Here is a 57,209-nt window from a genome sequence, read left to right as displayed (position 1 = left end):
GCACGGAGCCCGTTTCGTTTGCGTCATCCCTTGCGGACGCCGCCGGCCGGGCGCCCGCCGCAGTGATTTCGGCTAAGATCGAACGTCCGGTAAGACGCCAGCGGAAGGAGACACCGCGGCGCCCCGCAACTATCCGAGGCAAGAAGCACGCATTCGCGTGCGCGCGACCCCTATGCAAACCCGAACCCACTCCCTGATCTCGCCGTCCCTCGGCACCACCCGCACCATCACCAGCTTCCACTATGGTCCCGGCGGCGGCCAGAAGATCTACATCCAGTCCTCGCTGCACGCGGACGAGCTGCCCGGCATGCTGGTCGCATGGCGTCTGCGCCGCCAGCTGGCCGAATTCGAAGCCGCCGGCAAGCTGCGCGGCGAAGTGGTGATCGTGCCGGTGCCGAATCCGATTGGCCTGTCCCAGCATCTGCATGGCACGCTGATGGGCCGTTTCGAAACCAACAGCGGCCACAACTTCAACCGCAATTTCCACGATCTCGCCGCGTTGATCGCGCCGCGCATCGAGGCGCGTCTCGGCCCGGACGCGGAGGCCAACAAGCTGGCCGTGCGCGCCGCCATGCAGGAAGCGCTCGACGAGCAGACGCCGCACACCGAACTCGAATCGCAACGTCTGGCGTTGCAGAAGCTGTCCTTCGACGCCGATGTCGTGCTCGACCTGCACTGCGACCTCGACGCCGCGCTGCATCTCTACACCAATCCGGACATCTGGGAAGAAGTGGAGCCGCTCGCGCGCTATCTCGACGCCCGCGCGTCGCTGCTTGCGCTGAATTCGGTGGGCAATCCGTTCGATGAGATCCACAGCTTCTGCTGGTCCGATCTGCGCCAGCGCTACGGCGAGCGCTTCCCGATTCCGAACGGCGGCGTGTCGGTGACGGTGGAGCTGCGCAGCCAGCACGACGTGTCCTACGAACTCGCTGACAAGGACGCGCAGGCCATCGTCAATTACCTGATCCGGCGCGGCGTGATCGACGCCCCAGTGCCCGAGCTGCCGCCGCTCGCTTATCCGGCCACGCCGCTTGCGGGCGCGGAGCCGATCGTCGCGCCGATGTCGGGCATCCTGGTGTTCCGCGCGCCGGTGGGCGAGTACATCGAGGCGGGCGCGCCGGTCGCCGATATCATCGATCCGCTGACCGACACCGTGACCACGCTCAAGTGCACGACCTCGGGCGTCATGTACGCACGCCACATCGTGCGCTTCGCGACGGCCGGTCTCGAAGTGGCGCGCATCGCGGGCGCGAAGGCGTATCGGACCGGGTCGCTGCTGTCCGCCTGAGCCGCTTTCTCTAGTAAGGCGCAAGGCCGCATTGCGCGGCCACCACGCGCCAGTTCCCGTTGATCTCGCCCCAGGTTCGCGTGTAGCGCAGGCTGCCCGCGAACGGGGCGCCGCCGAACGTGCCGGTGATCGCCACGCGCGTCACCGTCACCGCGAACGTGCCATACACGCGCACCCGCACGTCCTCCGTCTCCAGCTTCTCGATCCGCTGCATCCCATAGCGATGCCCGTTCAGGTCGTCGGCCTTCGTCCACACCTTGCCGGTGGCGTCGACGAAGCTCAGGTCGTCGGCGAGCAGCGCGTCGAGCGCATCCACGTCCGACTTCATCATCGCCTGCTTCAGGCGCGCTTCCAGTGCAAGGATTCCCGTTTCGTCCATGGTGTCGCTCGCTTAGAGAGTGAAGCGTGAGCATCGCATCGCGCCCACTGAACACACAAGCGCAACGATTCCGCCAGTGGTGTTGCCCCTGAGATACACCGAAAGCCGGCTGAAAGCACTGTCACATTTTCTTCTTCAGCGCTCGCTACAGTTGCGCCCGTCGCAATGAACACGTCGTAGAACGCGGATTTGACCGACATCGTCACCACCACCGCGAACCAACTCACGGAGCTTGTTTTGAAGAAGAATCTCTTGGCGACCGCCGCGCTCGCCGCATTTGCCGCCCTCGCCGCCACCTCCGCGCAAGCCCAAAGCAGCGTCACGCTGTACGGCATCATCGACGCCGGTATCAGCTACGCGACCAACGCAGCACGCACCGGCGGCAGCGACTCGCTCGTCAAGTACGACGACGGCGTGGCGCAAGGCAGCCGTTGGGGCCTGAAGGGCTCCGAAGACCTCGGTGGCGGCCTGAAGGCGATCTTCACGCTGGAAAACGGCTTCAACAGCGGCACCGGCGCACTGGGCCAGGGCGGGGCTGAATTCGGCCGTCAGGCATTCGTCGGTATTTCGAAGAACGACGTCGGCGCGCTGACCTTCGGTCGTCAATATTCATTCTCGACCGACTATCTCGGCGGCGCGTACTCGATCGGCGGCCAGACCGTCGCGGGCAACTACGCTTACCACATCAACGACGTCGACCAGCTGACCTCGAGCCGCATCAACAACTCGGTCAAGTTCAGCAGCGCCAGCTTCTACGGCGTGACGTTCGGCGCCATGTACGGCTTCTCGAACGCGGCTGGCGCCTTCGCCGGCTCGCCGACGGTCGGCACGACGGCCGGTTCGTCGCGCGCCTACAGCTTCGGCCTGAACTACAAGGCGGGCCCGCTTGGCATCGGCGCGGCTTACACTGACATCCACTACCCGGGCTCGTCCACGCCGACATTCTCGACCAACATCGCGAACATCACGCAAGCCAACATCAAGGACCTGCGCACGTTCGGCGTCGGCGCGAACTACGCGCTGGGCGCAGCGACGATCTTCGGCCTGTGGACCAACACGCGCTTCGAACCGGTTACCGGCGCGAGCTCGAAGTTCAACGCGTTCGACATCGGCGGCAAGTACGCCTTCACGTCGGCGCTGACGGCTGGCCTCGGCTACTCGTACATGAACCTGACGGACAACGCCAAGGGCCACTGGCACCAGTTCGACGCGTCGGTCGACTACGCGCTGTCGAAGCGTACCGATGTCTACGTGCTCGGCATCTACCAGAAGGCTTCGGGCCGCAACGGCACGAACGACGTGCAGGCGCAGATCGGTTCGGCGACCAGCTACTTCGGTACGTCGGGTCTGGGCGAAGACGACCAGCTCGCGTTCCGCGTCGGCATCCGCCACAAGTTCTAAGCATCGCTGCGATGCCAGGCGTCCTGTCGAAGGACGTCTGCTGAACGAAACGGGCCGCCCTTGGGCGGCCCGTTTTTTTCACACGCTCACACGCTCACGCGGCTCAGCATTTCGCCACGGCGACCTTGTGAGGATCGGCGTGAGCGTGCAGTGCCGGAGCGGTGGCCGTGCCGCCGTGCTCGTCGAGGTACGCGCAGGCGGAGACGATGTCGCGCGCCAGCGACATTGCGACAGTGTGGTTGATGTGTGGACGCACCACCACGCGCAGGCTCCTCACTTCCTCGGCGTTGGGCGGCATCGAATACGCCGACAGCACCCAGCCTTTCTCGCGCACCTTGTTCGACACGTCGAACTCATTGAATTTCTTCACCTTGGGATCGAGCGTGACGGCGACGACAGGAATGCGCTGCGTCTCGTTCATGATGGTGAAGTAGCCGCTCTTGACCAGTTCGTCGCGCAGCCTGACCGCATTGGCGAGCGTGTGCGTCATGATGCGCTTGTAGCCATCGAAGCCAAGACGCAGAAACTGGTAGTACTGCACCGCGATCGGCGCCGCGTTGCGGCTGAAGTTGAGGGTCGCGGTAGGCATTTCACCGCCAAGATAGTTGACGTAGAAGATCAGGTCTTCATTGAAGACCTTGCGCTCGCGGAACACCACCCAGCCGAGTCCTGGCGGCGTGAGCCCGAACTTGTGCCCGGACGCGTTGATCGACTGCACGCGCGGCAGACGGAAATCCCACGCGTAGTCCGGATAGAGAAAGGGATTGACGAAGCCGCCCGAGGCGCCGTCGATATGCATCGGAATCGAGATGCCGGTCTTCTGTTCGTACGCGTCGAGCCAGTCGTGGATTGCCTGGATGTCGTCGTCCTCGCCGGTGAACGTCTGTCCGGCGATCGCGACCACCGCGATGGTGTTCTCGTCGACGTACTTGTCCAGCTGATCCGCCGTCAGCCGATAGTTGCCCGGCTCGAGCGGCACGATGCGCGGCTCGACGTCGAAGTAGCGCAGGAATTTCTTCCAGACGATCTGCACATTGCCGCCGGTCACCATGTTCGGTCGCGATGCGTCCTTGCCGGCCTTCTCGCGCGCCTGCCGCCAGTTCCACTTGTGCGCCAGTCCCGCCAGCATGCACGCCTCGGAGGAGCCGATAGTCGCCGCACCGTAGGGCTCCACGTCTTTCGGACCGTTCCAGAGCTCGTGCAGCCAGCGGACCATGCGCCTCTCCATCGCGAAGAGTTGCGGATACATGTCATGGTCGATGTAGTTCTTGTACATGTTGCGCCGCGCGGTCTCCACCGCCTCGGGTTCCGCAAAGGTCGTGACGAACGACGACATGTTCAGCATGGGATTGGTGTCGGTCCACTCGTCGCTCCAGACCAGCGCGTCCGCGGCGCGCGCCGAAATGCCGTGTCGCGGGAAGGCGTTCTCCGGCACTTCGAGATTGAATTCGTCGTACATCGTGACTTTTTCAGGCGGCGTGCCGTCCGGGTTCGTTGCAGGATTCATTGCCTTGCATCCTCTGCAAATAAGGATTGAGAATTTCGATTACTTCGCTGTTTTGCCGCCTTCCTTCCTGAAGCGCTCGACGTATCGATCCATCAGCTTGCGAATCGCGCGGCCGATCAGCATGTAGTCGCTCTCGTTGAGATTGGCGAGCGACACGCGGCCCGAAGGATGCGGCGTCCCGAAGCCGCGTCCCGGCAGCAGAACGACGCGCGCTTCCTTTGCAAGCTCGAAGAGCATTTCGGAGGGCTGCACGCTCTTGAGCACCCAGTCGACGAATTCCTTGCCATACGCGCGCCCACCCATGTATTCGAGATCGAGGATCGTGTAGTAGTCGACCTGGTTCTCGTCCTCCGCTTCCTGGGCCACACCGATCTCGCGATACAGCGCCGCCTTGCGGCCACGGATCAGACGCTTCAGCGCGTTCTTGTAGGCATCGGGCGTGTCCATCAGCGAGAACAGGGAGAACAGCACCATCTGCACCTGTTGTGGCGTGGAGAGGCCGGCCGTGTGATTCAGCGCGACGGTCCGGCTGTCCGCCACCAGACGGTCGATGAATTTGAGCTTGTCGGGCTCGGTCGTGATCGATTCGTAACGTTCGTGCAGGATCGCCCGCGCATCTTTCGGCAAGGCAGCGATCTGCTCGTCCAGCACGTTGTCACGGTGCGTCGCGATCGTGCCGAGGCGCCAGCCGGTGGCGCCAAAGTACTTCGAATACGAATAGACCAGGATGGTGTTTTTCGGGCACAGCGCGAAGAGCGACACGAAGTCGTCGGCGAAGGTGCCGTAGACATCGTCGGTGAGCAGAATCAGATCAGGCCGCTCCTTCACGATTTCGGCGATGTACTGCAAGCTCGCCTCATCCATCTTCACCGACGGCGGGTTGCTCGGATTGACGAGAAAGAACGCCTTCACCTTCTTGTCACGTAACTTGTCGAGCTCGCTTTTCGAGTACTGCCAGCGGTTCTTCACGTCGGCATCGCAGTTGATGACGTTCAGCTTGTAGTCGTTCAGGCGCGGAATTTCGATGTACGGCGTGAAGATCGGCCGGCCGAGCGCGATGGTGTCGCCCGGCTTGATGAGGAAATTCTCACGCATCGTGTTGAAGATGTAGGTCATCGCCGCGGTACCGCCTTCCACCGCGAAGACGTCGAATTCGCCGACGAACGGATGCTTGCCGATCATCTCGCGCCGCAGATACTGCGCGACGATGCGCTCCGACAGCGCCAGCATGCGATCCGGCACGGGATAGTTGCAGGCGAGAATGCCTTCGCACATCTCATACAGGAAATCAGCCGCATTCAGGCCGAGCTGGTCGCGAACGTAGGACACGGCGCCCGCCAGGAAGCTGATGCCGGGCGTGCCATGAAACTCGCGCGCAAAAATTTCGAAGCGCTCCTCGATGCCTTCCCGCTTTGGAAATCCGCCGACGCCTTCCGGCATATAGGCAAACGAACGCTCCGACTCCCGCATCGCGAAGAGGCCCAGTTGCCAGAAGCCATGGCGCGGAATCGTCGCAAGAAAATTCGGGTTACCGCGGCCCGCGTTGAGCATCGCGAGATTCGCGGGCCGCTCGACCGCGCTGCCGCCCGCGGCCTTGATGAGCTCGTCCTTGAGTTCGAACGGGCTGAGCGCTGCCATCGCAGCACGATCGTCGCGAGCCGGCTTTGAAGACTTGGCCATCCAACACCCCCAGAAAAAGAAATCAACTCGATGACACTTGAAAAGACATGCGGCACGCTCACGAAAGCAGCATGACGATCACCATCCCCCAGATGGTCAGCAGCGTATTGCCCACCGCGTAGGTGACCGTGTAGCCGAGGCCCGGCACCTGGCTTTTCGCGGCATCGCAGATCATGCCGAGCGCGGCCGTCGTGGTCCGCGCGCCCGCGCAGATGCCGAGCAGGATCGCCGGATGAAACCTGAAGACGTATTTCGCGATGTACATGCCGAGAATGAGCGGCACCGACGACGCGAAGATGCCCCACAGAAAGAGGCTCACGCCGAGCTTCTCGAGCCCCGCGACAAAGCCCGGACCAGCGGTGATGCCCACCACTGCGATGAACACGTTCAGGCCGACCGAATTCATGAACCACAGTGTCGGAGACGGAATCCGTCCGAAGGTCGGGTGAATCGCGCGGAGCCAGCCGAAGAGAATCCCCGCGATCAGCGCGCCGCCCGCGGTCGACAGCGTGAGCGGAACGCCGCCCGCGTGAATGACGACCGCACCGATCAGCGCGCCAAGCGTGATCGCCAGGCCGGTAAACGCCATGTCGGCGACATCGCTCGGGCGGTCGATCACGCCGGCCGCCTTGGCGACCGCCGTGGTGTCCTGCGTGCGCCCCACCACCGTCACGGTGTCGCCACGGTGCAGTTTCGTGTTCGCCAGGACCGGAATGAGCGTCTCGGTCGCACCGCGTTTGATCCTGCGGATGAACACGCCGCGCGCGCCTGGCAGATGCGCCAGCTCGCCGAGCGTCTTGCCTTCCACCGCCTTGTTCGTCACGAAGATATCGACGCCTTCGACCGGCACGGCGAGCAATTCTGCGTCGTCGACTTCTGTCGCCACGCCGCCGCCGAGAATCTCGACCAGCTGATCGCGCCGCCCGACCACGGCGACCACGTCGCCGGCCTGCAGTACGTCGTCGATCTTCGCTTCCTGGATCTGCCCGCCGCGCCGGATCCGCTCGATGAAGAGCCGGGCGCCCGCGGGCTCCAGCGCTTCCGCCTGTGCGACCGTCAGACCCGCGACACGGCCATGGGCCTGCACGCGATAGGCGCGCAACGTGAACTGATGCCAGCCCGAGCCGTCGCCGCCCAGTTCCGTGCCGCCGCCGAGTTGCTTCTCGTACTCCTTGCACGCCGCAACCAGATCGATCCCGAGAAGCCGTGGACCGAGCATCGCCAGGATCAGCGCCGAGCCGATCGTGCCGTAGATGTAGGTCACGGCGTAGGCAGTCGGCATGGCGTCGAGCATCGCCTTGGCCTGCTCGGGCGGCAGGCCAAGGCGATTGATTGCGTCTGTCGCGAGGCCCATGGAAGCCGAGATGGTCTGCGAGCCTGCGAACAGCCCCGCCGCCGAGCCGATGTCATAACCGGCGATCTTCGCGGCGACCCACGGCGCGGCCAGGCACAACGCGCATTGAATGACGGCGAACAACGCCTGCGGCAACCCGTCCTTCGCGATGCCGCGCACGAACTGCGGCCCGACGCCATAGCCGACGGCGAACAGGAACATCAGGAAGAAGACGGACTTGACGTTGGGCGAGATGGTGATGCCGAGCTGGCCTACGGCGATGGCGGCAAGCAGGGTCGCGGTCACTGCGCCGAGACTGAACCCCTTGAAGCTTTTTCCGCCGACCCAGTAGCCAACGCCCAACGAGAGAAATACGGCGATTTCAGGATAACTACGCAGTGTTGCAGTAAGCCATGACATAAGCGTTCCTTGTCAAGTCGAAGCTGCTTTGCCGTTTTTTTGACCAAGAACGGCAGAAAATCAGCACGATCATTTGAATCGCCTGAATCATATTGAGGATGTTCCAACCGTCCACTCGAAATGAAGCGCAGCTTGACCGACGACAACACCCGCACCATTCGACGCAATTTTTTCTGCGTCTTGCCGGGCGTATGTGAATCGTTCATGGCCTGGGACTGCGCCTGGCACGGATTCATCTCGACGGCTCACCAATACACCAATTTTCGAAATTGTCCCTAACAAGTCCGCAATTTTTTGTGAGCGGCAATTGCCCGGCGGTCGTCAGGGTCGAAGTTCGTCGATGAGCGCTTTGAGGGCGCTTGGAGGGCGCTTTGGTTGAGGCAACTTACGGAGGGAGAGACGCGGACGCTGATGCGCGCGCAGAGAGGGGCCGAATGGCGGGGAGAGGGAAACTGGCTTGCGCCCGATGCGCGAGCATTGAAGAACGACGGCGCGCGCCGTCGTTCTCCTCTTTTTCAATGCGTGGGTTTATTCCGCCGTTTCGAGCAGCGGATAGTCCGTGTAGCCCTTCGCACCGGGCGCGTAGAACGTCGAGGTGTCCCAGTCGTTCAGCGCGGCGTCCTGCTCAAAGCGGCGCACCAGATCCGCGTTCGCGATGAACGTCTTGCCCCAGGCGACGGCATCGGCATCGCCGCGCGCGATGATCGCTTCGGCGCTCGCCTTCGAGAACCCTTCGTTCACGATATACACGCCACCAAAGGCCTTTTTCAGTTGCGGCCCGAGGCTGTCGCCCGCTTCATGCTCACGCGCCGCGATGAACGCAATCTTGCGACGGCCGAGTTCGTGCGCCACATAACCGAAGGTGGCTGCACGGTCGCTGTCGCCCATCGTGTGCGAATCCGCGCGCGGTGCCAGATGCACGCCCACGCGGTCCGCACCCCACACATCGATACATTCGTCGACCACTTCGAGCAGCAGGCGCGCACGGTTTTCAATCGCGCCGCCGTAGGCATCGGTACGCTTGTTGGTGCTGTCCTGCAGGAACTGGTCGAGCAGATAGCCGTTCGCGCCATGCACTTCGACGCCGTCGAAACCGGCGCGCTTCGCATTCTCCGCGCCCTTGCGGAATGCAGCGACCACGCCGGCAATTTCATCCAGCTCGAGCGCGCGCGGCGTCACGAACGGACGCTGCGGACGCACGAGACTCACATGTCCGCCCGCCGCGATGGCGCTCGGCGCCACGGGCAGCTCGCCGTCGAGGAACACGGGGTCCGAGATGCGGCCCACATGCCACAGTTGCAGCATGATCTTGCCGCCGGCATCGTGAACGGCCTTCGTCACGAGCTTCCAGCCTTCCACCTGCTCATCCGACCAGATGCCCGGCGTGTCGGCATAGCCGACGCCCTGCGGCGTCACCGAGGTGGCCTCGCTGAGAATCAGGCCGGCCGATGCGCGGTCCGCATAGTACTGCGCCATCAGCGCGTTCGGCACACGCTCGACACCGGCACGCTGACGCGTGAGCGGGGCCATGATGATGCGGTTCTTGAGCGTAAGTGCGCCTACCTTGAGCGGATCGAAGAGAGTCGTCATGTAATGGCATCCTAAATAAGTTTGAAGCTGGACTGCGCCGGGAAACACCTTGCTCAGAGCTTCGCGAGGGAATCGCGGAACGCCTGGATCACCGCTTCGTCGCGCTTGAAGAACACCCATTGTCCAACGCGCTTCGTGGTGACGAGTCCGGCCCTTTGCAGAACAGAGAGATGTGCCGAAACGGTGGACTGCGACATGTCGCAGCGCCCATCGATCTGGCCCGCGCATACGCCGTGCAGATGCGGCAGTTCCTGATCAGGGAAATGCAGTTCCGGCTCCTTCAACCACTCGAGAATCTCGCGGCGAAGGGGGTTGGCGAGGGCCTTGTGAATTGCGTCGATGTCCATTTCGGTGCTCTTGCGTCTGACGAAACGGATGCAAAGGCTTCCGAAATCGTCTTGCGTCGAAGTTTATATCGGGAATTTACGATATGCAAGTGCCGACGCATCACCGGTCCGCAATCTCTGGCGTGGAGGCGGCGCCAGCAGGGGTCGAATGGCAGGCCGAGAACGGCACGACCCAGCCGCCGGAACGCATCGTGCCTTCGACGAAGGCGTCCTGGGCGAAGCGCCCCTTGAGGATGGTGCCGTCGGGGCGCGTTTCGACGCCCTGACCGTCGGCCTTGCCGTTCACGACCTGTCCGACGTAGCGGCCGCCGTCCGCGCGTGTGAGGGTGTCGGCGGCGGCATGCCGGGCCATGCATGCCATGGCCAGGCACAACGAAACCGTGCGCACGTTCATGCGACCTCCCGTGCCGTGAGCTTCCTGCGAACACGCTGCCACAGCGAGCCAGGCGCCTCGGTGCGCTGTGCCGCACATGCAATGGCATGCACCGTTTCACGCACCGTATTTATTCCGGGAATTTCCGGGCAATTTGTTCTGTAATACCACGTAGCCGATGGCATAATCGCCGCCGTCACGATTTCCGTCCTTACATCTGATCACGATGCGCCGTCGCCTCCATCAACGAACGGGTTCACTGCTGGCGCTGTTCGCCATGCTGCTGATCACGTTCGCCCCGGCGATCTCGCAGTTGCTCGCGGCGCATGCGCGTACCGCCGACTTCACTGCGGAACTGTGCTCGGCGCACGCGACACCCGCGGACGAACATCGCAACTCCGATGCCCCCGCGCACCTCGGCGGCCAGGCCTGCGGCTACTGTCACGTCTTCGCGCACGCGCCTGGCTTGCCGGCCGTACGGCTGGCGTTCGCGCTGGATATTCCTGCGCGGCAACCCGTCGCGCCCACGCCTGCGCGCGACACGCGGCGCGTCACGCACTTCTCCCCGGCGCAACCACGCGCCCCGCCCGTTCTGATCTGACCTCGTTCCATGACGCGATGCCTTGCCGGCATCGAACGGTTTCGCACGCCTGTGCGCGTGCGCGATCTTTCACGACCGATATCAGAGAAGAACCATGCACCTGTGCCCGATCCCTTGCGGCAGCGAGCCGACCTCGCCTGCTTCCACGCTCGTGGAGGCGAAACAATGAAATACGCCCTCGCCAGAAGAAGCGCCTTCGCTACCGGCGTGAGCCTGCTGTTTGCCTCGCGCGCGTTTGCCCAGACGACGCCTGAGCCCGCCGCCACGCTCCCCGCCGTGATCGTGCAGGGACAGTCCGATCAGTCGCTCACGTCGCAGAGCGTCGCCCAGGACAAACGCAAGCTCTTCGAGACGGTCGGCTCGGTCGGTTTCGTCGACGGCGACGACTTCCAGAACACCTACGCCTTCACCCTGCGCGATGTGCTCAAGAACGTCCCCGGCGTGTTCGTGCAGAACCGCTATGGCCAGGAACTGCGGCTGTCGATCCGCAGCTCGGGCATCGCGCGCAGCTATCACACGCGCGGACTCGAAATCCTCCAGGACGGCATTCCGACCAACCTCGCCGACGGCAGCGGCGACTACTATCAGATCGACCCCATCGCGCTGCAATCCGTCGATGTCTACAAGGGCGGCAACGGCCTCGCGTACGGCTCGTCGATGCAGGGCGGCGCGATCGACTTCATTACGCCGACCGCCCGCACCGCCGAAGCGCCGAACATCCTTCGCCTCGAAGGCGGCAGCTACGGCACGGTGCGCAGCAGTGCGCAGTTCTCGCGCGTGCTGGGGCCGCTGGATTTCATCGGCACGTTTTCGGTGAATCATGCGGATGGCTATCGCGATCACGAACGCGGGCAGTACGAGCAGTTCAACGCGAACATCGGCTACCGCTTTTCGCCGGAAGTGGAAACGCGCTTCTATCTCGGCGTCTATGTCGTGGATCAGGAACTGCCGGGCACGCTCTCGCTCAGCGACGCCCTGAACAATCCCACCAAAGCGGCGCCGAGCGCGCTGTCCGGCGATCAGGCACGCGACACGCGCACCGAACGCATCGCCAACAAGACGAGCGTGAAGCTCGATGTCGGCCAGCTCGACGTCGTCACCTGGGCGATACACAAGAGTCTCTATCACCCGATCTTCCAGGTGCTCGATCAGGACGGCTGGACCTACGGCATCGCGCCGCGCTACACGGCGACGCTCAATCTGGGCGGCATGCGCAACGACGTGATCGCGGGCGCGCGCTTCTTCGGCGGCAATACTCAGGCGCGGCAGTACGTCAATGTCTCGGGCAACGAAGGCACGCAGACGCTCGATTCCACGCAAAGCGCCTATAACTACGAAGCCTACGTGGAAGACCGCCTGTTCTTCCTGCCGACTGTCGCGCTGATGGCGGGCTTCAAGGCGTTGCGCGATGTGCGCCAGTATGTCGACCATGGCGGACTCGCCGCCGACCCGACCTACAAGTCGACCAGCGAAACCTTCAGCGGCGTGAATCCGAAACTCGGACTGCTGTGGCAGCCCAGCCGCGAAATCCAGGCGTACGTGGACGTCACGCGCAGCCAGGACGTGCCCGACTTCAGCGACCTGACGCAGACCTTCTCGAACACGACGCAATTCACGCCGCTGAGCGCGCAACATGCGTGGACGCTAGAACTCGGCACGCGCGGCACGCGCGATCGTGTGAGCTGGGACCTGACGGCATATCGCTCGATCGTGCGCGATCAGTTGCTGCAATACACGACGAGCCCCGACATCCCCGCCTCCACCTTCAATGCGAACAAGACCGTGCTGCAAGGTGTAGAAGCGGGCATTTCAGTGGACGTGCTGCGCAATCTGACGAGCCGCGGCGCGGGCGACAAGGTGACGCTCTCCGGCGTGTGGAACCTGAGCGACTTCCGCTTCAAGGACGATCCGGTGTACGGCAACAACCGCATTGCGGGCGTGCCGGTGAACGTGATGCGCGCGGTGCTCGGCTACTCGCGGCCCAACGGGTTTCATATTTCGGCATCGGTGGACTGGGTGCCGGCAGGCGCCTGGGCCGACGACGCCAACACGCTGCGCGTGCCCGGCTACACCTTGCTCGGCCTCCAGGCGGGCATGGACTTCAAAAACGGGCTGTCGGTCTTCCTGGACGCGCGCAACCTGACCAACAAGCGCTATGTCAGCGACATCAGCACGGTCGCCGACGCCCGCACGGCATCGACCGCGATCTTCTATCCGGGCGAGGGACGCAGCGTCTTCGCGGGTGTCCGCTACGCCTTCTAGGCTGCCTCACGTGGCGGATCCGGCGGCCCGTGTCGATACGGCACACGCCGCCAGACCGCGCGGTCTGGTAACCTGCCCGGTTTCACCGGTCGTCGGAACCTCTACGCAACGCTTATGGATACTCCCTTCAACGAACGCGGCGTCACGTTGTCGCGCGCGGGCCTGTCGGCCTCGGGCCAGATGATCCCGCTGCGCGAACTGCGCGCGGCGCGCGTCGTCATGATTCCGCGCCAGAAGCCGCTGCCGATCCTTTTCGCGCTGATCGGGCTCGTGGTGCTGGGCGCGGGCATCTTCACCGGCTCGGGCGCGGCGCTCGTGCTCGGCATCATGATCGTCGTGGTCGGCTACCTGACCTGGATCACGCAGGACGTCATCTATCAACTGATGGTGGCCACGCCCGACGGCGAACGCGAAGTGCTCATCACGAAGGATCAGGACTTCGCGGACAAGGTGGCCGCGCTGGTCGCCGAGGCGGTCGCGAAGCATGCGGCGAACTCTGCGGCAGTCAAGCCGCAGAGCTGATCGTCACGGAGTCAGGTGATCTGCAACGGCTCGACATGCCAGATATCGCGGGCATACTCCGCGATCGTGCGGTCCGACGAGAAAATGCCCATGCCGGCCACGTTCTCGATGGCGCTCCGGGTCCACGCGTCCCTGTCGCGGAACTTGAGATCGACTTCGGTCTGGGTCTTGTCGAAGCTGTCGAAGTCGGCGAGCACCATGTAGTGATCGCCCCAGTCCACCAGCGTGTGGAAGATGTCGTAGAAGCGGTGCGGCTCTTCCGGCGAGAAATGCCCGAGGCGGATCTGGTCGAGCGCCACCTTCAGCTCCGGGTTCTCTTCATAGATCTGCCGCGGCCGATACCCCGCCGCGCGCAAGGACTCGATCTCGTCGGTCGTGTTGCCGAAGATGAAGATGTTCTCGCGCCCCACCGCATCGCAGATCTCGATGTTCGCGCCATCCAGCGTGCCGATGGTCAGCGCGCCGTTCAGCGCGAGCTTCATGTTGCCGGTGCCCGATGCTTCGGTGCCGGCCATCGAGATCTGTTCGGAGAGATCCGCTGCCGGAATGATCAGCTCCGCGACGCTCACGCCATAGTTCGGGATGAAGCCCACTTTCAGGCGATCGCCGATCAGCGGGTCCGCGTTGATCTTCTTCGCGACGTCGTTGATGAGCTTGATGATGTTCTTCGCCATCTTGTACGCCGACGCCGCCTTCCCCGCGAACATCACCACGCGCGGCGTCCAGTCCTTCTCCGGATTCTCGCGAATGCGGTTGTAGCGCACGATCACGTACAGGATATTGAGCAGCTGCCGCTTGTACTCGTGGATTCGCTTCACCTGGAGGTCGAACAGCGCCTCGGGATTGATGATCGCGTTGGCGTCGCGTTTCGCGCGTTCGACGAGCCGCAGCTTGCTCGCGAACTTCGCGTCATGAAACGCCTTGCGGAATTCGGGATCGTCGCGCCATTCGCGCAGCCGGCCGAGTTCGAATAGATCGGTGCGCCAGCGCGGCCCGAGGCGCTTGTCGATCAGGCTGGACAGCGACGGACTCGCCTGCGCCAGCCAGCGGCGCGGCGTGACGCCGTTCGTCACGTTGGTGAAGCGCTCCGGATACATGCGCGCGAAGTCGGAGAAGATGTTCTGCACCATCAACTGCGAGTGCAGCTTCGAGACGCCGTTCACCTTGTGACTCGCGACGATCGCCAGATGCGCCATGCGCACGCGGCGCTGACCGTATTCATCGACGAGCGAGATGCGGCGGATCAACTCCACGTCACGGCCGAACTTCTCGGTGACCTGCTTCAGGAACTGCGCGTTGATCTCGAAGATGATTTCCAGATGCCTGGGCAGCAGCCGCGCGAGCATCTCGACATCCCACGTCTCGAGCGCTTCCGGCATCAACGTGTGATTCGTGTATGAGAACATCTGCTGGATCAGCTTCCACGCCTTGTCCCATGGCAGATGATGACGGTCCACCAGCAGGCGCATCAGTTCGGGAATCGCCAGCACCGGGTGGGTGTCGTTCAGATGCACCGCCACCTTCTCGGCGAGCCGCCCGAAGTGCGTATGCGTGCGCTGATAGCGGCGGATCAGATCCTGCATCGTCGCGGAGACGAAGAAGTATTCCTGGCGCAGACGCAGTTCGCGGCCGGCTTGCGTCGAATCATCCGGATACAGCAGCCGCGACACGTGTTCGGACGTGTTCTTCGCTTCCACCGCGCGGCGATAGTCGCCCTGGTTGAAGGCGGAGAGATCGAACTCGTCGGTCGCGCGCGCGGACCACAGGCGTAACGTGTTGGTCGCCGTGGTGGCGAAGCCGGGGATGACCGTGTCGTAGGCCATCGCGTTGACGTGCTCGGTATCGATCCAGTCGGTGCGGTCCTCGTGCTGCACAGTACGCCCGCCGAAGTGCACGGTGTACACGACCTCGGGACGCGGAAACTCCCACGGATTGCCCGCGCGCAGCCAGTAGTCGGGCATTTCAACCTGATTGCCGTCGACGATGGTCTGGCGGAACATCCCGTATTCGTAACGGATGCCATAGCCGAAACCGGGCACGCCGACCGTTGCCATCGAGTCGAGGAAGCAGGCAGCGAGACGGCCCAGACCGCCGTTGCCGAGCGCGGCATCGGGTTCGAGATCTTCCAGCGCGGAGAGATCGACGCCGAGGCCGGCGAGCGCATCGCGCACCTCGTCGTGAATGCCGAGCGCGAGCAGCGCATTGGTGAAGGTCCGGCCGATGAGGAACTCCATCGACAGGTAATAGACGCGTTTCACGTCCTGTTCATATTGCAGACGAGTGGTGCGCATCCAGCGCGCCACGAGGCGGTCCCGCACCGCCAGTTCGACGGCATGCAGCCAGTCGCGCGGCTGCGCGGTGACCGCATCCTTGCCCACGCCGTACATCAGGCGGTTCGAGATGGAGCGCCTGAGCGCATCGACAGTACTATTGAGCTGGTCGAATTCCAGGTCGACGGATGTCATCGAAACCTCCGGTTATTGCGTCATATGCAGCGACCGCGAAAGCGCATCCGGAGTTCACCGACTGGACGCATTTACCGGCCATCGCTCCGTTCCGCGCGGGTGCGGTCGCGCCTGAACGTGCAGGTTACGCCAGTTTTATTGTTTTTGGTATGACGGCTCGTGCACCGCAATGAGGCCCGGGAATTGCTGACCGGCGCCCTCGCCCTGCTCGGCGCGAGGGAAATATTTACTTCGCCATCCGTATGATTGGCATGCTTCTCAACGGCGCGGGGTCCGCGCGGCGATCAGCAGCAGCGCGGCAAGCGAGATGCCCAGCAGGATCAGCGATAGCGCCGACGCCGGCAGATAGTAGCCGCGGTTGACCTGCCCCACGACAACGATAGGCACCGTCGCGAAGCCCGGCGGATATACCGTGAGCGTCGCGCCCAGTTCGCCGAGCGACAGCGCGAAGCCCAGCGCCAGGCTGGCGCGGATCGCCAGCACGAGTTGCGGCAGCACGACCCGCAACAGCACCATGCGCGGCGGCGCGCCGAGACTCGCGGCCGCCTCGCGCAGCGTCATCAGCTCGGGGCGCAGCGCCGCCGCCGCGCAGCGGTAGCAGAACGGCAGCACCAGCGCGAACTGCACCAGCACGACGATGGCCGCCGAACCGGAGAGATCGAGCGGACGCTTGTGATACGCGATCAGCACCGCGAGACCGAGCACGACGCTCGGCACGCCGCTGCCCATCATCGCGACGGCATCGACGAGCGCGCCGAGGCCGCGCCGGTCGCGTCCTTCCAGAGCAAGCGCGAGCCAGAGCCCCAGCGCGGTGCCGAGCACCGCCACGCCGACACCGACTTCGAGGCTCGTGATGACGGCGTCGAAGTCGCTGGATGAGAGGCGCGCGAACCAGCGCGTGCTGTAGCCGTCGGGCAGGATCGTGCCGGACCAGTGCGACGCGACGCTCGACAGCGCGACCACGCCCACCGGCAGCACGAACAGCCAGAAGCACAGCAGCGCGACGCATGCCGTCGCGATGAAACTCAGGACGGCGCCGGGCCTGAAGCGCGAAGCAAGGGCAAGCTGCATGTCAACGTCCTTTCGACCGGCGTTCCGCGCGCCGGTAGAGCGCATGCAGCGACAGCGACATCAGCAGCATCACGACCGCGCCGGCGGCCGCGCTGGGCAGGTCGAGATCGACGGTCGCGGCGCTGTAGATGGCGATCGGCAAGGTAACCAGATGCGCGCTGCCGAGCACGAGCAGAATGCCGAACTCGTTCAGCGTCAGCAGGAAACACAGCACCGTGCCCGCCGCGATGCCCGGCCACGCGAGCGGCAGCACGACCTTCAGCGCGACCATCCAGCCATTCGCACCGAGGCTCCGTGCCGCTTCGACGAGACGCAGATCGAGCGTCGCATAGGACGCGAGCGTCGGACGCACGACGAACGGCGCATAGAACACCACTTCCGCCAGGATCACGCCGCCGATGCCGAACAGGAAGTCGAGCGGCGTGGCATCGAGCGAAAAGAGCCGTTGCAGGCCGATGCTCACCGAACCCTGCGAGCCATACAGAAAGATCAGCGTGAAGGCCACGAGAAACGAAGGAAACGCGACAAACAATTCCAGGAAGCGCGTCAGCAGCCGCGCGCCCGCGAACGGCCTGAAGAACAGCATCGAGGCGAGCCCGACACCGAGCACTGAAGCAATGCTCGCACTCGCGAACAAGATCCCAAGCGTCGTGCCGATCATGCCGCGCGTTTCGGGATTGCCGAAGAACGCCGTATAGGCATGCAGCGTGAAGCCTTGCGGTCCGCTTACGCTCAGCATCGCGAGACGCGCGAGCGGATAGACCACGAGCGGCCCGAGCACGACCACGAGAATGAACATCAGATGCCACTGTGCGCGCCGCGCGCGGCGTTTCGCGGCGGCGGCATGCACGGCGAACTGCGCGGACAGTTCGGCGTCGCCGGGGGGCTCGTCGCGCGCGACGCTGTCAGGGACGAACAAGGACGACATCGTCAGCCTCGAAACTCAAAGAGACGCGCGCGCCCTGCTCCGGCGCACGGGCGTGGCCGCGCTGCATCGCGACGAGCACCGGCTCGCCGGGCAACGCATCGAGCGCGACCGAGATGGACAACGCGGCGCCATACCATTCGACGGACGCAATCGTGCCATGCAGGCGGCCTTCGCCCAGCGGCACGATCCTGAAGCTTTCCGGACGGATGCACGCCAGCCGCTCACGCTCCTCATGGCGCGCATTCCCAAGCGGATACACCACGCGCGGCGGCAGCAGGTTCGCCGCGCCGAGATAGCACGCGACGTAGGCATCGTTCGGCGCGTCATACAGTTCGCGCGGCGCGCCCAGTTGCGCGATGCGGCCATCGCGCATCAACAGCGTGCGGTCAGAGAGCACGAGCGCGTCGTCCTGATCGTGGGTCACGCAGACGATCGTCAGGTTCGGCAGGCGTTCATGCAGCGCCTTCAGTTCGCTGCGCACGGACGCGCGCAGGTTGGCATCGAGTGCGGACAGCGGCTCGTCGAGCAACAGCACGTCCGGCTCGATGACCAGCGCACGCGCCAGCGCCACGCGCTGCTGCATGCCGCCCGACAATTGCGCGGGCATCACATGGCCGGCATCGGACAGTTGCACGAGCTTGAGCGCATCGGCGACGCGGCGCGCGATCTCGCCGCCCGCCAGCCGGCGCGCGCGCAGGCCGAAGGCGACGTTGTCGAACACCGAGAGATGCGGAAACAGCGCATAGCTCTGGAACAGCAAGCCAAGATTGCGCCGATGCGGCGGCGCGTGCGTCAGGTCGCGGCCGGCGATCGACAGCCGGCCGGCGAGCGCATCGGCGGCGACGAAGCCCGCGATGAAGCGCAACAGCGTGGTCTTGCCGCAGCCGCTCTTGCCGAGCACCGTCAGGAACTCGCCGCGCTCGACATGCAGCGAGAGATCGTCCAGCACGGCGCGCGCACCGAAGCGCACCGTGAGCCGGTCGATCTGCACGCCGGGCGTCGCATCGACGCCCGCTGTGTGGCTGGGAATCGCGTTCACGTTACGACTTCGGCTTGACCACTTCGGTCTGCTTGCCCGTGTTGCCGATCACTTCGTTCTTCCAGCGCTCGGTCCAGCCGGCCTTCTTTGCCATGACCTGGTTCCAGTCGACCGGAATCAGCTTCACGCCCGCGATGGCCTGCTTCACGGCCTCGCCGTTCTTGCCGGCGAGCGGCACGTCGGTGCGGCCCGGAATGCCGTAGATGTCCGGCACCTTCGCCTGCACTTCCGGCGACATCAGATAGTCGATCAGCTTCTTGCCTTCGGCCTGGTTCGGACCGCTCCTGATGAGGCCGATCGCATACGGCAGCTGGAACGTGCTCGGCGCTTCGCCGGCCTTGTGCGAGAGGAACAGCGGCTTGATCGAGAGACCGCCGTTGGCGGCGTCGTCGAGGTCCATCTGCAGGTCGCCGTTCGCGAAGGCGATCTCGTTGCGCGAGAGCAGCACGTCGAGATAGCCGGTGCCCTTCGTGTGGAACTTGGCGCTCTGCTCGAGGTTCTTCAGATAGCTGAACGCGGCGTCTTCGCCCATCAGCGCCGAGGTCAGGATGATGACGGCCATGCCGTCGCCGGCGGTGGCGGGATTCGAATACGCGATCTTGCCCGAGTAGTTCGGATGCAGCAGGTCAGCGAAGGTGCGCGGCGCGTTCTTCGTGACGTCGGGATTGATCGCGAACGAAAAGTAGTTGTTCACGAACGTGGCCCACGCACCATCCTGCGCTTTCGCGATCGCCGGAACGTTCTTGTAGTTCACGCTCGCGTACGGCTGCAGCAGGCCGCCCTGCTGCGCCTGCTGGATGAACGGCGGCAGCGTGACGAGCACGTCGGCCTTCGGTGCATCCTTCTCCACCGTCGCGCGGTTCACGACTTCGCCGCTGCCCGCCGTGACGATGTTGACCTTCACGCCTTCCTTCTTCTCGAACGCGGGCAGCACGTCCTTGTAGAGGTTCTCGAGACCGTCGGCGGTATAGAGAACGACGGCTTCGGCGGCGTGCACGGGCATCGCGGCAAACAGGCTGACTGCAGCGGCGATCGCCGGCAGCACGGCGCGCGCAAGGCGCAAATCGCGGGTCATGGTGATGAGCTCTCTGATGTCGGGAGGATTCGAGGCGGTTTCAACCTCGAACCGGAGAATTGCAGATATCCGTGACATCGACGTGAACCCACCACGATTTGCCAATAATCGGCACTTTTCGCCAACCTTGCAGCGCCCGAACATCAGGGCGAATCCGTGATCCGCCCAAGCCGAACGAACTTCGCGCTCCAGACGCCTTCGATGCCTTGCGATGCATTTCGCGCCCACATACGATGCCGTCCGCTTTACTTAAGAACTGCCGCTTCCCTACTCATCTGGAGCATGAACATGCGCATTTCCTTGTCCCTTTCCCGCGCCGCAGCAGGCGTGATGCTGTCGCTCGGCGCAATGGCCTCCCACGCGGCTCCCGCCGAGCCGATCAAGAACATCGTCCTCGTGCACGGCTTTTTCGCCGATGGTTCCGGCTGGCAGCCGGTCGCCAACATCCTTGCGCACGACGGCTACAAGGTCTCCGTCGTGCAGGAGCCGGAAACCTCGTTCGAGGATGACGTGATCGCCACGCGGCGCGTCCTCGACCAGCAGGACGGCCCGGCCATCCTGGTCGGCCACAGCTACGGCGGCGCCGTGGTGACCGAAGCCGGCAATCACGACAAGGTCGCCGGCCTCGTATACGTGGCCGCATTCGAACCGGACGCGGGTGAATCGCCTGCTTCGCTGTCGAAGAAGACGCCGCCTGCGAGCAATGCCATCAAGCTCACGCCGGACGGCTATCTGTATCTGGATCCGGCCCGCTTCCATGCGGATTTCGCAGCCGATCTTCCCGTCGCCGAAACCAACTTCATGGCCATCTCGCAGGTGATGCCGAACGCGAAGGACTTTGGCACGCCGATCAAGCAGGCCGCCTGGAGGACCAAGCCGAGCTGGGGCGTCATCGCTACCGCGGACCGCATGATCAGTCCCGAACTGGAACGCTCGATGACCCGGCGCGCGGGCAGCAAGACGATCGAACTGAAGTCGAGTCACGTGCCCTTCATGTCGCATCCGGCCGAAGTCGCGAAGCTGATCGAGACCGCCGCGACGCAGAGCGTCAAGGAATAACGGCGGCTTTCGTCCCGTCATGCGGCCGGCAACGGCCGCTGCCGGGTCAGGTGCGCGGCGGACGGGGCTCCACGACCGGCACCACTTGCGGTCCTCTCGACGCGATGGCGCGCTGCATGGCCCGCTCCGGCGGCACTTCGCACACCAGGTAGCGCACCGTCTCGAAGCCGCGGATGCGCACCGGCGCGACGCGCCCGAACTTCGAGCAGTCCACCACCACGATCGCGCACGCGGCCGATGCGATCATCCTGCCGCGCACTTCGGCGGCCAGCCGCGAATAGTCGGTGAGATGCGCGTCCTGCGTGATCCCGCCTGCGCCGATGAACGCGAAATCCGCGTGATACTGCGTGAGCTGCGTGAGGGTATCGAGGCCGAACGCGGCGTCCTCGGCATCGGCGAGTTCGCCGCCGAGCACGGTCACCCGGTTGCCGTTGCGCCGCGCCAGCAACAGCGCGATGCGCCAGTCGTTGGTGTACACGGTCAGCCGATGCCGGTCCGCAAGCGCCCGCGCCACGGCCTGCGTGGTGCTGCCCGAATCGACGATCACCGAAGCGCCGTCCGGCACGAACGCCGCCGCCCGCACGCCGATCGCCTGCTTGGCCGCCGCGTTTTCCCCTTCGCGTATGTCGAGATGCGCTTCGCGCCGCTCCGTCGAGAGCGCGCCGCCGTGGGTCGTCGTCAGCAGGCCGCGCCCGGCGAGCGTGTTGAGATCGCGCCGCACGGTTTCGCGCGAGACGGACAGCGCGCGCAGGACGTCCGCGACCGCAAGCACGCCGTGCTTGTCAAGTTCATCGAGGATGTAGTGATGGCGTTGTTCGGGGAGCATCGCGTGTAGTCGGGATAAGGCAGCGTGAGGAGTCTAGCGGCTTTGTGTGGCAAATCCTTGGCAAGGCGGCACGCGGGACGCTGGCCCGATCGCGCAACGGATTGTTTCCGCTGCGTTGGCAATCCGGGCAGCGTCCTTCGCTAAACTCGCAGGCTTCGCACAGGTTTTGATCGAGGCAAGCGGATGTACAAGAAAGGCGTGGTCATCGAAATTCAGTTTCCGCCCGAGCGTCTCAACGATGCCGCCGGAGATCCCTACTGGATCGACCTCACGCTCGACGAGGCCAGGCGTCTGCACGCGCAACTGTCGCGTCGTCTCGACGGCGAGGCGCGCGCCAACCAGCCGCTCGATACCTTCTCGCTCGACTGAAGCGTTCCGGGTTGCACGGCCAGACAAGACACGCGCGCGCCGGAGCGACGATACTGCGGGATTCCGTTTCGTCGTCCACCTCCATGCTCTCGCTACTCGCCGCGCCGGTCTTCGTGTTCCTCTGGTCGACGGGCTTCATCGTGGCGCGCGCCATCACGCCTTACGTCGACCCGAACATGTATCTGCTCGTGCGCTTCACCGGCACGACGCTGCTGTTCACCGTGATCGCCGTGGCCGCGCGTGCGCCCTGGCCTAAAGGGCGCGATATCGGCCGGCATCTGTTCGCGGGAGCGTTGCTGCAAGGCGTCTATCTCGGCTCGGGTTATTGGGCGGTCGCGCAAGGGCTGGGCGTGGGCATCATGGCCCTGCTCGGCGCGCTGCAACCGCTGTTGACCGCGGCCGTCGCCGCGCGCCTGTTCGGCGAACGGCTCTCTCCGCGTGCCTGGGGCGGCCTGCTGCTGGGTCTGCTCGGCGTCGCGCTCGTGCTGGCGCCGAAGATCGCGGCGAGCGGTGCGCCGGTTGCGCATGGGGCCGCTCATGCGCCCGAATGGTTCGTCGTGACGACAGCGGTCCTTGCCATCTTCGCGATCACGGCGGGAACGCTGTACCAGAAAAGCTCGCTCGCGCAATCCGATATCCGCACCGCCAGCGCACTGCAAAACGCCGGCGCGGCCGTGGTCGCGCTCGTGCTGGTGCTCGCGCTCGGCGAGCACCGCTTCGTTGCCTCGACGACCACCTGGGTTTCACTGCTGTGGGGCATCGTCATGCTGTCGGGTGTCGCGACCACGCTGCTCGTCTGGATGGTCCGGCGCGGCGATGCGTCGCGCGCAACCGCGCTGTTGTTTCTCGCACCGCCGCTTGCCGCGCTCGAAAGCTACCTGCTGTTCGGCGAAACGCTGGGCGCGCTGCAACTTGCGGGCTTCGGCGTGGCGCTGGCCGGCGTGCTGCTGGCGCGCTCGAAATAGCCTGCAGAAGCAAAGCGCGCCGCGCTCAGTCGACCGTGTCCGCGCCTGCGGGAATGTGTTCGCGCACGGCCTTTCCCGGACCCGGCGACCACGCCGGCCGCGATTTCCGCCCCGTATCCATGACGACCAGATAATGGCCCGCCCATGGCGTTGTCTTGCGCGAGGCCTTGAGGATCCACATCGACTGCCCCTCGGCGGCGCGCGCCTCGTATTGGGCGTCGAGCACGCCGTGATGATCGAAGAAAGTGTTGAGCGTCGAAGGAATGCGCACACAGCCCTTTGAATGCCGCATGCCGAGCAGCGGTTCGAGTTTCTCGGGATCGGTGGCGTGCATCTGGAAGCGCATCGGCGACTTGCCGCCCTTGCCCCAGCCGCGCTCGCCTTCCGCCCAGCCGAAATCGTAGATGCGCATGTCGCGCGCGCCGTAGCCGCGGATCTGGTACTCGTTCAAGGTGCCTTCGGCGCGGAAGTCCATGTTGCCGGGCACGTGCTGGAACACGCCGAGCGGTGTCAGGAAGTGATCGTAGGTGCCGGGGCGGCCGGTCGATACCGGCGATGCGCCGATCATCGACCATGCCTCATCGGGCCGCGCGCGGAAGTAGACGAAGAGCGCCTGCACGTTCGGGCTCCGGTCGACCAGCACGACATACTCATTGGCGAGATCGCCGTGACCTTCCTCGGCCAGCCGATGTTGCAGCAGGCGGCCATAAGCCTGCTGGTCCACGGCCGGCACCGTCAGACGGCGGCTCACTTCCTTTGCATAAGCCTCACGCATGGCGAGCGCGCCCGCTGGCGGCATGCCGGTGCGCTGCGCGAGGTTCGGCTCGGGCGGCTCCGGCGGCAGCGGCACTTCCGGCACCTGGGCTTCGGAAGCCGCGCTGGCGGCACTGGCGGCACTGGCCGCTGAGGCTGCGCTCGCCGCCGCGGCTTCGGAGGCCGCGCTTGTCGCAGACGCGCTGGACGCCGCTGCAGGCGCAGGCGCCGGAACAGGCACGGGCATCGCGGGAAGCGCACGCGCCGGGGCGCTGGCGGCACCCGGTGCGCTCGCATCAGGCAGTATGGGCGGCATGGGCGCGGCGGGCGCCGTCGCGTGCTCTTGCGTGAGCGTTCCCTGCGCCACGGCCGATACCGCGTTCAATATCAGCGCGCCTGCCAGAAACCGTGCGCCGATGATGCTCTTCTTCCTTGTCTTGCTCTTTCCTGCCTGATGCATCGAGATGAATGTTCCGCTTTGACTGGATTGCGCGAACGGTCCGTGGACGCGTCGCTTCGGTCGATGGAAGCACGCCACCGCCCTGCGGACACGCGCCCGTAGCGACGAAAAAGCCGGTGTGGTTGAGGCACCGGCTTAGCCGCCATTCCAACGTTCGTCAATCAAGCCGCAGCAAGGTTCATTCCGGGCGATCGCAGAACTTGCAAAGCAAGCGCTCAATGCAGACGGATGGAGGCATCGCCGGAAGCGGATGCGCGGGCACGCAGCGGCGCATCGAGCAAGCGCAGATGGCACAGCTTCTGGGCAATTGCTTCGCCGATGTAAGGCACATCGGTATCGAGCCGAACGGTGGCATAGGCATCGGCGGTGCCTGCGCCATGGATCTGGATGTCGCTCGCGTAGTCGCCGAGCTCATGTTCCAGGAAGCGCCGCACATCGCGCGCGGCGCAGCGCGCGGGAAGATTCCATACAAGCAGGTTCATCGCCGTCACCTTCTGGCACGCACACGAACGGGTACAGGCTTCGCGCGACGCTGCTGCACATGACGCGCGGCAAGCGTGCCGACAACGAAGAGAGACACATAGACGACGATCATGATGGCTCCACGGCAAGTGACAGGTTTGCTCAGTCTATTCCCGTAGACCCGCACCGAGCCGCGACATTCCGTCTTTTTCGATTGATCTTCACAATCGGCTGGATGCGCACCGGCAATGACCCCGTTGTACGCTTACTGGCCGTTACAGGACATGCTGGAAAGATTCGGGTAGCGGTTAGGCCAGTCGCCGGCCATCGCCGACTGCGCGTCTTTCAGCGTGATGTCGCCGGTGCAGACGCAGCGCTTCAGATAGACGGCAAGCCGTTCCTTGCGACGCTGCCCCGCGCGTCCTTCCCAGCGGCGCAGATCGAGATTCGCGGGTGAATTGGGCGAACCGCCCAGCAGGACCGGCATGCGGTGGTCGAGCGCATATTCCGATGCGAACGAAGCATCGATGCTGCGCTGCTTGAGCAGGCGCTCCTTCTGCCGCATCTGGCTTTCGAACGACGGCAGCACGCGGTCCACGTAGCCCGGCACGCAGATCGTGTCGACGATGGTCGCCTGGGTCACACGCGCATCGAGCCATTCCGCGCGCTGGGCCTGCGACATGCCCGGCGCGAACGCGAACATCGCGCAGGTACAGGCGAGCGCCGCGCGCACGGAGAAGCGGCCACGCCTGGCGCGCCGCTTCCGCCTCTCGATGACTTTCTTATCCCTTCGATTCATGCCTCTCGGTGCAATCCATCGTGCGGCCGGACGGCGCCGCTTTGTTATTGGAGAAGATCGGAGGGTCAATTAAAACACATGAATGGCGCGCCGCACGCCAACCATCGTTTGCGCGCCACGAAACAGATCAGGCGATACACGCGAAAAACGGCGCCCCACAGAGCGCCGTTTCCTGTTGCGGACCGACTCAGGCAGGCACCGATTCCGCCTTCTGCGCACGTGACCAGACGCGATGCTGGCCCATGGCCTCGATGAAGCGCTTCATCACGTCCTTGACGTCGCTGCCCACGGCGATGCCGTCATCGCCCGTGGGAAGATGCGAGGCCGCCAGCAGGTCTTCGCCGTCCGCGACAGCCGCGATGGCCTTCAGATGCTTGAAGGATTCGAGCACGAAATGACGCGCGTCACCGGATTCGGACAGCGCCTTCGCGCTCGCCTTGCCGCCGGCGACGACCACGCCGTCGAACATGATCGACGGCATGCCGAGGATGGTCGCATCCGGCTCGACGCCCTGGGCAGGTTGCGCGAGCGTCGGCGAGATGACCTTGCCGTGCGCGCCTTCAGCCGTGAGTGCGTCCTTGATGGCCTGGATGGTCGCCGCGTCCGCGCCCGGCGCGGCGAGGATGGCGACCTTGCGCGTCTTGACCGAAGGCGGCGTCTTGGCAACGATCGACAGCGCCTTCGACTCGTTCACCGACGGCGTGCCCAGTTCCTCGGCGCTTGCGCTCTTCTTCGGCACGGGCAAACCGAGATTCTCGGCGACCCGCGACGCGAGGGTCGCGTCGATATTGGCGAGGATACCGAGCTGCCGCTCGCGGATCGGCTTGCGTTCGACCTTGCTCAACTCGAACGAGTAAGCGCCCACGATGTGATCCTTTTCGGGATCCGTCATGCTGTTCCAGAACAGCGTCGCCTGCGAGTAGTGGTCCTTGAACGACGGGCTGCGCACGCGGATCTTCGAGCCTTCCACGCGCTCCGTGTAGGTCTCGAAACCGCCGCCCGCAGCGGCAGGCGGGGTTTCCTTCGGCCAGCCGCCGTCGATTGAATTCGGTTCGTACGATGCCTGACCCTTGTCGATCGTCATGCGATGCATCGCGTCGCGCTGGCCGTTGTGCAGCGGCGCGAGCGGCCGGTTGATCGGGATCTCGTGGAAGTTGGGACCGCCGAGGCGGCTGATCTGCGTGTCGGTGTAGGAGAACAGCCGGCCCTGCAGCAGCGGATCGTTCGTGAAGTCGATGCCCGGCACGATATGTCCCGGACAGAACGCCACCTGCTCGGTCTCAGCGAAGAAGTTGTCGGGATTGCGATTGAGCGTCAGCTTGCCGATCATCTGCAACGGCACGAGGTCTTCGGGGATGATCTTGGTCGGATCGAGCAGGTCGAACGGGAACTTGTGCTCGTCCTCTTCCTCGACGATCTGCACGCCCAGTTCCCATTCCGGATAGTCACCGTTGTCGATTGCTTCCCACAGATCGCGGCGATGATAGTCCGGGTCCTTGCCCGCGAGCTTCTGCGCTTCGTCCCACAGCAGCGACGCCGAGCCGATGGTCGGCCGCCAGTGGAACTTGACGAAGCGTCCCTTGCCCTGCGCGTCCACCAGCCGGAACGTGTGGATGCCGAAGCCTTCCATGGTCCGCAGGCTCTTCGGGATGGCGCGGTCGGACATCGCCCACAGCACCATGTGCGCCGATTCCGGCACCAGCGAGACAAAGTCCCAGAAGGTGTCGTGTGCGGAGCCGCCCTGCGGCATCTCGTTGTGCGGCTCGGGCTTCACGGCATGCACGAAGTCGGGAAACTTGATCGCGTCCTGTATGAAAAACACCGGCATGTTGTTGCCGACCAGATCGAAATTACCTTCCTCGGTGTAGAACTTGACCGCGAAGCCGCGCACGTCGCGCACGGTGTCCGCCGACCCGCGCGAACCCTGCACGGTCGAGAAGCGCACATAGACGGGCGTTTCCTTCGACGGATCCTGCAGGAACGCCGCCTTGCTCAGCGCCGCCTGCGATTCGTACACCTTGAACACGCCGTGAGCCGCCGATCCCCGCGCATGCACGATGCGCTCGGGAATGCGTTCGTGGTCGAAGTGCGTGATCTTTTCACGCATGATGAAATCTTCGAGCAGCGACGGACCGCGTTCCCCGGCGCGCAGGGAATTCTGGTTATCAGAAATCTTGACGCCGTGATTGGTCGTCAGGGCTTGACCGGTAGCATCGGTGCGAAAGGTTTCGAGCGCTTCCACCTTCGCGTTGCTGTTGCTGTGCGAAGGCACGCGAGCGACGCCGCTCGCCGGTTGCTTCTTTGTTGCCATGTGTGGGGACTCCGGGTGTGAGGTTCGTCTGATCGTCTCTCACCCGCGCAAGCAACGTTCCTGTTCGGAGGCACACTCCGGGCGCAACAGCGGCACGAGCCTCAGCATGCCGATGCAAACATCAGTCAAATTCGCGGCATCGCGTGGCAGGGCGATCGCATCCCGCCCGAGCAGCCAGTCCCGCAGCACGCCGCCCAGAAACGCATGGACCACGCCGGCCGCGCGCTTTACATCCAGTCCGGGCGGCAACTGCCCCCGCGCGACCGCATGCGCAAGATGGCGTCCGAACTGCTCCCGGCCGCCGACCGCCGCGTCGCGCTGCATGTCGAAGATGCACGCCGTGATGTTCGTGTGCTCGGATTTCGTGTAGAGCACCTCGCACAGGCGGCGGTTGCGCGGCGCCACCACCACCGTGCCCAGGAAATACAACAGCCGCTGACGGATCTCGCCGAGCGGATCCGGGTCCGCGCCATCGTCGACGGCATTGGCGAACACGTCCATCGGCAGCGTTACGCGCTGCATCACCTCGGCGAGCAACGCGCGCTTGTTGCGGAAATGACCGTAGACCGCGCCACGCGTAAAGCCGGCCCGCAGCGCGACCGCGTCCAGCGTGGCGGCCGATACGCCCTGCTCGGCGAATACGCATTCGGCCGCGTCGAGAATCTGCTCGCGTGTTGCAAGCGCTTCCTGTCGTGTCCGCTTCATCCGCCGTCGCACCGTTCCACGCGCCCCGCGCGTCAGGCCGGTTTGCGCTCCGCCGAAGCGTCGCCGTCGCCGTCTTCGTCTTCGTCTTCGTCCTCTTCATCGCGGCTGCCGCGCAGCATGCGCGGCGAGACTTCATCGAGCCTGTCGCCCAGCATGCGCCGCACGCTCACATAGAAGACCGGAATCAGCAGCAGCCCGAACACCGTCGCGAACAGCATGCCGCCGATCACCCCGGTGCCGATCTCATGCCGCGACACCGCACCCGCGCCCGACGAGAGCACGAGCGGGAGGACGCCGAGGATGAACGCCAGCGAGGTCATCAGGATCGGCCGCAGGCGCAGGCGTGCGGCCTGCAGCACCGCGTCGCGGAGCGTGAGGCCGTCTTTCTGGCCTTCCACCGCGAACTCGACGATCAGGATCGCGTTCTTGGCACCCAGTCCGATCACCGTGACGAGCCCGATCTTGAAGTAGATGTCGTTCGGCACGCCGAAGAGCCCGCAGAACACCAGCATGCCCAGCATGCCGAGCGGCACGACGAGCAGCACGGAGACGGGAATTGACCAGCTTTCGTAAAGCGCCGCCAGGCACAGGAACACCACGACGATCGAAAGCGCCATCAACAGCGTCGCCGACGAGCCCGACAGCAGTTCCTGATATGACTGCCCGGTCCAGTTCGCCGCGAAGCCGTGCGGCAGTCCGTGATCGACGATGTGATCGAGCGTGTTCATCGCTTGGCCCGTCGAATAGCCGGGCGCCGAATTGCCGACGATCTCGATCGCCGAATAGCCGTTGTAGCGCGGCAGCTCGGTCGGACCGTAGGCCCATCTGGCAGCGACGACGCTCGCGAGCGGCACCATGTTGTACGGCGCGATCGACGTGTTGGCGGGCGAGGGATCGACTGGCGTCGTGAAGCCGCGCGAGGCGGCGCCCGTCCCGTTGCTCGTGCTGTTGGCCGCAAACATGCCCGGCGTGAACAGATGTTGAAAGGCATCGAGCCCCATCCGGTACGGCGCGTCCGCCTGGAGATAGACCCGCTTCACGCGGCCGCCGTAAGTGAACTGGTTGACATAGGACGGCGCCAGCTCCATTCCGAGCGTCTGGTAGACATCCGTGAGCGAGAGACCCATCGCCTGCGCCTGCGTGCGGTCCACCGCGATGTCCAGCTGCTGCTGGTAAGGCAACGAGTTCGGACGGATGCCTGCCAGCACGGGACTTTTCGCGGCATCGGCGAGCAGAGTGTGTTCCGCCTGCCCCAGCTCGGCGCGCGACTGGCCCGCGCGCGCCTGCAGAAACATGTCGACGCCGCCGAACTGGCTCAGTCCGCGGATGGTCGGCAGATTGACGACGAAGATCTGCGCGTCCGCGACGCCGGACAGGATCCGGTTCATGCGCGGGATCAGCGCCATGGCCGTCGCGGACCGCTTGTCCCAGTTCGTGAGCTCGATGAAGGCCATGCCGACGTTCTCGCTCGTGCCGACGAAGCTGAAACCCTCCGGCTGGAAAATCCCGGCGATGTCACGGCTCACGTCGCTTCGGGCGAGCGTGTCGCGCACTTCGTCCATCACGTGCGCGGTGCGCTGCAAGGTCGCGCCGGGCGGCAGGTTGACGAGAGCGAGCACGAAGCCCTGGTCCTCGTCCGGCACGAAACTCGTGGGCAGACGCGCATACAGGAAGCCAGCCAGCACCGCGACCAGCGCGAACGCCATCATCCAGCGCGGCGCCCGGCGGATCATGCGGCCGGCCTGGGCCACGTAGCGTGACGCGGTCCAGTCGAAGAGCCGGTCGAACCCGCGATAGAACGCGTTCTTCTCCTTCCGATGATGCGGCTTGAGGATCGCTGCGCACAACGACGGCGTGAAGGACATGGAGAGGAAGGCGGAGCAGCCCATCGAGATGGCGATCGTCAGCGCGAACTGCGCGTAGATGATGCCCGTCGCGCCCGGTTGCAGCGCGGAAGGCACGAACACCGCCGTCAGCACCACGGTAATGGCGACGATCGCACCCGTGATCTGTGTCATGGCTTTGTGCGTCGCTGCTCGCGGCCGCGTGCCCTCCTCGCTCATGATGCGCTCGACATTCTCGATCACGACGATCGCGTCATCCACCACGATGCCGATGGCGAGCACCATGCCGAACAGCGTCAGCTGGTTGAGGGTGAAGCCGAGCGCGGCGAGGCCGATGAAGGTGCCGAGCAACGCGACCGGAATCACGAGCACCGGAATGATCGTCGCGCGCAGGTTCTGCAGGAACACCAGCATGACGAGGAACACCAGCGCGATGGCTTCGGCCAGCGTGCGGACCACGTCCTCGATCGATGCCGTGATGAACGGCGTGGTGTCGTACGGCACGGACCATGTGACGCCGGCGGGCAGGTCGCGCGCGAGCGTTCCCATCGTGGCCTTCACGGCGCGCTCCACTTTCAGCGCGTTGGCGCCCGGCAGCAGGAAGACGGCGAGGCCGCCAGCTGGTTTGCCGCGATAGGACGCCGCCACGCCGCCGGTCTGCGGCCCGAACGAAATGCGCGCGACGTCGCTCAGCCTGACCGTCGTGCCGCTGCTGTTCGACAGGACGATGATGTCGCGGAACTGTTTCATCGACGAGAACAGCGAGTCTCCCGACACGGTCGCCGTGAATGCCTGCCCCTCGATGGCCGGGTCCGCGCCCAGCGAGCCGGCCGGGAACTGCGCGTTCTGCTGGGCCACCGCATTGAAGACCTGCGTGGTCGAGAGTCCGTAGCTTTGCAGCTTGTCGGGGTCGAGCCAGATGCGCATCGCGTATTCGGAGCCGAGCAGGGTCGTGTTGCCGACACCCGTGACCCGGCCGATGGCCGGCTGGATCCGCGAGGCGACGATGTCGGACAGCTCCCCAGACCCGATGCCCGGGTTGTTCGACTGCAAGGCAATGAACATCAGGATGTCCGGGCTCGACTTTGCGACCACCACGCCTTGTTGCGTGACCTGCGAAGGCAGCAGCGGCTGCGCCAGCGCGACCCGGTTCTGCACCTGCACCTCGGCGATGTCCGGGTTGGTGCCCGTCGCGAAGCTGAGGGTGATCCGCGTCTGGCCGTTCGATCCCGAGGTCGAACTGAAGTACAGCAGGTTGTCGATGCCGGTGAGCTGCTGCTCGATCACCTGCGTGACGGTCGATTCCATGGTCTCGGCGTTCGCGCCGGGGTATTGCGCGGTGACCGTCACCTGCGGCGGCGCGATGTCCGGATAAGACGCAATGCCCATGCTGCGCACCGCCACGATCCCGAACAGCGACATCAGCACGGCGATGACCCACGCGAACACCGGACGCTCGATGAAGAAACTCGGCATGGGCAGCCTCCTCTACTTCGTCACGCCGGACGAGGCCGGCGCGGGAGCTTGCCATGCAACAGTCGCGACCTTCGCCCCCTCGTGCGCCGCCTGGAGCCCGGTCACGATGACCCGGTCGCCGTCACCGAGTCCGCGCGTGACGATCCAGTCGTTATCGTGGCTCTGGGCGGCCTCCACGTCACGGCGCGCGACCGTGTCGTGTGCATCGACGGTCAGCACGTAGGCACCCGCGGTATCGCGCAGCAAGGCTTCTTGCGGAATCAGGAACACGCCGTTCTGCCGCCCCAGGTCGACGGTCAGCGTCACGTACATGCCCGGCAGGAGGCGCCGTTCCGGGTTGGCGACCCGCGCCCGCAGATTGACGGCCCCGGTCGCGGCATTCACCGTGACGCCGGAGAAGTCGATCGTCCCGGCGCTGCCGTATGGCGCGCCGTTGGGCAGCGCGATGCGCACGGTGGTCTCGGCAGGCTTCGCAAGTTCGATGGCAGGCTGGCTCGATGGCTGTTCCAGCGTGACGAGATCGGCGGAGCTGATCGTGAAGTTCACGTACATCGGATCGATCGTCTGGATGGTCGTCAGCAGCGTGCCGTTGCCGCCGCTGTCGGACGTGCCGCTGCCCACCACCGCGCCCGCCGTGACCTGCTGCTGCCCCGCAATGCCGCTGATCGGCGCGGTCACGCGCGTGTAGTCGAGCGACACGCGCGCGCTCTGCACGGCCGCTTCATCGGCCTGTACCTTGGCCGCGGCGCTGCGCTCGGCGGCGTCGGCGTTATCGACCGTCTGCTGCGACACCGAGCCGACCGGCAGCAGCCGGCGATCGCGCGCCGCCGTGATCCGGTTGTTGACGGCCACGGCGCGGTCCTGCGCCAGCACCGCCAGCGCCGTGTCGAGCTGCGCGCGATAGAACGCCGGATCGATTTCGAAGAGCAGTTGCCCGGCCCGCACCGCCGCGCCCTCGGTGTAATCGCGCCTGAGCAGCAGTCCGGACACGCGCGCGGTGACGTTGGCGCTGTAATACGGCGACAGGCGTCCGACGAAGCTTCGCTCGAGCGGCACCGAGCGCGGCTGCACCGTCACGGTCGCGACGCGCGGCGGCGCGGGCGGCGCCGGACTCTTCGAACAGGCGGCAAGCACGATCGGACACAGGCACGACAAGGTCGCGCGTCGAAGGCGTGACGTCATATGAACTCCGCTCTTGCGGGTGACGGATGCGAGCGGTCTCTCCCTCCCGACACGCCCGCCGCTCGCTGCCCGGTCGTGTGGAGCCCAAGCGGGATCGCCGGATCAGCCGGATGCAGCGGCAGCGTGCGCAGCCGGCTCGGGCGCAATGCCAGCGTGATCCTGCTGCCAGCCGCCGCCGAGATTCTTCACGAGCAGCACGTGGCTTTGCGTCAGCAGCGCCTCGGTGTCGCGCAGGCTCTGCCATGCCTGGATCAAGGTCAGGCGCTGCGCGAGCACGTCCTGCTGACTGGCCGCGCCGGCATCGAACTGCGCTTGCTTGCTCGCGAACAGCCGCAGGTTGTCGTTCAGCACCTTCGCGACCGCGTGCTCCTGAGTCTGCAGATGGTTGATCGAGGACAGGCTGTCTTCGACGCTCTGGAACGCCGCCAGCACCGTATTGCGATACGTCGCGACGCTCTCGTCGTAGCGCGCGCGGGCCTCGTGTTCGGCGGCCGTGCGCGCACCGCCGTCGAAGAGGGTCTGCGCGAGATCGGGGCCGAGCGTCCAGAAGCGGTACGGCACGGTGAACAGATGCGCGAGCGTGTCGTGCGCGAAGCCGCCGTCGGCAGACAGCGAGAGCGTTGGAAAGAACGCGGCCACCGCCACGCCGATGCCCGCATTGGCCGCCGCCGCCGAGCGCTCGGCGCTGACCACGTCATAGCGACGTTCGAGCAACTGCGCCGGCAGCGCGAGCGGCACGGCGGGCGCGACGAAGCGATAGTCGGGATCGGCGGCGATGCTGAACGACGCGGGCGGCACGCCGGTCAGCACGGCGATCGCGTGTTCGTCCTGCTCGCGCGCCGTGGCGGTTGCCTGCAGCAGGGCGGTGATCGTTTCGAAGGTCTGCTGGGCGGACAGGACATCGTCGCTGGACGCGTAGCCTTCTGCCAGGGCGGTCTGGGTCATCGCGAGAAGGCGGGCGTCGATGTCCCGTTGCGCGTTCAGCGCCTGGAGGTCGTAGTCCGCTTGCCGCAGTGCGAAGTACGTCATCGCCAGACTCGCGGCGATGGATATGCGCGTGCCGGCCAATTGCGCATCGGAAGCTTGCGCGTTCGCCTTGGCTTCCTCGATCTGCCGCCGCACCGCGCCCCACAGATCCAGCTCCCAACTTACTGAGCCGAGCATGACCACGCTGTTGCCCGGCACGGCGGCGGGCGCGCCGGAATTCCGCGCCGCGCCCGCCGCCTGCGCGGCGCCGCCGGAACGCGTCCCAGAGAAACCCGCCGTGACGGTCGGAAACAGGCCGGCGCGGTCGGCCGCAACCGTCGCGAGCGCGACGCGATACGCCGCTTCGGCCACCGCAATCGACTGGTTTGCCTGCAAGGCCTGTTCGACGAGCTGATTCAGGCGCTCGTCGCCATACATGCGCCACCAGGTGCTGTCGATGGCGGCTTGCGGATTCGCGTCGGCGCGTTGCCAGTCGGTGCCTTCCTTGAAGCTTTGTGGCACCTGGATCGCGGGCCGCTGGTAGTCCGGACCGAGCATGCACGCCGCGAGGGGCAGCAGCACGGCAAGCGCCGCCACACGACGCCAGTTCAAGCGGCGTAGTGCAACGGGCCTGGGTGCGAAGAGCCGGAAAGCTGTTTTCACGCACATTCTCTTTTTTATTGAATTGGCCGTGCAGTGCGACTTGATTCGAATGTCCGCGTCCGGAGCCTTCGAGGCGCTGCGCGTGGTTCGTCGCCATGGACGAAGAAATCTTATCGACGTCGCGCGCCGATTTCGACGAGGCAGAGGCGAATCGCAGATTCGCTATCGGCGATTCTTTTGCGCGATGGATACGCAAGGTCTTTCGGCATGCAGACCGTTACGCACGTGGAGGAGGAATTTGAGAAGCGCCGTCTGGGAAGAAGGCAGGATGCCGAAGACAAAGAATTGCAGCAGAGGCCGCTGCGTCAGCCGGTAACCGGCGACGCAGCGGAAGCGGGACGATCTCCCTCAGCTGCCCGCGGCCGGCGACAGCGCGCCGAGCTTGTCCGCGGTGACCTTCTGCAGCGCGATGATGCGGGTCATCGCCGCGTGATTGCCCGTGGTCTCGTCGATCATCTTCGCCACGTCCGCTTTCAACTGTGTGCGCGAGCCGCCGTCGAGATAGACCATGTGGCCCGATGGATAAAACGTCGCCGACAGGTTCTGCCGCACGGTCTTGTCGATCAGCGGCATCTGCTGGAGATCGATGACCGTCTGATAGAACGGCGTCACGAAGTCGTACATGCCGTTTGCCGACAGCACCTTCAGGTCCACGTTCAGCGCCATGACCGCCGCCAGGTCACCCGCCGTGTAGAGGATCACGTTGCCCTTGGCATCGACGCCCTTCTGCGCGCCGGTCGGGTCCGTGTGCTTGAAGTCCCAGTTGAGGAACGCCTGGTCGTTGAGGTCGGTGAACGATGACGTCGAGGTGAATTTCAGCTGCTCGTTCAGATAGCTGTTCCACATCGTCGTGTACACGCCGCTGACCGCCGTCATGGTCGGATCGTTGCCGCCGGAGTTCGGATCGATCTTGCCCGCGATGCCCGTCGAGATGGCCGTCACGCGCCCGTCGTACGAACCGAGCGCTTCGCCCTTCGCCTTGAGCAAGGTGGTCAGGAACAGCGAGTTGCCGCGGCTGTCGTAAGCAGCAATGTCGAGACTCCAGGCCAGCAAGGTGGCCTTCTCGATGCCCGTGTATTCGGACAGCTTTTCGACCACTTCGTCGTCCGTCTGCGGAAACTTGCGCAGCGCATTCAGATAGTCCGTGCGCGCGAACTCCGCGACCTCTTCGACGAACGTGAGCAGGTTGGTCGGCGTCGGGTGCACGCCGAGCTTCTTGTGATACCACGCGTCGGCTGACGCCGTCGGCAAGGCGCCGACAGGATTGCCCGCCTGGGCGTAGTCCAGAATGGACGATTGCAGCGTGACGCCGTTCAGGTCGATGCCGTCCTCATGCAACTTGTAGGCCAGCACGCAGCTGCGCGCCGTGCCGTAGGACTCGCCGAACAGGAACTTGGGCGAATTCCAACGGTTGTTCTTCGTCAGATAGCGCTTGATGAACTGCGCGATCGATCCCGCATCCTGATCCACGCCCCAGAAATCGCGGTTCTTGTTCGGCGCGATGGCGGCCGAGTAGCCGGTCCCCACCGGGTTGATGAAGATCAGGTCGCTGCGGTCGAGCAGGCTGTCCGGGTTGTCTTCCATCTGGTAAGGCGCGGGCGGCGTGAAGCTCGGCATGGCGGTCTTGATGCGGCGCGGCGCGAACGAGCCCAGCAGCACGAACACCGACGACGATCCCGGTCCGCCGTTATAAAAGAACATCAGCGGCCGGGTCTCTTCCTTCGCGCCGTCCTTCGTGAACGCGACGTAGAACATCTTCGCGTTCGGCTTCGAGCTGCTCGGATCGACCGTCACGAGATGGCCGACCGTCGCCGTATAGGCGATCTTCGCGCCGCCGATGGTCACGCTGTGATGCGTGATGGCCGCGTTCTCATCGGCCTCGCTGGCCTGGACGGCGTCGTCGGGACCGTTGCCGTAGGCGACCGGATCGAAATACGGCTGGTCCGTCTTCGCGGACGAGGTCTTCTTCGCCGCTTTCTTCGCTGCCGGGACCGCCGGAGCCGCCGCCTGCGATGCAGGCGCGGCTTCGGCGGAGGGGTGCTTCGCTGCCAGTGGATCGGAGTTCATCGTCGTCGCTCCAGAATCGTCGTCGTGGTTGTTGTTCACTGTCGGTGCTGCCTGCTCGTTGCTTCAACTCAACTCAATTCAATCCGAATGCGCTCAGCCCTTGGACGACTTGAGCGCCGCCGCGATCTTGCCGCCGTTCGGGCTGCCCAGCCCGGTGCAGGCATCCCAGCCGGCCGAGGCTGAAAAGGTGCCGTTGTTGCCTTCGGTGATGTCGTGGAACGCGGTCTGCGCCTTGTACAGCTTCGGATTCACGAAGCCGGCCGGCGACCCGTTGAGCGCATTGATGCGCGCGATCAACGCAGCCCACAACGGCGCGACGGCGCTCGTCCCGCCGACCACGGTTTCTTCGCCGTCGATCAGCACTTCATAGCCGGTTTGCGGCGAGGCGTCGCCCGCCACATCCGGCACGCCACGCTTCGCGAGCGCCGCATGCCTGCCGTTGCGCGTGACCGAAAGCCCTTTCTGCCAGACCGGCAGCGCGAAGACACTGGACACGCCACCGCCGCCCGAGCCGCCCTGGTCGCCGTCGTTCCAGACCACCTCGCTGCCGATCCCGCTCGCCGAGGCCGTCAGGCTCGTGCCGCCGCAGCCGAGCACATACGGGCTCGATGCCGGGAAGTCGACGTGATCGGCGCCGTCGCTGGCTCCGTCGGACGAGCCGCTGTCGCCGGATGCAGCGCACACGGTCACGCCGAGCGCAGCCGCGCTTTGCAGCACCGCGTTGAAGGCGCTGATCGACTGCGACGACCAGTTGGACTCCGGGCCGCCCCAGCTGATCGAGATCACCGAAGGCTGGTTGCTTGAATCGTGCAGCGCGCGATTGACGGCATCGACGAAACCGGCGTCGCTGTTCGGCGCGAAGTAGACGGCGATGCGCGCGGCCGGCGCGATCGCCCCGGCGATTTCGATGTCGAGCGTCACTTCGCCGTCAGGACCGTTCGGATTGCCGGTGGGCGCGTTCTTCGCGTTGTCGACGCCGACTGAAATCACCGTCGGCGCCTTCACGCCGAGCTTCTTGAAATAGGCGCTGAGATCGCTGTCGCGGTAGCCGCCGCCCAGTTCGATGATCGCGATGCACTGCCCGGCGCCGTCGCCGTCGGGGAAGTCATAGAGGCGCGCGAGGTCGACCGGCGTGAACGACGCAGGCGCCGCGCCGCGCGCGGGCTTGAAGGGCGGCCGGAAACGGAAGTGCGGACGCGCCTGCGGCTTGCTGTCGAGGCCGAGCACGGCGGTCACGGCGTCGTGCATGTCGTCGGGCACGTTGACCGGACCCGCGCGGCCGCGATATTCGCCGATGTTGTGATGTTGAAAGCGTTCGAGTTTCACATCGAAAGCTTTCTGGAATTGTTCGATGGTGCCTTTCAGCACGACACTGCGCGTCTCGGTTTCCGCCCGCACGACGGTCAGGCCGTATTGCTTCGCGAAGGCCTTGACCTTCTCGACGTCTGCGTCGGAGGCGGTGAAACGTTTGTCGAACTCGGCGCGCGAAACGGGTTGAGCGGGCGCATCGCCCGCATCGATGCGCGCCATCATCTCCTTGAAGCCCGCCTCGTCCTTGCGCCGCAGCATCACGATCACTTCGATCTGTTCGCCGGGATCGCACGCGCCGATGCATTTGGCGCCTTCGGGATGAATCTTGTCGCTGCCGCTGACCGGTTGCTTCGCCATGATGTCAATACTCCTCGTTGGCCTTGCAGTTCACAGGTGACCGATCCTGCCGCTCTCGCGTGTCGCGACGCGCTGTACGCACGTCGCTCATCGTCTTATTTTCCGGGCGTGAAAGCAATTGCTCGGACCGTTGACGAGAGCATGCAGTTCCATTGAGACAAACGATGTCTCCAAATGAAGGATCCCGGATGATGAAGGCAACGAGGGGGTAACGGCTAATGCGCGGGCCGCTCTTCGTCATATTCGGGCCGCGCGCCCTGCTGCAGCCACGGCTCGCGATGCCTGCACCACAGCTCGTAGTCCGGCTCGAACACGCCGGTCTGATCGAAGGCGCCGAGCGGCAGATCGATTTCGTCGCGCAACACGAATTCCATATACGCCACCGAGCCGCACACCGGACAGAAATGCCGCCGCCCCTGCCCGGAACTCTGCCAGGTCGATACACTGCCGCTCATCGTCACGGCGCCGCGCGCATAGATCACGTAGGCGCCGAACGCCGATCCATGCACCTGCCGGCACGTCATGCAGTGGCACATGCCCACGCGCTTATGCGGGCCTGCCGCGCGAAAGCGGAAAGCGCCGCATGCGCAGCCGCCCTCGTGAACCGTCGCACTGGTTTCGTCGCCCTGTTTGACATTCATCGTGCTCTCCCGGGAATGATCATTGCACCGGCGCGCCTGCCGCGCCCCCTGGTTTGTTACGATAACCCTTCACGATCGGAGATGGCACTCATGAGCACAGCGAGCACGGCCGGCAGCACCCGCACCTTGTCCCTCCTGAAGCTTCTACCCGGCGCCGGATCGGACTTCGGTCCGGCCGCCACCGACCTCGTCGCTCACGTTCTCTCGCATGCCCGTTTCGACACCGCCGCGCAGACGCACGCGCCGCGCGAAACCTTCCGCAGCGTCACGGTCGATGACGCCATGAACGATTCCTACGTGTTCCCGCTCGGACACACCGGCCAGTCGATCGTGCTGACGGGTTACCGGATCGCGGCGGGCTTCATCGCCGAACGCGCCGCCGACGAATGGCTCGAACTGGCGCACAAGGAACGCCTCGGGCGCGGCCTGCCCGCCACGCCGGACGGCAACGAACCGCACCTCGCGCCCGATCCCGCCGAAGCGGACCAGTTGCTCGACCGCGCCGCCGAGTGCGCGCAGCGCATCCTGGAACCCGTGGCGGCCGATCCCGTCCTGGCGCTGTTCGAGACGCACTATCGCGGCGGCCGCGAGTTCCTGCGGCTGACGTGGGAAGGCCTGCCGGAAGATCTCGTGCCCGAGTCGCGCCGCCCGCTCGCCGCGCTGGCGCAGGACGGCGCCCGGCGCGAGAAGCGCGATTACGATCCCTACGGACTCGACGGCACGGACGTGTATGACGTGGACCGGCCGCTTGCGTATCGCGAGAAGATCGGGCCGTTTCTGTTCACGATGACCTACCGCCACGAGTATCCGCAAGTGGACGACGAGCGCCTCGGCACGGCGTTCGCGGTGTTCCACGAAGCGGGCAGCGACATCGTCGCGGCGGCGGTCAAGCTGCAACTGGTCAAGGTGCCGCCGTTGCAGAGCAGCGCCGACCTCGTCTACACGCTCGATACCTACTCCGGCGAGATGCTGTCGCTCGCGCTCGCCGCTACCGAGGCGCTCGGCCCCGAGAAGCTCTGCGAGGTGTTCAACGCGCATCGCGTGATCTATATCGGCCTGTGGGAAGTGCGTAAGCCGTGGCGTGGTGAAGGGCTCGGCGTCGCGCTGCTGCATCAGGCGCTGGAGCGGCTGCCCGTCGATGTCGATGGCCGGCCGAACGCGCTGTGCGTCGCACCGGAGCCGTATCAGACCGACATGCGCCACTTCGACACCCTGCCCGCCGTGCTGCGCGAGGAACTGAAGGCGCCCGCGCGGCGCCTCGCGACGCATCTGACGGGCTGGCTCGAGCGCTCGAAGCTGCCCATCGCGACACATTTCTTCGTGCCGATGGCGCGGCATGCCGGCATCGGCTCGGCGGGCGAGAATGCGCGGCTGATCGACCGCATCATGGAAAGCGAGGCCTGATGCCGTGCTCGTCGTCATCGACATGCAGGCTCGGCTGCTGCCGCATCTCGACGGCGGCGAGCAGCTGACTGGCCGCGTCGCGACGCTGATGCGCGCGGCGCGGTTGCTCGACGTGCCGATGCTCGTCACGGAACAGAATCCGCGCGGCATCGGCGGGACGGCGGACGCCTTGCTCGCTCATTGCGATGCGGCTCGCCGGATCGAGAAACAGACCTTCGACGCCACGCTCGAACCCACCTTTATCGCCGCGCTGCCGCCCGCGCCCGGGCCTTTGTGGATCGCGGGCGCAGAGGCGCATGTCTGCGTGCTGCTGACCGTGTTGGGACTGCTGCGGCTGGGCTATCGCGTGGAGTACGTGGCGGACGCCGTGGCGTCGCGCCGTCCCGCCGATCGCGCCATCGCACTGGCGCGCGCGCAGCAGGAAGGCGCGCGGCTCACGACGGTCGAAACCACGCTGTTCAACTGGCTCGGCACCTATGCGCATCCGCGCTTCAGGGAGACGCTCGCGCTGATCAAGTGACCGTGCGACCATGGCGTTCTTCCGCTCGCTTGCCGTTGCACGAAGTCGAAGGAGCGCGCCATGACATTCCCAGTTCGCCCGGCCCTGTGCGCCGGCTGCCTGCTTGCCGCCCAGGCCGTGGCGCAGTCGAATGACATGGCGCCTCCGCAGCCGCAGATGCAAACGCCTCCACGAACGCAAACCCAGCCTGAAGTCACGCCGCCGAGCGCCCCGCTCACCCGGGCGCAAGTCCGCGCGGCGCTCGCCCAGGCCCGTGCCGACGGATCCATCCCTCGCTACGGCAACCCGCCCGGACGTTGAGCGTCGCTCACGAAACTGGCAATTTCGCCATCTTCCAGATGATGTGAAGTGCCGGATTTACCGGAACGTGCAGCTATTACCCGCCTTTGCTCCCGGCCTCGCACGGCAGGTGCGTCACGCACCGCATGGCACCGTACTTGCTGATTGCCAGCCGTCGCGGAGTCGAACGTTCGATCAGCATCGGGCCGAACGCACGCCCCGCGTATCCCATGCACCGCACAGCACTCGAGCACCCGGCGCACGATGTCGCGTTCCGCCGCGGGCGAATGCCTTCACGAAGACCGGAGACTGTGCAGGCATCCGTCCGAACGAGCGAGGAGCATCGAATCGCCATGTCCCCAGCCAATACACCTTCCCAAGACGCCAGCGAAACCGCGCAGCAGCCATCGCGCCGACGGTTCCTGCAATCGGCCGCGGCGGCCGCCGCCGTGAGCGCCGCGCCGCTCGCGCACGCCCAGCAACAGGCCGCGGCACCGGCGCCCGCCCCGCTGCCGCCCGCCGCCGTGCCGACGCTGCCCGTCACGCTGACCATCAACGGTCATCCCTACGAACTGCAAGTCGAGGCGCGCACCACGCTGCTCGATGCCTTGCGCGAGTACGCCGGTCTCACCGGCACGAAGAAGGGCTGTGATCGCGGCCAGTGCGGCGCCTGCACGGTGATGGTCTCAGGCCGGCGCATTAACTCGTGCCTGACGCTCGCGGTGATGCACGACGGCGAATCCGTCACCACCGTCGAAGGACTCGCGCCCGACGGCGACACGCTCGCGCCGATCCAGCGCGCCTTCATCGAGAAGGACGCCTTCCAGTGCGGCTACTGTACGCCCGGGCAGCTGTGCTCGGCGACGGCGCTCATCGCCGAATACCGTGCCGGCGACGCCAGCGCAGTCACGGCCGACGTGCGCTTCCGCCCCGCGCAGCTGTCCGACGACGAGATCCGCGAGCGCATGAGTGGCAACATCTGCCGCTGCGGCGCATATCCGAACATTGTCGCGGCGGTGAAGTCGGTCGCGTCCGGCAACGCCTGAGGAGACGCACATGGACGCGATCTCCTATCAACGCGCCGCCGACATCGGCACGGCGCTGCAGGCAGCGAGCCAGCCCGGCACGATGTTCATCGGCGGCGGCACCAACCTGCTCGATCTCATGAAAGGCGGCGTGATGCGGCCGATGAAGCTTGTCGACATCACGCACATCGCCGCGCTCGACGGCATCAGCACGCTGCCCGACAGCGGCTTGCGCATCGGCGCGCTCGTGCGCAACAGCGACGCCGCGAATCACACGTGGGTCCGCGAGCGCTATCCGCTGCTGTCGCAGGCGCTGCTCGCGGGCGCGTCGGCGCAGTTGCGCAACATGGCGACGGTCGGCGGCAACCTGATGCAGCGCACGCGCTGTTCGTATTTCTACGACCCCGGCTTTCCCCAATGCAACAAGCGCACGCCGGGCAGCGGCTGCGCGGCGCTCGACGGCCATAACCGCATGCATGCGATTCTCGGCGCGAGCCGTCAGTGCATCGCGACGAATCCCTCCGACATGAGCGTCGCGCTTGCCGCGCTGGACGCCGTCGTGCGCGTCACGGGTCCGAACGGCGAGCGGGCCATTCCGTTCGCGGAGTTTCATCGGCTGCCGGGCGAGCGGCCCGATCTCGATACCACCTTGCAGCCCGGCGAGCTGATCACTTCGGTCGATCTGCCGCCGCCGCTGTTTGCCGGACACTCGAAGTACCTGAAGGTGCGGGACCGCGCGAGCTATGCGTTCGCTTTGGTGTCCGTCGCGGCGGCGTTGCAGATGGACGGCAACACGATCCGTCAGGCGCGCATCGCGCTGGGCGGTGTCGCGCACAAGCCGTGGCGCGCGAACGCGGCCGAACAGGCGCTTGCCGGCAAGCCGCTCGATCCGGCCACGCTGCAGGCGGCCGCCGCACTCGCGGTGCAAGGCGCGCAGCCGCAGCGCGACAACGCGTTCAAGGTCAAGCTCGCACAACGGGCGATCGTGCGCGCCGTTCAACAGGCCGGAGGTGTCGCATGACTGTCATTGGAAAACCCCTCGACCGTACCGACGGCGTGCTCAAGGTCACCGGCCAGGCCCGCTACAGCGCCGACAACACCGACGCCAAGCTCGCGCACGCAGTGCTCGTCACGAGCACGGTCGCGCACGGGCGTATCGCGTCGATCGATACGAACCGCGCACAGTCAATGCCTGGCGTGCTGCTCGTCATGACGTATCAGAACGCCATGCGCCTGCCGAACAACGGCGTCCCCGATGCGCAGCCGCCCGCCGTGCGCAAGCTCACGCTGCTGCAGACCAACGAAGTGCGCTACAGCAACGAGCCGGTGGCGGTGGTCGTTGCGGATTCGCTGGAACATGCGCAGGACGCGGCGCGTTACGTCGACGTGCGCTACGAGGCTGCGATGCCCAACGCCGATTTCGGGCGCGCGAAGCCTCAGGCCTATCAGCCGGAGAAAATGATGGGCCGCGCGATCACGACACAGCGCGGCGACGTCGAGGCCGGCTTGCGGCAAGGCCCGACGCGTCTGAACGCGGTCTACACGACACCCTATGAACATCACAACCCGATGGAGCCGCACGCCACGCTCGCCCGCTGGGACGGCCCGAAGCTCACGCTCTACGATGCGACCCAGGGCGTCTCCGGCGCGCGCAGCGCGGTCGCGAAGTTCTTCGGCATCGCCGATGACAACGTGCGCGTGATCTGCCCGTTCGTCGGCGGCGGCTTCGGCTGCAAGGGCTCGGTCTGGTCGCATGTCGTGCTGGCCGCGATGGCATCGAAGCAGACCGGGCGGCCCGTGAAGCTCGTGCTGACGCGGCCGCAGATGTTCGGCATGATCGGCAACCGGCCTTTCACCGAGCAGCGTATCCAGATCAGCGCACGCGACGACGGCGTCATGACCGGCATGCGTCACGACGTGATCTCCACCACGTCGACCTTCGAGGACTGGACCGAAAGCTCGGCCATCGTCACGCGCATGCTGTACGCGGTGCCCAACCAGTCGACCTCGCACAAGCTGGTGAAGCTCGATATCGGCACGCCGACCTTCATGCGCGCGCCGGGCGAGACGAGCGGCTCGTTCGCGCTCGAAACCGCCATCGACGAAATGGCCTATCAGCTGAAGATGGACCCGCTTGCGTTCCGGGTGAAGAACCACGCAAACATGGAGCCGCAGGAGAAGAAGCCGTGGTCGGAGAAGTCGCTGCTGGAGTGCTATCAGCGCGGCGCCGACACCTTCGGCTGGGCGAAACGGCAGCCCGCGCCGCGTTCGATGCGCGAGGGCAATACGCTGATCGGCTGGGGCGTGGCCACGGCGACGTATCCGGCCAACCGCAGCGAGGCGTCGGCGGTGGCGCGCATCCTGCCGGACGGCACCGCGATGGTCGCCTCGGGCACGCAGGATCTCGGCACCGGCACCTACACGATCATGACGCAGGTGGCAGCCGACGCGCTCGGCTTTCCACCCGATTACGTGCGCTTCGCACTCGGCGATTCCTCGCTGCCGAAAGCGCCGGTGTCGGGCGGCTCGCAATCGGCGGCGAGCGTGTCGCCGGCGGTGCGGGCGGCGTCGCTGCAGGCGCGCGACCAGCTCATCGCAATGGCGCTCGCGGATCGCGGCTCCCCCGTCGCGGGCCTGGCGCGCGAGGACGTCACGGTGAACAACGGCTGGGTCGTGAGCCTGTCGAACCCCGAGCGGCGCGATCCGGCGGCGGCGGTCATCGCGCGCAACGGCGGCAAGGCCATCGAGGCAATGGCCACCGCGCGCCCCGGCGACGAGAAAAAGCAGTACGCATTCCACTCCTTCGGCGCGGTGTTCGCGGAAGTGCATGTGGATGCCGAACTGGGCATCATCCGCGTGCCGCGCATCGTCGGGGTGTATGACGTCGGCACGCTGCTCAATCGGAAGACCGCGCACAGTCAGTTGATGGGCGGCATCGTGTGGGGCGTCGGCTCGGCGCTGATGGAAAAGAGCGAGCTCGATGCACGCTATGGCCGCTATACGAACGCCAACCTCGCCGAGTATCACGTGCCGGTGAACGCGGATATCGGCACGCTCGACATTGCCTTCGTCGAACATCCCGATCCGCTGATCAATCCGCTCGGCGCGCGCGGCATCGGGGAGATCGGCATCACGGGCGTGGCGGGCGCGCTCGGCAACGCGGTGTATCACGCAACGGGCATCCGCGTGCGCGACCTGCCGATCACGCTCGATACGCTTCTGCCTTCGACGCAGGCGTGATAGCTGAGCAAAATGCGCGGTGGCGCCTCGGCCCGCCGCGCATTTTTTTGTGCTTGCGGCGCACTTCGATGCGCCGCACAATCGCCGTTCGACCCCCATACGAGCAGCCGCGATGACCTATTCGTCGAGCGCGACCGGCGTCCTGCTGGCCGCGGGCCTGGGCACCCGCTTCGATCCCTCCGGCATTCACAACAAGCTGCTCGCCCCGCTGCCCGACGGCACGCCCGTTGTGTTCCAGTCGGCGCGGCGACTACTGGCGGTGGCGTCGGAAGTCATCGCCGTCGTGCGGCCCGGCGCGGAGAAACTGGCCGATGTGCTGAACGAAGCAGGCTGCGGCGTCATCTTCAGCATCGACGCCGAACGCGGCATGGGCGCCACGCTCGCCGCGGCCGTGCGCGCCACCTCGGAAGCCGATGGCTGGCTCGTCGCGCTGGGCGACATGCCGTGGATCGAAGCCGCGACGTATGAAGCCGTCGCCCGCGCACTCGACGGTGGCGAGCCGCTGGTCGCGCCCGGCTATTGCGGCCAGCGCGGTCATCCGGTGGGCTTCGGTCTGACGCATCGGGACGCGCTCATGGCGCTCGACGGCGACGCCGGCGCGCGTGGACTCTTCGCCCTGCATGAGCCTTTCATCGTGGATGCCGGCGACCCGAACGTGCTGCGCGACATCGATGTGCCCGGCGATCTCGGAGCCGTCTGAAGCGGTTCAGCGCCGGCGTGTACGCACCCTCTGTCGGGTTGTCTGAAAAGCGCTTGGCCATTGAGCTGAATTGATTCGGACCGTTTATCAAATGGTAGGATCAATTTCAATCGCGCGGCATTCCGGCGGCGCGGCGCACCCCTTCGGGGAAGAGAGCACCACATGACAATCCGGCGCGAAATGCGGCGCGTGGCCAACGCGTTCGCCTCCGTTTTTTCCATTTATCCGCGTACCGATTACCTGGCGAATCGTCCGCTCAAATCGCCTGCCGAGATGATGGACGACGCGTGGCAGAGAACCATGTCGGACTTCGACAGGACCTTGAACGGCTATGGACAGCGTCAGCGGAACCGCTGAGGAGACGCGCATTCGTTACGTCGCGCATGCGGCTCGGAGCGAAAGGGCTGAACCCGTGTCTGGACTGGATCAGTCGTCAGGCCAAGCATTGAGTCCGGCCTCGGTCATGGTCGCGGTCCAGGCGCATTCGTTCCGCGGACCCATGCCGTCGCCTGACTATCTTGCGCAGTACGACCGGATCATGCCGGGCGCAGGTCGAATGATCGTCGAGGAGTTTCAGATCAACGGTCAGCACACGCGGCACATGGAATCCATGAACGCGCGCGGCTCTATCCGCAAGGACGCCCGCGCGCAATTCATCGCAGGCATTCTCGTGCTGATCGGGTTCGGGCTCGTCTACAGCTGGCCGAAAAAGAGCATGACGGCGTTGCCATCGCGGTGGCGGTCACGCTCCTCGTCAGCGTGCTCACGGCGTTCCTCACCGGTACGGACATGAGGGGCAGCCGTGAAGCAAGGCACCGATGGAAACCTGAAGATCCGGCCCAGCGGGTTCCTCAGGCCGCAATCGCCGCGGCATCGTTTGAATCGCCGGCATCGGACACCGCCGGCAGATAGCGCTTGCTGACCTCGAGCAAGGTCGCGCCAAAGCCTTTTTGCGCACGGAAGTCCGTTCTCGCGCTCGTCACCACGCGAGGCATCGCGCTCCATTCAATCTTCGCGCCGCTCGCCATCAGCGCTTCCACCAGCGCCACGTCCTCGCTCGATTCCAGCGGCGGAAAACCGCCCGCGCGCAGATAAGCCTGCGCTGATACGCCCAGATTCGCGCCATGGATATGCCGATGCCCATCCGCATCCATGTAGGTGCGCCCAAAGTGCTCCCGCACGGCGTGAATATGCGGCGACCAGTCGTGTACGCCGATCACGCCGCAGACGGCATCGGCGTGACAGTCGAGCTGCCGCACGAGCCAGTCTTCCGCGACCGTCGTGTCGGCATCCGTGAAGGCCAGCCAGCGCGCGCCCAACTCGAGCGCGAGCGCCGCGCCGTGAGCGCGCGCCCGGCCGACATTGCGGGCATCGATCGATACCACCTGCGCGCCGTGCGCCAGCGCAATGTCGCCGGTCTGGTCGGTGCAACTGTCGAGCACGACGATCACGCGCACCGGTTCGCCGGACAGTTGATGACACGTCGCGGCGCGGCATGCCGCCGCCACGCTGGCGCCGATATGCGCAGATTCGTTGTGGGCAGGAATGATGATGGCCAGCATGACGGCTCCGTAGGTTGATCGATGGCGCGACGCTTCAGGCGTCGAATAAAAACAATCGAACGCCGCGACAGATCGATTTCAGCAATGACCGTACCCATGGCCCCTGCCTGTCCGGGCGCGGAGTCGGCAAAGGGCACGATCGTCCCGAGATAGTTGCCTTAAGCCAATGGTCGTCGCTAGAATACTGTATGGATATACAGTACTTTTCCGATCCCGTTCGCCGATGAAAAGCGTCATCCTCGATCCGTCGTTTGCCGCGTGGCGCACCGAAGCACGCACTCTCCTCACGCAAGGCTTGCGTCCCGAGGAGGTGCTCTGGTGCGAATCGGACGCATCGGCCACGGTGTTCGGCACGATCCAGTCGTCGGCCGGCGCCACGGGCCCGGACGCGAAGCAGCCGGTCAGGATCGCCCGCGAATTCCTGGCCATGCTGGAGACGGCCGCGTGCTATCGCGCGCCGGATCGCTGGCCGTTCCTGTACAAGGCGCTGTGGCGCTGGACCCAGGGCGACCGCGCCATCGCGTCCCGGGAGGATGCCGACGGCCTGCGCCTGCGCCGGATGATCGAAGCGGTCGAGGCCGAGGAAAACACGATGCGCCGCGTGCTGCGCTTCAGGCATCGCGACTCGTCGCTCGGGCCGCCGGAGTTCATCAGCTGGTTCGAGCCCGTGCACGATCTGCTGGAGCATGCCGCCATGCATTTCGCCACCCGCATGGGCAGCGCCACCTGGATGATCGCCACGCCGCACGGCGCCGCCTTCTGGGACGGCGCGCTGCTGCGCGTCGACCGCACGAGCGAGCCGGAAGAAAAGCCGATGGACTTCGGCGACACCGCCATGAGCGGCGAGGCGGTCAGCGGCGACGCCATCGAGGCGCTCTGGCTCGCGTACTACGAGAGCACCTTCGCGCCGGCCCAGGCGAATGCCGCCGAAATGGCCTCGCACATGCCGGTGCGCTACTGGAAAAGTCCGTCGAACGAACGCGCCGATCCCGCGCTGATTGCCCGCGCCGATCCGTACTCGCGGCGCGACGGCCATCCGCGCAACGTGCCGTCTGACATGGAAGTGACGCTCAATACGGACCGGGAGCCGGTGAAGGGCACGATCCTGAACGCGCCGCCCTCGCTCGACGCCTGCCGGCGCTGCGCGCTCTGGCGCAACGCGACGCAGCCGGTGCCGGGCGTCGGGCCGGCCGGCGCGCGGGTGATGCTGGTCGGCGAGCAGCCGGGCGACCAGGAAGATCGCGAGGGCAAGCCGTTCGTCGGGCCGTCGGGCAAGCTGCTCGACGAAGCCATCGCCGAGGCGTCGCTCGCGCGCGAATCGCTCTATCTGACCAATGCGGTCAAGCACTTCAAGTGGGAAGCGCACGGCGACGAGCGCGCGCACGTCGCGCCCGCCCAGCGTGAGCGCGAAGCCTGCCGCTTCTGGCTGGAGGAGGAACTGGCGCGCATCGGGCCGAAAGTGGTCGTCGCGCTGGGCGCCACCGCGCTGAAGGCGCTCACCGGGCATCGCACGGCGCTGTCCGAATATCTCGGCAAGACCATCGAGCACAAGGGGCGCATCATCGTGCCGACCTATCACCCGTCGTATCTGCTGCGCCTGACCGACGAAAAAGTGCGCGCGGAAGTGCTCGGGACGATAGTCGAGGCGCTGGTGTTCGCGCAGCAGATCGCCGACGGCACCGCGACGATCCGTACCCCGGTCAAAGAGCGCACGCGCTGACGGCGCACCCGTTGCGCGCCTTTCAGGCGTCCAAGTGCAACAGGAAGCAACAGGAGAAACAAGACGAAAGAGCCGTCAACGATCCTGTAAGCCGCGCGTTAATATCGATGTCGCGTCGATCCCGGCGCTCACCGATGGTTACGACCACAACTTACATGGCCGCTCTCCCGCTCCAGGAACTCCACCGTCAACAATCGCTGCTGGCGCTCGTGCCGAAGTCGGCCGGGCAGCTGAAGACCGAGCGGGAACGCCTCGTCATCCGCGCGCAGTGGCTGTTGAATCTCACCATCGCCGTGGCGCTCGCCGGTGCGGCGCTCATCGCCTGGCTGCCGTTCTCGCCGGTGCCCCACGAATTCCGTTTCGGCGTGCAGGAAGTGCTCGCGGTCGCCGTGTTCGCGTCCTGCCTGTTCATCCTGCATGAGCGCGCCGAGCTTTCGCTGGGCCTCTACGACTACGAACCCGTCGAGCAGACGACCCAGGGCGAATTGCGCGCGTTGCTGCATCGCGTGCCCGAAGGCACGTCGTATCAGGAAGCGCTCGCCGCCGACAACCGCACTTTCGTGACCGGCGAAATCGAAGGCATTCGCCGCCGCGCCGAAGCGTTCGTGCCGAAAGCCCTGCCCGCCGACGACGGCAACGCCGAAACCTGATTCCCGGCCTCCGCCGTACAACGTCTCCGTAAAAGCCGCCGCCTTGCCTTGACGAGGCAGCGGCTTTTTTACGCTCCACGACTGACTCCCGCTCCACACCGGCCGCCTTGACGCGCGCCGCCGCTGCTCCTTCAATATCTGTCAGAGCCGTCTTCGACCAGACTGTCGCGCGCGCCGTTGCACTTCGTGCACGTCACGGCGTGCGTTTGAAAGCATCGGCACACGCCATGCGCACGCGCCGGCCCGGGCATGGACGGTGCTTGCCCGCTCCAGCCACCGCGTCATCGCGGACGATCCAACGAGGCCCACGCCACTTGCAGGAGCCAGGATGCGAGCCAATCCCCTTTCCATCATGAGCGACGAATTCACCCCGGCATTGCTGCCCGACACGCCGGGCGCGCCTCATGTCAGGTCCCGCGCGGAGGGTGCAGCCCCTCCGCCCGACACCGAATACGACGAACTCGCCGCGTTACATGGCATCGAGCAGGAGCGGCTGGTGTTGCTGCATCCGGGCAGTCACGGCGCGCCGCCGGCCTGGCCCGCCGAGCGTTACGCCGATCTCGCCGACCAGCTCGCCGCCGATGGCTGGCAGATCGCCATCGTTGGCGATGCGCCCGATCCCGTGCGCACGGGCGGCGTGCTGGGCGCGATGCAGACGGCCGCGCTGTTCCTGGCGGGCGCGGTCGCGCCGCGCGTGCTGCCGCGCCTGATCGCCCATGCGCGCCTGCTGGTGTCGGACGACGCCGCGCCGGCTTCCTCGGCCGCCGTGTCGCCGGTCGCCATGGCCCGCGCGCTCGGCACGCCGCATATCGTGCTCGCGGAGCACCCGCGCGACACGACCAGCGACGCCATCACGGCCCGGGCCCGCGCCCTCCTCTCGGACGCAGGCGGCGCGCATCCCGGCGCGCCGTTCACGCTGCACATGCCGGCCGCACCCCAATCCGCGTGACGAGGCCGTCCGCGCGCCGAACCGTCTTTCGAGGGACACCATGAAAATCGACCTGCAGACCAATCCCGTCCCGGATCCTGTCGCGGACCCGAACCGCGATCCGGAAGCCGATCCGCTGACGCCGCCGTCGCCGGGGCATCGTCCGGACGAACCGCAGCATCCCGATGCACCGCCGGACAAGGATCCGATCCGCCGCTTCTGAACGCGCCCGGAACCCGCGGGTTTTCCCCGCCCTCATGACGCCGCCGCGCCTGCCGTAAAGCGGGCATGCGGCGGCATGCGCCGTCGCAACCGACAATACCAAGAGGCGGCAGGCGCACATGAACAGAATGACGTTGAACAGGAAGCTCGGCTCGATGATCGCCGTGCTGTGGATCGGCTTGATTGCGATCGGGATCATCGGGGCGTGGCAGAACCGGTCGTCGATGATCGAGGACCGCAAGGAACAGTTGAAGACCCTCGTCAACGAAGCGCACGCCATCACCGCGCACTACGCCGCGCTCGCGGCCGACAAGACCCTCACCGAAGAAGAAGCCAAAAAGCGCGCGCTGGACGTGGTCGGCGCGATCCGCTACGGCGCGGACGGCTATCTCTCGATCAACGATTCGCATCCGAAAATGGTGATGCATCCGATCAAGCCCGCGATGAACGGACAGGACCTGTCCGGTTACACGGACCCGGCGGGCAACCGCCTGTTCGTCGATATCGTCAAGGCCGGCGATCAGGCGGGCGGCGGCTTCATCAGCTACCTGTGGCCGAAGCCGGGCAGCGACAAGCCGGTCGGCAAGATGTCCTACTCGCAGCGCTTCGCGCCGTGGGACTGGTACATCGTCACCGGGATGTACATGGACGACGTGCAAAGCGCCTTCTGGGCAAGCGCGCTGCGCTGGCTCGCGATCACGGCGGTGCTCGGCGGCATCGCGACGGCCGCGATGCTGATCGTCCTGCGCAGCATCCGGCGCAATCTCGGCGGCGAGCTGGAACTCGCGGTCGGCGCGGCGCACCGCATCGCGCGCGGCGACCTGACAAGCGCCGTCGACGTGCATCCGGACGACACCACCAGCCTGCTGCACGCGCTCGGCATCATGCAGCGCGGTCTGGTCGAAACGGTCTCGCGCGTGCGCAACGGCACCGAGAACATCAATGTCGGCGCATCGGAAATCGCGGCGGGCAACACGGATCTCTCGCAACGCACCGAGGAACAGGCGGCTGCGCTCGTGCAGACCGCGTCGAGCATGGACGAGATGACCGCCAACGTGAAGAACAACGCCGAAAGCGCCGCGCAGGCCGCGCGCCTCGCCGAGCAGGCAGCGGACGTGGCGACGCGCGGCAGCGGCGTTGTCGACGACGTGATCGACACCATGACGCGCATCACCGCCAGCTCGCGGCAGATCGGCGACATCATCGGCGTGATCGACGGCATCGCGTTCCAGACCAATATCCTCGCGCTCAACGCGGCCGTCGAAGCGGCGCGCGCGGGCGAACAGGGCCGCGGCTTCGCGGTCGTCGCGGCGGAAGTGCGCAGCCTCGCGCAGCGTTCCGCCACGGCCGCCAAGGAAATCAAGGCGCTGATCGAAACCTCGACGCAGACGGTGGAACGCGGCGCGTCGCTGGTGTCGAACGCGGGCGCGACGATGGGCGAGATCGTCCAGTCGGTGCGCCGCGTGAACGAGATTCTCGACGAGATCAGCCACGCATCACGCGAGCAGAGCGCGGGCATCGAGCAGGTGAACCGTGCAGTGGTCGAGATGGATCAGGTCACGCAGCAGAACGCCGCGCTGGTCGAACAGGCGGCCGCCGCCGCGCACTCGCTGAAGGATCAGGCGGATGTGCTGCGCGAGGCGATCGGCAGTTTCAGGCTGCCTGCCTGAGTCACCTAAAAGCGGTGAAAAGCGCACGACGTGTCGTGCGCTTTTTTTTCGTTCAGTGCAGGAAGCAGTCGATCACGTCCGCGAGCACGGCGAAAGATGGCGCGATGTCCTCGTCCGGCACGCACGCATAGCCGATCAGCAGGCCCGACTCCGCCTCCGGCCGATGCGCGTAATACCCCGACAGCGGCCGCACGACGATATTCGCGGCCAGCGCCGCCGCGGCAACGGCGCGATCGTCGATTTCCTTCGGCAGCCTGAGCACCAGATGCAGCCCGGCATCGCCGCCGGCGATGGCAAGCGTCTCGCCATAGCGCGCGGCGATGGTGGCGAGCATCACGTCGCGGCGCTGGCCATAGAGGACGCGCATGCGCCGGATATGCGACGTGAAGTGTCCCTGTTCGATGAACTCGGCCAGCACGGCCTGCTGCAGGAGCTGTCCCTCGCGATACAACTCGGCGCTCGCGGTCGCAAAACTCTCCGCGAGCGCTTCCGGCACCACCACGTAACCCACGCGCAATCCCGGAAACAGCGTCTTGCCGAAGCTGCCGACGTAAATCACCTGCCCGCCCGTGTCCATGCCCTGCAACGAGGCGAGCGGACGGCTGCCGTAGCGGAATTCGCTGTCGTAATCGTCCTCGATGATCCAGCAGCGATGCTGGCGCGCGTATTCCAGCAGCATGCGGCGGCGCGCGAGGCTCATCACCATGCCGAGCGGATATTGGTGCGACGGCGTGACGAGCATCAGACGCGGCGGCGCGGCGAGATCGGCGGGCGTCGGCGCGATGCCTTCCGCATCCACCGGAATCGCCTTCAGGTCCAGCCCGGACACCTGTAGCACGCTGCGCACGCCCCAATAACAGGGATCTTCGGTCCAGATGGTGTCGCCGGCGTCGGCGAGCAGGCGCGTGGCGAGATCGATCGACTGATGGATGCCAGTCGTCACGACGATCTGTTCCGGCGTGCAGCGCACCGACCGCGACGTGCGCAGATAGTCCGCGAGCGCATGGCGCAGACCGGCGTGGCCGCCGCCGGGCGCATAGGTCAGCAGATCGGGCTGTGGACGGCGCCAGTATTTCGCGTGCAGCCGGTTCCACACACGCGACGGGAACCGCGACACGTCCGGCACGCCCGGCATGAATGCGCCGCCCTGCCGCTTCGAGACGCCCGCGCCCGCGATCAGCCGCGTACCGCGTGCCGAAAGCGCCGGTTGCTCAGCCTCGATGGCGGACGGCAAGGCGGCGGGCGGTGTGTCGTCGAAGAGGATTTCGTCGGGCGCGCCGTCGGTGACGAAGGTGCCGCGCCCCGTCGCCGACGACACGTAGCCTTCAATGGCGAGTTGCTCGTAGACCTGCGTCACCGTATTGCGTCCGATGCCCAGCTCCGCCGCCAGCAGCCGCGACGACGGCACCTTCGCGCCCGCCGCGAGCTCGCGCGTGAGGATCGCCTGCTGGAGAAGCTGGTGCAGTTGCCGGTAGACCGGCTGACCATTGCCCCGCTCGATCCGCTGGGCCAGCCAGTCCGACAACACGCTGGCACGATTGGACATCCGATTGGCCCCTATAGATTTATTGAAATGGCTCTGAACTTGAGGGCCAAATCTTACTATAGTCATCGCATCGTCCCGTGGGCCATCTGGCCTGCCGGACCCTCTCGCCGCAGCCGAAACGCCCCGTCCATCCAAGGAGATCCCCGTGAGCACCCCCGTCAAGAACGCAGACCTGCAAGCCCGCAAAAACGCCGCGACCCCGCGCGGCGTCGGCGTGATGTGCGATTTCTACGCGGCGCGCGCCGAGAACGCGGAACTGTGGGACGTCGAGGGCCGCCGCTTCATCGACTTCGCGGCGGGCATCGCCGTCTGCAACACCGGGCATCGTCATCCGAAGATCGTCGAGGCGATCCGCGCCCAACTCGACTGCTTCACCCATACCGCGTACCAGATCGTGCCTTACGAGTCGTACGTATCGCTCGCCGAGAAGATCGCCGCCCGCGCGCCCGGCGCGCATCCGAAGAAGACCGCGTTCTTCACGACCGGCGCGGAAGCCGTCGAAAACGCCGTGAAGATCGCGCGCGCCGCGACCGGCCGTCCGGGCGTGATCGCGTTCACCGGCGGCTTCCACGGCCGCACGCTGATGGGCATGGCGCTCACCGGCAAGGTCGCGCCGTACAAGATCGGCTTCGGGCCGTTCCCGTCGGACGTGTTCCACGCGCCGTTCCCCAATCCGCTGCACGGCGTCTCGGTGGAAGACTCGCTGCGCGCCATCGAACACCTCTTCAAGGCCGACATCGAAGCCGCGCGCATCGCCGCGATCATCTTCGAACCCGTGCAGGGCGAGGGCGGTTTCTATCAGGCACCGGTGGAATTCGTGCGCGCGCTGCGCCGCCTTTGCGACGAGCACGGCATCCTCCTGATCGCCGATGAAGTGCAGACCGGCTTCGCACGCACCGGCAAGCTCTTCGCGATGGAGCACTACGGCGTCGCGCCGGATCTGATGACCATCGCGAAGTCGCTCGCGGGCGGCATGCCGCTGTCGGGTGTCGTCGGCCGGGCGGAGATCATGGACGCAGCCGCGCCCGGCGGTCTCGGCGGCACCTATGCGGGCAATCCGCTGGCGGTGGCGGCGGCGCACGCGGTGCTCGACATCATCGACGGAGAAAAGCTGTGCGAACGCGGCGCGGCGCTCGGCGACAAGCTGAAGGCCAAGCTGGAAGCGCTCAAGGCCGACGTCCCGCAGATTGCCGATGTGCGCGGCCCGGGCGCGATGGTGGCCGTGGAGTTCTGCAAGCCCGGCACGCATGACGCCGACGCCGCCTTCGCCAAGCACGTGCAGACGCGCGCGCTGGAGCGTGGCTTGCTGCTGCTGGTGTGTGGCGTGTATTCGAACGTGGTGCGTTTCCTGTTCCCGCTGACGATCCAGAACGAGGTGTTCGACGAAGCGCTGGGCATCCTGGAAGACGTGCTGACGGAAACGGTCGGCGCCACGGTGTGACGATCGAAGGCATGATCGACCCACGCTCCCGATCAATCGCAAAGGATTCGCAGAAATGAGCCTGAAAGACCAACTGAAAGACCCGACCCTGCTGCGTCACGCAGCCTACATCGACGGCGAATGGCAGCAGGCCGACAACGGCGCGACCTTCGATGTGGTGAATCCCGCGACAGGTGAATCGCTCGGCGCTGTGCCGAAGATGGGCACGGCTGAAACGCGCCGCGCGATCGATGCAGCGAACGCTGCGTGGCCCGCCTGGCGCAAGAAGACCGCGAAGGAACGCGCGGCCGTGATGCGCAAGTGGTTCGACCTGATGACGGAAAACGCCGATGACCTCGCGTTGATCCTCACCACCGAACAAGGCAAGCCGCTCGCCGAGGCCAAGGGCGAAATCGGCTACGCGGCGTCGTTCATCGAATGGTTCGCGGAAGAAGGCAAGCGCGTCGCCGGCGATACCCTCGCCACTCCGGCAGCGGACAAACGCATTGTCGTGACGAAGGAGCCGATCGGCGTATGCGCGGCGATCACTCCCTGGAACTTTCCGGCAGCAATGATCACCCGCAAGGTCGGCCCCGCGCTCGCAGCCGGTTGCCCGATCGTGGTGAAACCAGCAGAAGCCACCCCGTTCTCGGCCTTCGCAATGGCCGTGCTCGCCGAACGCGCCGGCATTCCGAAGGGCGTGCTGAGCATCCTCACCGGCGATCCGAAAGCCATCGGCGAGGAAATGACCGGCAATCCGATCGTGCGCAAGCTCTCGTTCACCGGCTCCACCGCCGTCGGCCGACTGCTGATGGCGCAAAGCGCG

51 protein-coding genes are annotated in these 57,209 nt (G+C 65.7%); 24 read left to right on the top strand and 27 right to left on the bottom strand.

All coding sequences use genetic code 11. The annotated features are described in order from the left end of the window. The first annotated feature begins 172 nt into the window (after window positions 1-172). Window positions 173-1,288 carry a M14 family metallopeptidase gene (locus tag QCE62_RS28740; RefSeq protein WP_309837624.1) on the top strand — a complete coding sequence of 372 codons (1,116 nt, stop codon included), beginning with the start codon at window positions 173-175 and terminating at the stop codon, window positions 1,286-1,288. Between the two features lie 10 nt (window positions 1,289-1,298). Here QCE62_RS28740 and QCE62_RS28735 read toward each other — a convergent pair whose 3' ends face one another. Continuing rightward, complete coding sequence (locus QCE62_RS28735; RefSeq protein ID WP_309925806.1) at window positions 1,299-1,667, bottom strand: nuclear transport factor 2 family protein; 369 nt, start codon at window positions 1,665-1,667, stop codon at window positions 1,299-1,301. Between the two features lie 237 nt (window positions 1,668-1,904). Here QCE62_RS28735 and QCE62_RS28730 point away from each other — a divergent pair, with 237 nt between their 5' ends. Then, window positions 1,905-3,068 carry a porin gene (locus QCE62_RS28730; RefSeq protein ID WP_309925804.1) on the top strand — a complete coding sequence of 388 codons (1,164 nt, stop codon included), beginning with the start codon at window positions 1,905-1,907 and terminating at the stop codon, window positions 3,066-3,068. Between the two features lie 103 nt (window positions 3,069-3,171). Here the strand turns inward: QCE62_RS28730 and QCE62_RS28725 are convergent, their stop codons facing one another. From QCE62_RS28725 to QCE62_RS28695, 7 genes are all read right to left on the bottom strand, one after another. After that, a complete protein-coding gene (locus QCE62_RS28725; RefSeq protein ID WP_309925803.1) occupies window positions 3,172-4,575 on the bottom strand; it encodes a glutamate decarboxylase in 1,404 nt (467 codons plus the stop codon). A 39-nt stretch (window positions 4,576-4,614) separates the two neighbouring features. After that, window positions 4,615-6,255, bottom strand: a complete 1,641-nt coding sequence (locus QCE62_RS28720; RefSeq protein ID WP_309925802.1) for a bifunctional aspartate transaminase/aspartate 4-decarboxylase — start codon at window positions 6,253-6,255, stop codon at window positions 4,615-4,617. A 58-nt stretch (window positions 6,256-6,313) separates the two neighbouring features. Further along, the gene (gene aspT, locus QCE62_RS28715; RefSeq protein WP_309925801.1) at window positions 6,314-8,008 is read right to left on the bottom strand and encodes an aspartate-alanine antiporter; all 1,695 of its coding nucleotides are present in this window, start codon (window positions 8,006-8,008) and stop codon (window positions 6,314-6,316) included. Next, a complete protein-coding gene (locus QCE62_RS28710) occupies window positions 7,891-8,214 on the bottom strand; it encodes a hypothetical protein (protein ID WP_309927572.1) in 324 nt (107 codons plus the stop codon). Before QCE62_RS28710 ends, aspT begins: the two co-directional genes overlap by 118 nt. Before the next feature lie 322 nt (window positions 8,215-8,536). After that, window positions 8,537-9,598 (bottom strand): alkene reductase, encoded by a 1,062-nt coding sequence (locus tag QCE62_RS28705; protein ID WP_309925799.1) that lies wholly within the window; start codon window positions 9,596-9,598, stop codon window positions 8,537-8,539. A 53-nt stretch (window positions 9,599-9,651) separates the two neighbouring features. Next, window positions 9,652-9,945, bottom strand: a complete 294-nt coding sequence (locus QCE62_RS28700) for a metalloregulator ArsR/SmtB family transcription factor (RefSeq protein ID WP_309925798.1) — start codon at window positions 9,943-9,945, stop codon at window positions 9,652-9,654. 100 nt (window positions 9,946-10,045) lie between these two features. After that, entirely contained in the window at window positions 10,046-10,339 is a 294-nt protein-coding gene (locus QCE62_RS28695; RefSeq protein ID WP_309925797.1) for a hypothetical protein, read from the bottom strand. 205 nt (window positions 10,340-10,544) lie between these two features. On the opposite strand from QCE62_RS28695, the gene QCE62_RS28690 reads away from it, so the two are divergent. The 3 genes from QCE62_RS28690 to QCE62_RS28680 all read left to right on the top strand — a co-directional run bounded on the left by QCE62_RS28690 (window position 10,545) and on the right by QCE62_RS28680 (window position 13,703). Beyond that, entirely contained in the window at window positions 10,545-10,919 is a 375-nt protein-coding gene (locus QCE62_RS28690) for a DUF2946 domain-containing protein (protein WP_309925796.1), read from the top strand. 165 nt (window positions 10,920-11,084) lie between these two features. Next, on the top strand, window positions 11,085-13,181 hold the full coding sequence (locus tag QCE62_RS28685) for a TonB-dependent receptor domain-containing protein (RefSeq protein WP_309925794.1): 2,097 nt from the start codon (window positions 11,085-11,087) through the stop codon (window positions 13,179-13,181). Window positions 13,182-13,295: 114 nt separating this feature from the next. Beyond that, complete coding sequence (locus QCE62_RS28680) at window positions 13,296-13,703, top strand: DUF6232 family protein (RefSeq protein ID WP_309819501.1); 408 nt, start codon at window positions 13,296-13,298, stop codon at window positions 13,701-13,703. A gap of 11 nt (window positions 13,704-13,714) precedes the next feature. On the opposite strand, the gene QCE62_RS28675 is transcribed toward QCE62_RS28680, so the two are convergent. The 5 genes from QCE62_RS28675 to phnS form a co-directional block, all read right to left on the bottom strand. Continuing rightward, entirely contained in the window at window positions 13,715-16,168 is a 2,454-nt protein-coding gene (locus QCE62_RS28675) for a glycogen/starch/alpha-glucan phosphorylase (protein WP_309925793.1), read from the bottom strand. A gap of 258 nt (window positions 16,169-16,426) precedes the next feature. Beyond that, on the bottom strand, window positions 16,427-17,239 hold the full coding sequence (phnV, locus tag QCE62_RS28670) for a 2-aminoethylphosphonate ABC transport system, membrane component PhnV (RefSeq protein WP_309925792.1): 813 nt from the start codon (window positions 17,237-17,239) through the stop codon (window positions 16,427-16,429). A gap of 1 nt (window position 17,240) precedes the next feature. Next, window positions 17,241-18,167 carry a 2-aminoethylphosphonate ABC transporter permease subunit gene (gene phnU, locus QCE62_RS28665; protein WP_309925791.1) on the bottom strand — a complete coding sequence of 309 codons (927 nt, stop codon included), beginning with the start codon at window positions 18,165-18,167 and terminating at the stop codon, window positions 17,241-17,243. Next, window positions 18,145-19,206 carry a 2-aminoethylphosphonate ABC transport system ATP-binding subunit PhnT gene (gene phnT, locus QCE62_RS28660; RefSeq protein ID WP_309925790.1) on the bottom strand — a complete coding sequence of 354 codons (1,062 nt, stop codon included), beginning with the start codon at window positions 19,204-19,206 and terminating at the stop codon, window positions 18,145-18,147. The genes phnU and phnT overlap by 23 nt, the downstream gene beginning before the upstream one ends. Window position 19,207: 1 nt before the next feature. Next, window positions 19,208-20,281: a 2-aminoethylphosphonate ABC transporter substrate-binding protein gene (phnS, locus tag QCE62_RS28655; protein WP_309925788.1), complete on the bottom strand. Its 1,074-nt coding sequence runs from the start codon at window positions 20,279-20,281 to the stop codon at window positions 19,208-19,210. Between the two features lie 288 nt (window positions 20,282-20,569). On the opposite strand from phnS, the gene QCE62_RS28650 reads away from it, so the two are divergent. Continuing rightward, entirely contained in the window at window positions 20,570-21,340 is a 771-nt protein-coding gene (locus QCE62_RS28650) for an alpha/beta hydrolase (RefSeq protein ID WP_309925786.1), read from the top strand. A 46-nt stretch (window positions 21,341-21,386) separates the two neighbouring features. Here QCE62_RS28650 and QCE62_RS28645 read toward each other — a convergent pair whose 3' ends face one another. Further along, complete coding sequence (locus tag QCE62_RS28645; RefSeq protein ID WP_309925784.1) at window positions 21,387-22,166, bottom strand: DeoR/GlpR family DNA-binding transcription regulator; 780 nt, start codon at window positions 22,164-22,166, stop codon at window positions 21,387-21,389. Window positions 22,167-22,349: 183 nt separating this feature from the next. Here QCE62_RS28645 and QCE62_RS28640 point away from each other — a divergent pair, with 183 nt between their 5' ends. Then, a complete protein-coding gene (locus tag QCE62_RS28640) occupies window positions 22,350-22,535 on the top strand; it encodes a hypothetical protein (RefSeq protein WP_309925783.1) in 186 nt (61 codons plus the stop codon). An 83-nt stretch (window positions 22,536-22,618) separates the two neighbouring features. After that, window positions 22,619-23,500 carry a DMT family transporter gene (locus tag QCE62_RS28635; protein ID WP_309925781.1) on the top strand — a complete coding sequence of 294 codons (882 nt, stop codon included), beginning with the start codon at window positions 22,619-22,621 and terminating at the stop codon, window positions 23,498-23,500. Between the two features lie 25 nt (window positions 23,501-23,525). Here QCE62_RS28635 and QCE62_RS28630 read toward each other — a convergent pair whose 3' ends face one another. The 11 genes from QCE62_RS28630 to QCE62_RS28580 form a co-directional block, all read right to left on the bottom strand. Then, complete coding sequence (locus QCE62_RS28630; RefSeq protein WP_309925780.1) at window positions 23,526-24,713, bottom strand: L,D-transpeptidase; 1,188 nt, start codon at window positions 24,711-24,713, stop codon at window positions 23,526-23,528. A 215-nt stretch (window positions 24,714-24,928) separates the two neighbouring features. Continuing rightward, a complete protein-coding gene (locus QCE62_RS28625; RefSeq protein WP_309925779.1) occupies window positions 24,929-25,195 on the bottom strand; it encodes an RNA-binding protein in 267 nt (88 codons plus the stop codon). A 245-nt stretch (window positions 25,196-25,440) separates the two neighbouring features. Then, a complete protein-coding gene (locus QCE62_RS28620; RefSeq protein ID WP_309925777.1) occupies window positions 25,441-25,974 on the bottom strand; it encodes a hypothetical protein in 534 nt (177 codons plus the stop codon). Window positions 25,975-26,161: 187 nt separating this feature from the next. Further along, complete coding sequence (gene katE, locus QCE62_RS28615) at window positions 26,162-28,318, bottom strand: catalase HPII (RefSeq protein WP_309927487.1); 2,157 nt, start codon at window positions 28,316-28,318, stop codon at window positions 26,162-26,164. 6 nt (window positions 28,319-28,324) lie between these two features. Further along, a complete protein-coding gene (locus QCE62_RS28610) occupies window positions 28,325-28,990 on the bottom strand; it encodes a TetR family transcriptional regulator (RefSeq protein ID WP_309925775.1) in 666 nt (221 codons plus the stop codon). 32 nt (window positions 28,991-29,022) lie between these two features. Then, window positions 29,023-32,310: an efflux RND transporter permease subunit gene (locus QCE62_RS28605; RefSeq protein ID WP_309925773.1), complete on the bottom strand. Its 3,288-nt coding sequence runs from the start codon at window positions 32,308-32,310 to the stop codon at window positions 29,023-29,025. Between the two features lie 12 nt (window positions 32,311-32,322). Next, the gene (locus tag QCE62_RS28600) at window positions 32,323-33,492 is read right to left on the bottom strand and encodes an efflux RND transporter periplasmic adaptor subunit (protein WP_309925772.1); all 1,170 of its coding nucleotides are present in this window, start codon (window positions 33,490-33,492) and stop codon (window positions 32,323-32,325) included. 102 nt (window positions 33,493-33,594) lie between these two features. Continuing rightward, window positions 33,595-35,070, bottom strand: a complete 1,476-nt coding sequence (locus tag QCE62_RS28595; protein ID WP_309925770.1) for an efflux transporter outer membrane subunit — start codon at window positions 35,068-35,070, stop codon at window positions 33,595-33,597. A gap of 399 nt (window positions 35,071-35,469) precedes the next feature. Then, window positions 35,470-37,188 (bottom strand): S10 family serine carboxypeptidase-like protein, encoded by a 1,719-nt coding sequence (locus QCE62_RS28590; protein WP_309925769.1) that lies wholly within the window; start codon window positions 37,186-37,188, stop codon window positions 35,470-35,472. Window positions 37,189-37,281: 93 nt separating this feature from the next. After that, the gene (locus tag QCE62_RS28585; RefSeq protein WP_309925767.1) at window positions 37,282-38,856 is read right to left on the bottom strand and encodes a S53 family peptidase; all 1,575 of its coding nucleotides are present in this window, start codon (window positions 38,854-38,856) and stop codon (window positions 37,282-37,284) included. A gap of 215 nt (window positions 38,857-39,071) precedes the next feature. Then, window positions 39,072-39,497 carry a GFA family protein gene (locus QCE62_RS28580; protein WP_309925765.1) on the bottom strand — a complete coding sequence of 142 codons (426 nt, stop codon included), beginning with the start codon at window positions 39,495-39,497 and terminating at the stop codon, window positions 39,072-39,074. A 90-nt stretch (window positions 39,498-39,587) separates the two neighbouring features. Here QCE62_RS28580 and QCE62_RS28575 point away from each other — a divergent pair, with 90 nt between their 5' ends. The 9 genes from QCE62_RS28575 to QCE62_RS28535 all read left to right on the top strand — a co-directional run bounded on the left by QCE62_RS28575 (window position 39,588) and on the right by QCE62_RS28535 (window position 47,458). Continuing rightward, window positions 39,588-40,901 (top strand): inositol monophosphatase, encoded by a 1,314-nt coding sequence (locus QCE62_RS28575; protein WP_309925763.1) that lies wholly within the window; start codon window positions 39,588-39,590, stop codon window positions 40,899-40,901. 4 nt (window positions 40,902-40,905) lie between these two features. Further along, entirely contained in the window at window positions 40,906-41,421 is a 516-nt protein-coding gene (locus tag QCE62_RS28570) for an isochorismatase family protein (RefSeq protein ID WP_309925762.1), read from the top strand. A 60-nt stretch (window positions 41,422-41,481) separates the two neighbouring features. Next, window positions 41,482-41,721 carry a DUF4148 domain-containing protein gene (locus QCE62_RS28565; RefSeq protein WP_309925761.1) on the top strand — a complete coding sequence of 80 codons (240 nt, stop codon included), beginning with the start codon at window positions 41,482-41,484 and terminating at the stop codon, window positions 41,719-41,721. A 332-nt stretch (window positions 41,722-42,053) separates the two neighbouring features. Continuing rightward, entirely contained in the window at window positions 42,054-42,746 is a 693-nt protein-coding gene (locus tag QCE62_RS28560) for a 2Fe-2S iron-sulfur cluster-binding protein (protein ID WP_309925759.1), read from the top strand. A 10-nt stretch (window positions 42,747-42,756) separates the two neighbouring features. Further along, the gene (locus tag QCE62_RS28555) at window positions 42,757-43,746 is read left to right on the top strand and encodes a xanthine dehydrogenase family protein subunit M (protein ID WP_309925756.1); all 990 of its coding nucleotides are present in this window, start codon (window positions 42,757-42,759) and stop codon (window positions 43,744-43,746) included. Beyond that, window positions 43,743-45,965, top strand: coding sequence for a xanthine dehydrogenase family protein molybdopterin-binding subunit (locus tag QCE62_RS28550; RefSeq protein ID WP_309925755.1), 2,223 nt, complete (start codon window positions 43,743-43,745; stop codon window positions 45,963-45,965). The genes QCE62_RS28555 and QCE62_RS28550 overlap by 4 nt, the downstream gene beginning before the upstream one ends. A gap of 112 nt (window positions 45,966-46,077) precedes the next feature. Next, window positions 46,078-46,665, top strand: coding sequence for a nucleotidyltransferase family protein (locus QCE62_RS28545; protein WP_309925753.1), 588 nt, complete (start codon window positions 46,078-46,080; stop codon window positions 46,663-46,665). Window positions 46,666-46,827: 162 nt separating this feature from the next. Then, window positions 46,828-47,022: a hypothetical protein gene (locus tag QCE62_RS28540; protein ID WP_309925751.1), complete on the top strand. Its 195-nt coding sequence runs from the start codon at window positions 46,828-46,830 to the stop codon at window positions 47,020-47,022. Then, window positions 46,997-47,458 (top strand): DUF2335 domain-containing protein, encoded by a 462-nt coding sequence (locus QCE62_RS28535; RefSeq protein ID WP_309925750.1) that lies wholly within the window; start codon window positions 46,997-46,999, stop codon window positions 47,456-47,458. The genes QCE62_RS28540 and QCE62_RS28535 overlap by 26 nt, the downstream gene beginning before the upstream one ends. Window positions 47,459-47,516: 58 nt before the next feature. Here the strand turns inward: QCE62_RS28535 and QCE62_RS28530 are convergent, their stop codons facing one another. Further along, the gene (locus QCE62_RS28530; protein ID WP_309925748.1) at window positions 47,517-48,227 is read right to left on the bottom strand and encodes a glycosyltransferase; all 711 of its coding nucleotides are present in this window, start codon (window positions 48,225-48,227) and stop codon (window positions 47,517-47,519) included. 223 nt (window positions 48,228-48,450) lie between these two features. Between QCE62_RS28530 and QCE62_RS28525 the strand changes: the two genes are divergently transcribed. From QCE62_RS28525 to QCE62_RS28505, 5 genes are all read left to right on the top strand, one after another. Continuing rightward, window positions 48,451-49,947 (top strand): UdgX family uracil-DNA binding protein, encoded by a 1,497-nt coding sequence (locus tag QCE62_RS28525; protein WP_309925745.1) that lies wholly within the window; start codon window positions 48,451-48,453, stop codon window positions 49,945-49,947. 134 nt (window positions 49,948-50,081) lie between these two features. Next, the gene (locus QCE62_RS28520; RefSeq protein ID WP_309925744.1) at window positions 50,082-50,597 is read left to right on the top strand and encodes a hypothetical protein; all 516 of its coding nucleotides are present in this window, start codon (window positions 50,082-50,084) and stop codon (window positions 50,595-50,597) included. Window positions 50,598-50,925: 328 nt separating this feature from the next. After that, on the top strand, window positions 50,926-51,546 hold the full coding sequence (locus QCE62_RS28515) for a glycosyltransferase family 9 protein (RefSeq protein WP_309925742.1): 621 nt from the start codon (window positions 50,926-50,928) through the stop codon (window positions 51,544-51,546). A gap of 40 nt (window positions 51,547-51,586) precedes the next feature. Then, complete coding sequence (locus tag QCE62_RS28510) at window positions 51,587-51,748, top strand: hypothetical protein (protein WP_309819430.1); 162 nt, start codon at window positions 51,587-51,589, stop codon at window positions 51,746-51,748. Between the two features lie 127 nt (window positions 51,749-51,875). Continuing rightward, window positions 51,876-53,417, top strand: coding sequence for a methyl-accepting chemotaxis protein (locus QCE62_RS28505; protein WP_309927486.1), 1,542 nt, complete (start codon window positions 51,876-51,878; stop codon window positions 53,415-53,417). A 52-nt stretch (window positions 53,418-53,469) separates the two neighbouring features. On the opposite strand, the gene QCE62_RS28500 is transcribed toward QCE62_RS28505, so the two are convergent. Beyond that, a complete protein-coding gene (locus tag QCE62_RS28500; RefSeq protein ID WP_309925740.1) occupies window positions 53,470-54,963 on the bottom strand; it encodes a PLP-dependent aminotransferase family protein in 1,494 nt (497 codons plus the stop codon). A 145-nt stretch (window positions 54,964-55,108) separates the two neighbouring features. On the opposite strand from QCE62_RS28500, the gene gabT reads away from it, so the two are divergent. Beyond that, window positions 55,109-56,404, top strand: a complete 1,296-nt coding sequence (gabT, locus tag QCE62_RS28495) for a 4-aminobutyrate--2-oxoglutarate transaminase (protein WP_309925738.1) — start codon at window positions 55,109-55,111, stop codon at window positions 56,402-56,404. A gap of 55 nt (window positions 56,405-56,459) precedes the next feature. Further along, a partial coding sequence (locus QCE62_RS28490) for an aldehyde dehydrogenase family protein (protein WP_309925737.1) occupies window positions 56,460-57,209 on the top strand: 750 nt, incomplete at its 3' end.

Source organism: Caballeronia sp. LZ033 (assembly GCF_031451265.1).
Classification (GTDB): domain Bacteria; phylum Pseudomonadota; class Gammaproteobacteria; order Burkholderiales; family Burkholderiaceae; genus Caballeronia.
The sequence above is the reverse complement of the archived record's forward strand: the minus strand, read 5'-3'. Positions and strand labels throughout refer to the sequence as shown.

What these genes read in the sequence shown, in the direction of transcription:
- QCE62_RS28535 (WP_309925750.1), top strand. Translation starts at nt 46,997, where the DNA reads ATGGACAGCGTCAGCGGAACCGCTGAGGAGACGCGCATTCGTTACGTC.
- QCE62_RS28725 (WP_309925803.1), bottom strand. Translation starts at nt 4,575, where the DNA reads ATGAATCCTGCAACGAACCCGGACGGCACGCCGCCTGAAAAAGTCACG.
- aspT (WP_309925801.1), bottom strand. Translation starts at nt 8,008, where the DNA reads ATGTCATGGCTTACTGCAACACTGCGTAGTTATCCTGAAATCGCCGTA.
- QCE62_RS28530 (WP_309925748.1), bottom strand. Translation starts at nt 48,227, where the DNA reads ATGCTGGCCATCATCATTCCTGCCCACAACGAATCTGCGCATATCGGC.
- QCE62_RS28565 (WP_309925761.1), top strand. Translation starts at nt 41,482, where the DNA reads ATGACATTCCCAGTTCGCCCGGCCCTGTGCGCCGGCTGCCTGCTTGCC.
- QCE62_RS28710 (WP_309927572.1), bottom strand. Translation starts at nt 8,214, where the DNA reads ATGAACGATTCACATACGCCCGGCAAGACGCAGAAAAAATTGCGTCGA.
- QCE62_RS28520 (WP_309925744.1), top strand. Translation starts at nt 50,082, where the DNA reads ATGGTTACGACCACAACTTACATGGCCGCTCTCCCGCTCCAGGAACTC.
- QCE62_RS28680 (WP_309819501.1), top strand. Translation starts at nt 13,296, where the DNA reads ATGGATACTCCCTTCAACGAACGCGGCGTCACGTTGTCGCGCGCGGGC.
- QCE62_RS28740 (WP_309837624.1), top strand. Translation starts at nt 173, where the DNA reads ATGCAAACCCGAACCCACTCCCTGATCTCGCCGTCCCTCGGCACCACC.
- QCE62_RS28540 (WP_309925751.1), top strand. Translation starts at nt 46,828, where the DNA reads ATGACAATCCGGCGCGAAATGCGGCGCGTGGCCAACGCGTTCGCCTCC.
- QCE62_RS28515 (WP_309925742.1), top strand. Translation starts at nt 50,926, where the DNA reads ATGCGAGCCAATCCCCTTTCCATCATGAGCGACGAATTCACCCCGGCA.
- QCE62_RS28560 (WP_309925759.1), top strand. Translation starts at nt 42,054, where the DNA reads ATGTCCCCAGCCAATACACCTTCCCAAGACGCCAGCGAAACCGCGCAG.
- QCE62_RS28610 (WP_309925775.1), bottom strand. Translation starts at nt 28,990, where the DNA reads ATGAAGCGGACACGACAGGAAGCGCTTGCAACACGCGAGCAGATTCTC.
- QCE62_RS28650 (WP_309925786.1), top strand. Translation starts at nt 20,570, where the DNA reads ATGCGCATTTCCTTGTCCCTTTCCCGCGCCGCAGCAGGCGTGATGCTG.
- QCE62_RS28675 (WP_309925793.1), bottom strand. Translation starts at nt 16,168, where the DNA reads ATGACATCCGTCGACCTGGAATTCGACCAGCTCAATAGTACTGTCGAT.
- QCE62_RS28625 (WP_309925779.1), bottom strand. Translation starts at nt 25,195, where the DNA reads ATGAACCTGCTTGTATGGAATCTTCCCGCGCGCTGCGCCGCGCGCGAT.
- QCE62_RS28605 (WP_309925773.1), bottom strand. Translation starts at nt 32,310, where the DNA reads ATGCCGAGTTTCTTCATCGAGCGTCCGGTGTTCGCGTGGGTCATCGCC.
- QCE62_RS28705 (WP_309925799.1), bottom strand. Translation starts at nt 9,598, where the DNA reads ATGACGACTCTCTTCGATCCGCTCAAGGTAGGCGCACTTACGCTCAAG.
- QCE62_RS28720 (WP_309925802.1), bottom strand. Translation starts at nt 6,255, where the DNA reads ATGGCCAAGTCTTCAAAGCCGGCTCGCGACGATCGTGCTGCGATGGCA.
- phnU (WP_309925791.1), bottom strand. Translation starts at nt 18,167, where the DNA reads ATGTCGTCCTTGTTCGTCCCTGACAGCGTCGCGCGCGACGAGCCCCCC.
- QCE62_RS28510 (WP_309819430.1), top strand. Translation starts at nt 51,587, where the DNA reads ATGAAAATCGACCTGCAGACCAATCCCGTCCCGGATCCTGTCGCGGAC.
- QCE62_RS28695 (WP_309925797.1), bottom strand. Translation starts at nt 10,339, where the DNA reads ATGAACGTGCGCACGGTTTCGTTGTGCCTGGCCATGGCATGCATGGCC.
- QCE62_RS28575 (WP_309925763.1), top strand. Translation starts at nt 39,588, where the DNA reads ATGAGCACAGCGAGCACGGCCGGCAGCACCCGCACCTTGTCCCTCCTG.
- QCE62_RS28645 (WP_309925784.1), bottom strand. Translation starts at nt 22,166, where the DNA reads ATGCTCCCCGAACAACGCCATCACTACATCCTCGATGAACTTGACAAG.
- QCE62_RS28590 (WP_309925769.1), bottom strand. Translation starts at nt 37,188, where the DNA reads ATGAACTCCGATCCACTGGCAGCGAAGCACCCCTCCGCCGAAGCCGCG.
- QCE62_RS28690 (WP_309925796.1), top strand. Translation starts at nt 10,545, where the DNA reads ATGCGCCGTCGCCTCCATCAACGAACGGGTTCACTGCTGGCGCTGTTC.
- QCE62_RS28505 (WP_309927486.1), top strand. Translation starts at nt 51,876, where the DNA reads ATGACGTTGAACAGGAAGCTCGGCTCGATGATCGCCGTGCTGTGGATC.
- QCE62_RS28635 (WP_309925781.1), top strand. Translation starts at nt 22,619, where the DNA reads ATGCTCTCGCTACTCGCCGCGCCGGTCTTCGTGTTCCTCTGGTCGACG.
- QCE62_RS28630 (WP_309925780.1), bottom strand. Translation starts at nt 24,713, where the DNA reads ATGCATCAGGCAGGAAAGAGCAAGACAAGGAAGAAGAGCATCATCGGC.
- QCE62_RS28545 (WP_309925753.1), top strand. Translation starts at nt 46,078, where the DNA reads ATGACCTATTCGTCGAGCGCGACCGGCGTCCTGCTGGCCGCGGGCCTG.
- QCE62_RS28585 (WP_309925767.1), bottom strand. Translation starts at nt 38,856, where the DNA reads ATGGCGAAGCAACCGGTCAGCGGCAGCGACAAGATTCATCCCGAAGGC.
- QCE62_RS28600 (WP_309925772.1), bottom strand. Translation starts at nt 33,492, where the DNA reads ATGACGTCACGCCTTCGACGCGCGACCTTGTCGTGCCTGTGTCCGATC.
- QCE62_RS28555 (WP_309925756.1), top strand. Translation starts at nt 42,757, where the DNA reads ATGGACGCGATCTCCTATCAACGCGCCGCCGACATCGGCACGGCGCTG.
- QCE62_RS28580 (WP_309925765.1), bottom strand. Translation starts at nt 39,497, where the DNA reads ATGAATGTCAAACAGGGCGACGAAACCAGTGCGACGGTTCACGAGGGC.
- phnV (WP_309925792.1), bottom strand. Translation starts at nt 17,239, where the DNA reads ATGCAGCTTGCCCTTGCTTCGCGCTTCAGGCCCGGCGCCGTCCTGAGT.
- QCE62_RS28640 (WP_309925783.1), top strand. Translation starts at nt 22,350, where the DNA reads ATGTACAAGAAAGGCGTGGTCATCGAAATTCAGTTTCCGCCCGAGCGT.
- QCE62_RS28620 (WP_309925777.1), bottom strand. Translation starts at nt 25,974, where the DNA reads ATGAATCGAAGGGATAAGAAAGTCATCGAGAGGCGGAAGCGGCGCGCC.
- QCE62_RS28700 (WP_309925798.1), bottom strand. Translation starts at nt 9,945, where the DNA reads ATGGACATCGACGCAATTCACAAGGCCCTCGCCAACCCCCTTCGCCGC.
- QCE62_RS28525 (WP_309925745.1), top strand. Translation starts at nt 48,451, where the DNA reads ATGAAAAGCGTCATCCTCGATCCGTCGTTTGCCGCGTGGCGCACCGAA.
- QCE62_RS28550 (WP_309925755.1), top strand. Translation starts at nt 43,743, where the DNA reads ATGACTGTCATTGGAAAACCCCTCGACCGTACCGACGGCGTGCTCAAG.
- phnS (WP_309925788.1), bottom strand. Translation starts at nt 20,281, where the DNA reads ATGACCCGCGATTTGCGCCTTGCGCGCGCCGTGCTGCCGGCGATCGCC.
- QCE62_RS28500 (WP_309925740.1), bottom strand. Translation starts at nt 54,963, where the DNA reads ATGTCCAATCGTGCCAGCGTGTTGTCGGACTGGCTGGCCCAGCGGATC.
- QCE62_RS28685 (WP_309925794.1), top strand. Translation starts at nt 11,085, where the DNA reads ATGAAATACGCCCTCGCCAGAAGAAGCGCCTTCGCTACCGGCGTGAGC.
- QCE62_RS28735 (WP_309925806.1), bottom strand. Translation starts at nt 1,667, where the DNA reads ATGGACGAAACGGGAATCCTTGCACTGGAAGCGCGCCTGAAGCAGGCG.